Source organism: Oleidesulfovibrio sp. (assembly GCF_047973035.1).
GTDB lineage: Bacteria > Desulfobacterota > Desulfovibrionia > Desulfovibrionales > Desulfovibrionaceae > Oleidesulfovibrio.
In genome coordinates this window covers 115,343-173,013 of record NZ_JBKEBF010000032.1, presented here as the reverse complement: position 1 = coordinate 173,013, position 57,671 = coordinate 115,343, and the positions used below count along the sequence as shown (strand labels likewise).

The following is a 57,671-nucleotide window of genomic DNA, read 5'->3' as shown; positions in this document are numbered from 1 at the left end:
GAAATTTTACCCTGATCCAGACCTTCCACGGACATTGTCACCAGATTGACGATTGCCTGAACATCTTTTTCGTCCATTTTTTTGCCGTCCTGCATTGTCAGGACAACAGAAGCGGAAGGCTGCATCTGCTCTTCGATGAACAGGCTGCGGTGTGGAATAACCAGATGTACGCGTGCGCTTTCCACTGCCGGAAATTCGGCAATGGTTCTGGAAAGTTCACCCTGCAGGGCACGCTGGTAGTTGATTTTCTGCACAAAGTCCGTCTGGCCGACTTTAACTTCGTCAAAGATTTCAAAGCCGATGCCCTGACCCACCAGCGAACCTTCACCCGCAACCATCAGACGCATGTCATACACTCTGTCTGCGGGAACAAGTACGCTGGTACCGCCATTTTCCAGCTGGTACTTGACCTTTTGCGCCTGCAGAATGGTAACAACGCGGTTAGCGTCCTCGGGCGAAAGCTTGGAATACAGAACCTTGTAGTCCGGCTGATTGATCCAGAAAATAAGGCCGAAGAAAATGCCCACCACGACCAGAGTTAGGCCGACGATGAAGACCCGCTGCGACATGCTTATGCGGGTCCAGAATGATTTTGCCTTATCTACTGCGGAATTCAGGGCTGCCATGTGTCTCCTCCGGAAGAATCAATCGCGGGCGTCAGGCCTGCTTAGAACTGCATTTTGCTCAGGTCGCGATATGCTTCCATCACTTTGCCGCGTACTGCAGATGTCAGCTTCATGGCGACACCGGCCTTTTGCAGGGTGATCATAAGCTCATGAACGTTCTGAGTCTCGCCGGAAGCGAACGACTGGATCATTTTGCTTTTTTCACCCTGCATCTCGTTTACCTTCTGAACGGACGAGTTAATGGTGTCGGTGAACGAACGCTCCGGCTTGGGCTGGGCATCAAGCTTGTTGCTCTGGATGCTGCGTTCAGTTTTTGCAAAGTTGGAAAGCGCGTTGCTGTAGGCCTTCAGGCCGATACTCTGAATAGTCATGGCTGATTACCCCCGGCCGATTTCAAGGGCTTTGTTGTACATGCTTTTGACGGCATCAATGGTGGAAACGTTTGCCTGGTAGCCTCGCTGAGTAGTCATCAGGTTGGCCATTTCTTCCACCACGTTGATGTCGGGATATTTCACGTATCCGTTTTCATCAGCATCTGGGTGTCCCGGTTCGTACACCTGTCTGAACGGGCGGTTGTCACGCACGATATTCTGCACGCGCACACCGCGTAGTTCGCGGTCAAGCGCGCTCTGCATGTGTTTGCTGAACGGATCGTCAACCTCTGTTGCCGCCATAACTACGGCTTTACGACGGTAAGGCCCGCCACCGATAGTTCTGGTTGTTTTGGCATTGGCCAGGTTCATCGAGATTATGTTCATACTCGTGCGTTCTGCACTGAGTGCCGACGCGCCGATATCAAGAGCTGTCATGAAATCCATTATTTCTGTCCTTCTTGAATTATGTTTTTCATGCCTTGAAAGCTGCTTTGCATGACGGTGGAAAGCGTATTGTACTGCAAGGTGTTTTTAGACATCTTGGACATTTCCTTATCCAGATCGACCTGATCTTCACCATGTACAACGCGCGGCCTGAAAGCCTTGGTCCACTCCGGCCCGAACGTGTGGGGATCAAACGCGGCAGGAATGTGCTTTTCGTCGGTTCTGGCAATGTTGCCTTTGCTGTCCAACGCCAGCGCGGCCTGCAGGTCTTTTTCAAAGTCCAGCTCGCGGGCTTTGTAGCCCGGTGTGCGCACGTTCGCCATGTTACTCATGATGACGTTCTGACGTTTGAGCTGCATGTCCATGACCTTTGCGGTCACTTCTATGTGATTTCCGAAAAGAGTTTTCATTGTTTGTTGCCTCCGTTGAAGCCGTAACGCCGGAAGACCGACGTTTATGCCGGTTATAGCAAGGGGTGTTCCATGTTGTTTAACTATCTAAAAATAAAGAGATAAAGGTGTATCTCGGCGTGCGCTTGCCATGACGTGTCAATATTCAGGCACAGCAGAGGATGTAACAGGCAGGAATTATTGAGCAGGATGTTATCGTGCAGCAAAAAAGGGATGTTATGGTTTGTGGCATGGAACATGCTATGTTGCTGGTAAAGGAAAATTGTTCCCGTAGTTCGTTCGGGCCGTGTTGGCTCATAAATTGCTTAGGTTTTATGGCGAACTGTAAAAAGGGAACATGTTGCCGTTTTCGAACGGAGGGGAACCATGAGCAATCATCTTGATTACGAAATCAACAAGGAACTGGGCGAGTGCTACCTGTTTATGGGTGAGCTCGACAAGGCCGAAGAGTACTACCGCAAAGCCGCCAGCAGCAACGGTGTTCATCCTGACCCTTATCTGGGACTGGCAACCATAGCCGTGCAGCGCGGAAAGTTTGCCGATGCTCTTGCATTGTACAAAAAGGCCGCAGAAATCGAACCCAACGACAAAGCTCTTGCAGGCATGGGCCTTATTGAAATGGAAGGTGGCCAGAATGAGCAGGCCTTTACTCATTTCATGCAGGCGCTTGACATGAATCCGGCGAATATGATTGCCGTTCATGGCATGGTTCAGCTTGCGTATGTTCTAGGACGTCTGGACGACGCCATCGTGCGTCTGAATGCGTTTCTTGCTGTAGACCCCGAAAAAGAAGCCGTAAGGATCTCTCTGGCGGGTTGTTATATTTCCAGAGGCCGTAAGGAAGAGGCCGGAGCAGAGCTGGAAGAGCTGTTGCACCGTAACCCTGCCAATACGGCTGCACAGGAACTGTACAATACTATTAATAGCTAATTGACGGTTCTTGCATCCGGCTGCCTGATGCCGGATGAAAAAATCTCCCCTCCCCATTGATTTTCCGGCCCTGACGCTGGCGCTATGGGCCGGAAAATCATCCTTGGGAACATTCGGGAGCAGGGGAAAAGAACGAAGCCACGCACTGCGGCAAATGTTGCAGTGCGTGGCTTCGTTTTGTATTTTTCCTACTTGCTTGAGGGCTTACTTTTGTAGTGTCCCTACAGATTTGCTGCGTACCAGTCGCCGGAGATGCGCAGACCGGCACGTACGGAAATATCAGGATCATAGCCCAGCAGCGTGCGTGCGCGGGTGATGTCTGCAAGCGAGTGGCGGACGTCACCTGTTCTGAAGTCCCGGTATTCGGCCTTATGTTCCGAAGCCTTGGGGTTATGGCGGGTTACTTCGTCGCGGAGAATTTCGTACAGTTCATTAAGAGTGGTGCGCTCACCAAAGGCCACGTTATACACCGTATTCACGGCTTCGGGATTGGTGGTGCATGCTGCCAGCAGGTTTGCCTGAACGGTATTCTCAATGTGGCAGAAGTCGCGGCTGGTTTCGCCGTCACCGTTGATGTATACCGGATTATCGCCCAGCAGTCCTGCAAACCACAGCGGGATAACCGCAGCATATGCCCCGTGAGGGTCCTGCCGCTTGCCGAACACGTTGAAGTAGCGCAGCCCGATGCATTCCATACCGTACGTTTTGCCAAAAACTCCGGCATACAATTCGTTGACGTACTTGGTGACGGCGTAAGGCGACAGCGGTTTGCCGATGCGGTCTTCCACCTTGGGCAGGTTGGGTTCGTCGCCGTAAGTCGAGCTGGACGCTGCATACACAAAGCGGCTTTTTGCATCGCGCGCTGCGACCAGCATGTTAAGGAAGCCGTCAGTGTTGCAGGTGTTTGTCAGTATCGGGTCGTCAATCGAGCGGGGAACAGAACCAAGAGCCGCCTGATGCAGAACGTAGTCTGCACCTTTGCAGGCTTCATGGCAGGTATCTAAAGAACGGATGTCACCTTCGATAAAGCGGAAGCGGTTCCATTGTTCGGGGGTGACAGCGTCGCGAACCATGTCGAGGTTCTTCTGGTAGCCGGTCATGAAGTTGTCAAGGCCGGTAACGTTCTGATCATGTGCGAGCAGTGTTTCAAGCAGGTTGGAGCCGATGAAACCGGCAACGCCTGTAATCAACCATGTTTTGGGTGCGGCTTTCAGCTCTTGCAGCAGGTCGGTATAGCGTGACATCCAAGATCTCCACTTAATGAGATGAACAAGTTTATTGTGCAGCGTGGCCGTGCCGCGTATGGCGGCAGAGACGGCATGTTTGGCTGTAACTGCTGCAAGGTGCAGCGGAAAAATGATATGTGTGTGCGGGCAACTTTATCGCAGACGGTATCGGCTGTTGACAGTGTGCCGTGCAACCTGTTGTATACAATTTAGTAACCGGAACGATGCTCAAATACAGGCTGACAGCACTGTGTTTCAGCCAACGGGACACTACAATAATATTTTTTCTGCGTCCATTGGCAGGTGGTTGAATACCGCCCCAATGGGGGGAGGCCCCTATGAAAAAGGTTATTCTTGCAGGCGCAGGCGGGCACGGCAAAGTGGTGCTCGACGCTGTACGTCTGAGCGGTGATGAAATGCTGGCCTGTGTCGATGCTGATGCGGAACGGGCCGGAAGTCTTTTTCAGGGGGTGCCTGTGTGTGGCACCGAGGCCTCTCTGGCTCAGTATGATGTTTCCGAAGTTTTTCTGGTTAACGGCGTGGGATACGTCGGCGGACGTAATGTACGTGCTGAAGTGTTCATGCGGCTGACCAGAACAGGTTGGTCCTTTGCCGTGGTGCGGCATCCTGCCGCTATCATTGCCGCAAGTGCAACGCTGGCTCAGGGCGCACAGGTACTGGCGGGGGCCGTTGTCGCACCATGCGCGCAGATCGGGGTAAACACGATTATCAACCATCGCGCTGTCATCGACCACGATTGCGTTATCGGGGATCATACTCATGTCGCCCCCGGCGCGACCCTGTGCGGTAACGTGCAGCTGGGCGTGAATGTATTTGTCGGAGCAGGGGCAACCATCATCCCCGGTATCAAGGTGGGAGCCGGTGCCGTTATCGGCGCGGGAGCAACTGTGCTGCGGGATGTTCCGGCAGAAGCTGTTGTGGGAGGCACACCTGCCATGCCATTAGTGCAGCGTTTGTAGCGTGTGGTGTTTGATGGCATAGCTCTTTGCTGCTGCAACGTTTTTACCGCTGGGCGCTGGCGGCAGAGAGGCGGCTTTGCGCTGTGGTTAGTGGCACCGTAATCTGGCGGACTGGCGTCGGGGGCTCTGTTGAGCTTTTTGTGGCTATGGTGCGCAGGCAAGCGAATGCGGCAGTCAACTTTTGTAACCATTGGTATGTTTGTACTCTGCAGTGTTTTTTCACCAGTCGCAAATTTCTGTTATCCGTTTGATGCTGCACCTGACTGCCTATTATGAAATTGCCGTTGGAAGGTTTGTTCGGGCGGGTTACCTTTGAAGAATATATGAATAACCGGCATCGCGCGTAGTGCACGATGCCGGTTACTTGTTTTCATTTTGGCAGCGATACAGGTTATTCAGAGGAAGGCCGTTTTGCTTAGCCGGCTCATAAGGAGCATATTCCGGCACCAGCTTTTGCAGTGCACCACGTACTCCCTGCCCGTCGTGGGCTTCTGCCGCTGCTGCTGCCGCTGCTAGCCACTGCTGCAGATGTTCCTGTGCCGCCGCAGAAATATGGCTTTCATCGCAGCAGCGCAGAACCATGATTTTATCATGCTCTGTACGCACTACGCCTTCATCGGCGGTGATCAGTTCTTCATACAGTTTTTCACCTTCGCGCAGTCCTGTGAACACAATGGGAATGTCCACATCAGGTTCAAGTCCGGCAAGGCGGATAAGGTCTTTGGCCATGTCTGCAATTTTTACAGGCACGCCCATATCAAGGACAAATATTTCACCACCGTGGGCCATGGTGCCTGCCTGCAGGATAAGTTGTGCGGCCTCTGCAATAGACATGAAGTAGCGCGTCACTTCCGGATGCGTCACTGTAACAGGGCCACCCTTGGCTATCTGGTCAAGGAACAAAGGCACAACGGAGCCTGAAGAGCCTACCACATTGCCGAAGCGGACAGCCATAAAGCGGGTTCTGCTGTTGGCAAAACGGCGCATCAGCAGCTCTGTCACCCGTTTTGATGCTCCCATGACATTGGTGGGGCGCACTGCCTTGTCGGTGGAAACCACGACAAACCTTTCAACTTCTGCGTCATGCGCAGCCTGCATCAGCGTTTGTGTGCCGAGTATGTTGTTTTCCACGGCCTGCCACGGATTACGCTCCAGCATGGGGACATGCTTGTACGCGGCAGCATGGAAGACTGCTTCGGGTTTATGTTCTATAAAGGTGCACCGCATCAGTTCGGCATCACGGATGTTACCCAGCACGACGGCATAGTCCCGGAACCCGATGGCGTGTTCCAGTTCCATCTGAATTTTATACAGATTGAATTCACTGGAATCGACCAGAACCAGCTTTGACGGCGCAAAGCGTACAATCTGGCGAACCAACTCGGAGCCTATTGAGCCGCCGCATCCGGTCACCAGAATGGTTTTACCTTCCAGATACCGGCTGATAGCCGCTGTATCCAGTTCCACGGGAGTTCTGCCCAGCAGGTCAAGGTAGTTGACCTCGCGCATGTTTTTGACACCGCGTTTGAAGTCCAGAATCTCGTTCATTGGTGGCAGGATTTTGCATGGCAGCCCTGTTTCAGAGCAGGCCTCCACAATGCTGCGCACCTGTGCTGAAGAGGCTTCCGTGAGTGCTATCAGAATTTCTTCCGCTCTGGTGGATACGATGGCCTCCGGCAGGCGGTCCAGCGTGCCCATGACAGGCCTTCCATGGATAGTTCTGCCTTTCAGTGAAGGGTTGTTGTCCACAAAGCCCACAGGGAAGTAGCCGAGTGACAGGTCTCTGTTCAGTTCGCTGACAAGCCGTTCACCGGCACGGCCTGCGCCGATGATGATGACACGCTTGGCACCCTTGCGGGCGTCCTTGCCCGTCATGGGCAGCCAGAAGCGGCCTGTTTCCATCAAGGAGAACATAATGCGGATGGCAAGGCGTGCTCCGCCTGTGAACAGGAATGTGAGCAGAAAATCCATGCCGAAAACAGCACGCGAGTATCCTGCAAATCCCGTCAGGTAAGCGATTCCGGCGATCAGCAACAAGCTTTGCACGCAGGTTGCGCGCATCAGCAGTATGGAGTCAAGCAGGCTGGTATATCGCCACATGCCGCGGTACATGGAAAAGACCATGAATATGGCCAGCTTCATGGGCAGAATCCATGGCAGCAGCCCGAGCATGCGTTCGTAATGCAGGTACGGTATATAAAAGTCGAACCGCAGAAGATACGCAGTGTACAAGGCCGCTGCAAAACACAGCAGGTCTATGACTATCATGACGTAAAAGTTTGCGGTGCGTATGGAATTTTGCATGGTTATCCGTCCAGCGCATCCTCGATAAGTGTGGTGATGCGCGTCAGATCTTGTCCTGTCAGTGCCGTGCCGGACGGTAGACAAAGGCCGGTATGGAAGAGTTCTTCGCTTACTTTGCCGCCGTATACGGTGCAGTCTGCAAAAACAGGCTGCATGTGCATGGGCTTCCAGACCGGACGTGATTCAATGTTGTGTTCTTCCAGAGCAAGGCGCAGCTCTTCCGGTGTGCAGCGGCATACGGCAGGGTCCAGCAGCATGACCGTCAGCCAGCGGGTGCAGCGTCCGTATTCTGCCTCCGGCATGAAGGATACACCCTCGAGACGGGACAATACGCGCTTATAGTGCTCAAAGATGGAGCGTTTTTGTTCAACCCGCTGCGCAAGTACCTGCAGCTGCCCGCAGCCGATGGCCGCACAGATATTGCTCATGCGGTAATTATATCCGATCTGGCTGTGCTCATAGTGAGGGGCCGCATCGCGCGCCTGCTGGGCAAGCCAGCGCGCCTTTTCAACTACGGCGGCATTGTTGGAGCATAGCATACCCCCGCCGGACGTGGTGATGATCTTATTGCCGTTGAATGAAAATACAGAACAAAAGCCTGCATCACCGGCGTGCCTGTCCTTGTAACGGGCTCCGGCGGCTTCTGCTGCATCAATGATAAGCGGAACATCGTACGTGTCGCATAACGCCTGCAGCTTGTCGTAATCTGCGCACTGGCCGTACAGGTCGGTGGCAATAACAGCTTTAGGTGTGCGCCCTTTTGCTGCATAATCGGCAATGGCGGTTGCGAGCAGGTCAGGGTCCATGTTCCATGTGTGCGTATCACAGTCGATAAAGACAGGTTCGGCCCCCATAAAGGTTGCAGGGCTCACGCTGCCGATAAAAGTCAGGCTGGATGCCATGACCACGTCGCCTGCACCAACGTCGAGTATGCGTAGCGCAAGGTGCAAGGCTGCCGTGCCGCTGCTGAGAGCGGCGCAGTGGGGAATGGCTGAAAATTCAGCAAAATCTTTTTCAAATGCATTAACCATGGGGCCAAGCGGCGCCACGTAATTGCTTTTAAAAGCCTGTGTGATCAGGTCAAGCTCCTGACCGCCCATGTGCGGCGGCGAGAGGAATATGCGGGAGTATTGTTCTGTCATATTGATATTTCCCTTGCAGTGTTATTGGTACAACGCAAGTGTGGTGCCGTTATAGTCCATCAATGACATTGATACAATGCCTGCGCGTTTTTTTTTGCCTCATAGGTGCTAAACTGTATGTGAATGTATTGGCATATTATGATTTTTAAGTTCGACTTTTTAATATGTCCGTAACTTGTGCAAAAAAATGTAAAAATGCATGCTGCACACGCGAAAAGTGTAGCGCACATGAAGGCGCTGCATGTATGTAATTGTCTAATTACAGTGTGCACCTGGTGAAATGCTGAGTTTCAGCGGTTGTTACAGGCAAACAAGTGCCATGCTGCGGTGTCTTTTCGGCAGAAAGACACCGCGCAGGATTGTGCACATAATACATACTGATATAGGAGCGGTTGTGAAAACAGCTTTACTTGTAGTGGATGTGCAGCGGGCTTTTTTTGATGGAAAAACACCCCCCGCAGACGGGGCGGAAGTAGCTGCTCAGATGAATGTGTTGATCAAGGGTGCGCGTGCTGCCGATGTGCCGGTAATTTTTGTTCAGCATGAAAAGGCCCGCAGTGAGGTTGAGCACGGCAGCGAAGGCTGGCAGGTATCCACCCTGCTGGACGCAAGAGCTGAAGATAATCGTATTTATAAAAAAACACCTGACTCGTTTTATGGCACAGAGCTGGGTGAATTGCTGGACCGGCTGGATATTTCCAGACTGGTTATATGCGGGTACGCAACGGAATATTGTGTAGATACCACCGTGCGCAGAGCTGCAACATTGGGATATGCCGTGCAGGTTGCGGCGGATGCCCATACCACTGACGATAAAGCGCACCTGAGCGGTGCACAGATTCGCGCCCACCATAATGCCACATGGCATGCCGTTTCCAGCTTTCCTGCACCGCTTGATGTGGTTTCGGCGGCAGATGTGGTATTTTCCCGCTTAGAATGAAAGCAAAAAGTTTTTTACGCGAAACAATACAATGGCGTATAGCCGGTTCATTCCGGCTATACGCCATTGTTAGCGGATTGTTCTTTTTGGCTACTTTTTACTACCCGTAAATACATCGGTAGTCGCGTGTCCCTGTTTTGATACGCCTTCACTGCGGAATACCTTCCAGACAGTAAGGAAAAGGATACGCAAATCAAGCCAGATCGTGTGGTTTTCCACATACCACGCGTCCATTTCCAGCTTGGCATCCCAGTCTACGGCATTGCGCCCGTTCACCTGCGCCCAGCCTGTAATGCCGGGGCGCACGTCCATGCGCGTAGCCTGACGGGGAGTGTACAGCGGCAGGTACTGCATCAGCAACGGGCGTGGTCCCACAAGGCTCATTTCACCTTTGATGACGTTCCAGAGTTCCGGCAGTTCATCCAGCGAGCTTGCCCTTAGGAACTTGCCAAACCGCGTAAGCCGCTGCTCGTCAGGCAGCAGCTTTCCGTCCGGTCCGCATTCGTCGGTCATAGTGCGGAATTTGATGATGGTAAAAGGCTTGCCATCCGTGCCGGGGCGCACCTGCCGGAAAAAGATGTCGCGTGACAGCTTAACCCGTACGGTCAGAGCGACAACCGCCATGACGGGCAGAAACACCACAAATGCCGGTATGGCAAGGGCAAGGTCAAAAGCCCGTTTGATGACGGGGGAGGTCGATCTTTTCAGGCGCGGGGCGGAAGCATGTTCCGGCAGGCGCATGGTTTTAAAGATCGTGCGGTTAACCTCGCGCACATTGTAACGTTCTTCAGCCATCGTACGACTCTGGCGTCCCATTTCTGTAATCAGCTCTGGCGTGGTGATGAAACGTTCCATAGCCTTTTCCAGAGCATCAATGTCGTGCACGGGAACCATATAGCCGTTAACACCGTCTTTTACTGTTTCACGGCATCCAGGGGCATCGGTTGTCACAATGGCTCTGCCTGTACTCATGGCTTCCATGGTGGAGCGGGGCGTGCCTTCACGGTGCGAGGGCAGCACGTAAACAGATGACGCGCATAACGCGGGGCGCACGTCAGCCATGGAGCCGTCGTACTGCACCCCGCCTGCTGTCCAGCGGGCAAGGTCGGCGTCTTCTATGGAGTCCGGCCCTTTGTCGTGCCAGCCCACAAGGCGGAAGACGGCATGCGGGTAGCGCTTTTTCAGGCGGATGGCTGCTTCGCAGAATTCCGGCACTCCCTTGGCTTTAAGCAGCCTTGCGATGAGCAGAAATTCGGGAGGTTCTGTCTGCGGCTGGCAGTACGCGTAATGGTCCAGGTTAACCCCCTCACCATTCAGGACAACGTGTTTTGTGCGGGAAATCAGGTTTTCGGACGCAAACAGGTTCTTGTCGTCAGGATTTAAAAAGAAGATTGCTTCATAGCGGGGCATGGCGGCTCTGCAGAGCCCTTTGACCAGCTTGTTCAATACGCCTTTTATGCCTTCTGTATGTGTGAAAGCATAGCCTAGTCCGGTAATCATGCCGAACTTGCGCGGCACGCGGGCCAGCCATGCGGCAAAACCTCCGTAGATGACAGGCTTGATGGAGCTTGTCAGCACCACATCCGGACGCTCTTCCAGAAATGTCCACAGATAACTGAAGAACGTGATTAGATCGTACACGGGGTTCATGCCTGTGCGGCGCAGGGGGACAATCCGGTACCGTACGCCCAGCTCTGCCAGAGCAGCGCGTGTCTCGGCGTCATTTTCCGGTGCGGTGCAGACAACATCGTGTCCGGCAGCGACAAGGCCGCGTATGAATTCGCCCCTGAAGAGCAGTAGCGCCGGAGCATAGTTGCCGGCCAGAAGAACTTTAGTGCGCATAATGTTCCATAAATAATGACGCCGGACAGCAGAGCCGTCCGGCGTGTTAAGTGCATTTGTGTTTGCTTTTGCGTGACGGCTGCCCCCTTGTACACTGAAAGCGGCATATTCCGTCAATAACGCAAAGTGGCGCACGGGTATTTTAGTTAGCAGATGCGAGGCAGCTGTTCGCCCTCCAGCATGTTCAGCAGGCGATGACCGCCTAGCGGCGTTTCCATAACTACCTGTCCTGCCTTGGCAGGGCCGCCTTCTGCGGAAAGCACTTCCCCTATGATGGCCGCATCGCCGCCGTACTGAAGGCTTCTGATAACTTCCAGAGCCTTTTCAGCTTTTTCCTGCGGCACAATGCATATGAGTTTACCTTCATTGGCAAGGTACAGCGGATCAAGGCCGAGGAAGGAACAACCGTTCTTTACGGATTCGCGCACGGGGATGTCTGCTTCGCGCACTTTGAAGACCGTGCCGGACTGGCCTGCGATTTCGTTCAGCGTGGTGGCAAGTCCGCCACGGGTCGGGTCGCGTAGGACGCTGATATCACCCACTTCGTAAACCAGTTTTTCCACCATATGCGCCAGCGGGGCAGAGTCGCTGGCAATGTCTGTGGCAAACGACAGACCTTCGCGGTGCGAAAGGATGGTCAGGCCGTGGTCGCCCATGGTGCCGGAAACAAGAATCACATCACCGGGGTTTGCACGGTTTCCTGCGGGGGCAGGGTTGGCAATGATTTCGCCTACGCCGGTGGTGTTGATGAAAACTTTATCCACACATCCGCGGGGAACAACTTTTGTGTCGCCCGTAACAATGAGTACGCCTGCTTCGCGCGCGGCAAGCCCCATGGACGTGACGATACGCTCAAGCAACTCCATGCTGAGCCCTTCTTCCAGAATGAAACCGCAGCTTAAATATTTGGGTTTTGCACCCATCATGGCCACGTCATTCACAGTGCCGTGCACTGCCAGTGAACCTATATCTCCACCGGGAAAAAACAGCGGGTCAACGGTATAGCTGTCGGTGGACATGGCTACCGGTCCTTGAAGATCCAGAATGGCGGCATCGTTCATGGCAGACAGCAGAGGGTTGTCAAAGTGCTTGAAAAAAAGGTCGGCAATAAGGCGTTGCGAAGCGCGCCCGCCACTGCCGTAGTCGAGCAGCAGAGTTTCAGCGGTCATGTGGGGTTAGCTCCCGATATTGTATTTGAAGTAGGCGGCGCAGCTGCCTTCTGTAGAAACCATGCAGGGGCCCACCGGACGGGCGGGGGTACAGCCTTTTGCAAACAGCGGACACTGGTCGGGCTGCATTTTGCCTTTCAGCACCTCGCCGCATTTACAGCCGGGGGTGTTGGGCATTTCTTTAAGCGTTATGCTCTGTTGTTCCATTGCGTCGAACTGCTTGTATTCGTCGGTAAATACCAGCCCGCTGTCAGGGATGGTGCCGATGCCGCGCCAGAGCGCGTCGGCAGGTTTGAATACTTCGTACATGATTTCTCGCGCTTTGGGGTTGCCGTTGTCGCTGACAGCACGGCTGTATTGATTGGTGATGGCATATTCGCCGCGTTTGCGCATTTCAACCATAAGCAGCAGCGCCTGCAGAATGTCTGCAGGGTCAAAACCTGCCACCACACCGGGAGTCCGGAATTCTTCCGCTACAAAGTTATATGGCGCAGTGCCGAGGATGGTGGAGACGTGCCCCGGCAGCAGAAAAGCATCTACCGCGCAGTCGGGGTCTGTCAGCAGCGCACCTAATGCCGGCGGAACAAGCTTGTGGAAAGAAAGAACCTGAAAATTTTTCAGTTCCTGCTGCTTTGCCATTTTAATGGTGGCGGCAACAGTGGGGGTTGTGGTTTCAAATCCTATGCCCAGAAAGACAACCGTGGAATCTGGGTTTGAACCGGCAAGGGCCAGTGCGTCGAAGGGCGAATAGACAATTTCGATGCGGGCGCCCGCGGCCTGAGCACTTTTGAGGTTATGCCCCTTGGGGCCGGGTACGCGCATCAGGTCGCCGAAGGTGGCAATGATGACCTTGTCGCGTTCCGCCAGTTCCAGATAGGCGGCTATTTCGCTTTCGTGGGTTACGCAGACGGGGCAGCCCGGGCCGGATACATGAACGACCTGTTCGGGCAGCAGCGGACGTAGTCCGCTTTGAAAAATTGCTACGGTGTGCGTGCCGCACACCTCCATGAAGCGGAGGGGACCGTCAATCTCGGCGTGCAGCCGGTCGAGCAGTCCCCGACACAAGGCCGGGTCTTTAAACGCGTTGGAAAAATTCACGCTGTATCCTTCCTTCCTCTTGCAGGTGCGGACGGGGCTGCCGGATGAGCGGCGGCCGGTGCCTGTGCTGGCGTTGCACGGAGTCTGTCGCTGTATGCGCCGGAGATCTGTGTACCGGAGGGCAGTGTCCCAGCCGGTATGAGCCGGAGGGCAGTATACCTGACGGGCAGCTGCAGGCTGAACAAAACTAAACCGGTCGGTAACGTATCCGTGTGAGTCTATGTAGCTACGCCCTAGTGCCTTTAACTGTCAACTCTGCGGGATGAACGGTGATTTGCGTGACTAAACAGTGTGCTGCAGGCAGGCGGCTTTGCTTTTTTACCCGTGTGTTGGTACACGAGAGCAAAGCAGCAGCCACGTGCTGCAGCCTGACGAGGTTTACATCATGACAACAAGCCAATCTGCCGCTCAAGGACCGCTTTTGCGCTCGGAGCAGACACCCCCGCGTATGTTTGCACCTGATGTACGCTGGAAGATACCAGCGCCTGAAGAGTGCCGCGCCTTGTGGGATGCCTACGACATGTTTGACCACATCCGCGAACATTCCGAGGCGGTGGCAGCGGTGGCCTACACCATTGCCCTGCGCGGGGCGGAATGCGGCCTGAACGTAAACCCCGATGCAGTGCTCGCAAGCGCACTGCTGCATGATATTGCAAAGACATATACTATATTGCACGGCGGAGACCACGCCCAGCTGGGTGCCGCATGGACTGTACGGGAAACCGGAAATCCGCATATCGCTCAGGGAGTGATGCACCATGTATGGTGGCCGTGGGAAATTTCGCTGGATAACCACTTTTTGCCGATGGCCATAATTTATGCCGACAAGCGGGTACGCCATGAGAACATTGTCTCTCTTGCCGAGCGGTATTCCGACCTTATGGACCGCTACGGGAAGACAGAACGAAGCAGGCAGTACATCACACTATCGCTGGAGCAGGCTGCGGATATTGAACGCGTATTTACCGCGCGACTGGAGATAGATTTTAATGCGTATTCTTTTGGTAGCGGGCGGCTGGTCTAGCGAACGTGCTGTTTCGCTTTCCGGCGCCAAGGGCATTCACGCCGCACTTGAACGTCTCGGACACGACGTGACGTTGTACGACCCTGAACATTCTCTTACAGGATTGTTCGAGGTCGCCAGAAAGCATGATTTTGCGTTTATCAACCTGCATGGTCAGCCCGGAGAAGACGGGCTTGTTCAGGCTCTGCTTGAAACTGCGGGTGTACCGTATCAGGGTGCCGGTCCTGCCGGTTCCTTTCTGGCGTTGAATAAAGCGGCAGCCAAACAGATTTTTGTCGATCGTGGTCTGCCCACGCCCGAGTGGGTATTTCTGCCCGCGCACCCCGGCAAGGAATGGGTGCCGCCTTTCACCTTTCCTGCGTTCATCAAGTCCAACAACGGCGGTTCCAGCCTTGCGCTTCACAGAGTGACAACGCAGGAAGAACTTGCGGCTGCGCTGGATGAACTTTTTGCAAAGGGTGGCGAGGCCATCATTGAACCCGCTGTGGACGGTGTGGAAGTGACCTGCGGCGTGCTGGGCGAAGAAGCGCTTCCCCCTATACTGATACGTCCTCTCGGGGCTGGTTTTTTTGATTACGAAAGCAAATATACCCCCGGCCAGGCTGAAGAAGTCTGTCCGGCTCCGCTGCCGGATGAGATGACGGAGCGGGTGCGCGAGTATGCTCTGCGTGCGCATCATGCGCTGGGACTGCGCGGTTACAGCCGCGCGGATTTCATTCTTACGCCTGCGGGTGAGCTTTCTTTGCTGGAAGTGAATACCCTGCCCGGCATGACAGCTACCAGCCTGCTTCCGCAGGAAGCTGCGGCGGTAGGCCTTTCATTCGACCAACTCATCGCGCGGCTTATTGAGCTGGGAATGGCTGCGCACAGCTCTTAGGAGAAGGCATGACGCTATCCGCAGGACAGCGCCTGTTGCTGTCCGCCTATGGAACCGTGTGGCGGCTGGCCCGCCCCGTTTTGGCGCGACATCGCAGACTTTCACATGGTTTTGCAGAACGACTGGTTCCCGAAGGCTGGACGCAGAAAGCAGATTTGTGGATTCAGGCTGCTTCCGGCGGTGAGGCATATCTTGCGTGGCAGCTTTTGCGGCATCTGCCGCAGGGGGCTGTGCGATCGGTTCTGCTGACTTCGTGCACCATTCAGGGGCGCGACATTCTGGATTCTGCGGCAGAATGGTGCCGTGAACATGCGCCGGAGATCCGTGTGGATGTTCGCTACTTTCCTGTGGATGAGCCGGATGTCATGCGCCGTGCTCTCAGGCTGGTTTCGCCGCGTGCTGTGGTGCTGCTGGAAACAGAACTTTGGCCTTCGTTGATGAACGCCTGTGCCGAAGCCGGTGTGCCTTATGGTGTTATCAACGGAAGAATGACACCGCGTAGCTTTGCCGGATACTTGACCATAGGCGGAATGCTGCGGGTTATGCCTCCTGCTGTGGTACTTGCTATGTCAGACCATGACGCACAGCGTTATGGTGCAGTATTCGGGCGTGAGAGGGTGCGCACCATGCCCAATATCAAGTTCGACCGCGTGCCTCAGGGGGCCGTGGATGGGCCTAATCCGTTGCTGGGCAGTGTTTTCAAGGCCGGAACTTCATTGGCGGTGCTTGGCTCTGTGCGTGAAGAAGAAGAGCCGGAGATCGTCCATATGGTCAAAAGGCTTGTTGCGGAACGTCCGCGGACGTGCATTGCACTGGTCCCGCGCCATATGGAGCGTGTGCCTTTCTGGCGGCAGAAGCTGGATGAGATTGGCGTGAGCTGGGCTTTACGCTCTGAAATTACGGAACCTGTTCAGCCCGGTACTATAGTGCTGTGGAATGCCTTTGGCGAACTTGACCATGTGTATGCCCTTTCACGCGGTGTGTTTGTCGGCGGCAGTTTGCAGCCTTTGGGCGGCCAGAATTTTCTTGAGCCGCTGGCGCATGGTGTTGTGCCTGTTATCGGGCCGTACTGGAGTAATTTTGCATGGATTGGTGAAGAAATTATGCAGGAAGGCCTTGTACAGCAGGCAGGCGATGCGGAAGACGCCGTCGGACACTTGCTGCGTCTGATGAAGCGCCCTGCACCCAAAGCACGCGTTGCTTCCCGCTTTGCGGACTATGTGGCTGCCCGTCGCGGCGGGGCTCAGGCCGCTGCAGACGCTATTGTAGCTCTGCTGCAGCGTTAATTGTAACTTTACATTTTACTGTTGTTTTACTTGCGGTTTGTCAGCCGGTGCTATTTCCGGTTGGCAGACCGTTTTTTGTTGTTTTCTTAAATTGTTTTGTATGATTTCCAGTTTTTTCATGAACTGCAATCTGAAGTTTACATACTGCAAACTTCAGATTGCAGTTCTTGTGTAGCAATTGTTCCTGATAACTTTGAAAGGACTATTAAACCGGAGAGATGAGTTTTTTAAATATTATGGCACTGAATTTGCTGTATTTTTGAAGTGCTAAGGTCCTTTTAAAGAGTAAAGAGTATTATTTGGTTTGCAAAGGGGGATGCAGAATGCAGTGCTTTAAAACTATCAAAGGTAAAATTTCAGGAATTATATTAATCTGTATAGTTTCACTCTTGTGCGTGCTTGCAATTTCCGTAGGTACAATGACAAAGCTGCATTCAGGCTTTGTATCAATGAAAGAAAACACACTCGATGGAAATATTGCAACTACAGCAATTAACAGAGATATAAACTACGTCAGCAGGCTTACTCGCAATATTATGCTTGGCAGTGATGCTGAAAAAGATATCGCAAAGCTTGGAAAACGCATTGTTGCAATAAAAAAGAATTTTACTATTCTTGAAAGCGGCGCTCATACATCGGAAGAAAAGAATCTTGTAGCAAAAGCAAAATCTGCAGCGCTTGCGTTTGTTCAGGATGGATTACGGTTTGCCAACAATATGCGGTCTATTCCCAAGGGTGAGCGTCATACACAGTATGGTGCATACGGGCAGTCTGCCACGCCTCTGGCACAGGCCTCACGTAAATATTTCGGTGAACTGACAAAAATTAAAGAGCAGGCCTATGAGCTTGAAGTACAGGCGTTTAAGGATACGATCAACTTCCTTAAATGGTGTATTATCGGAGCTTCCGCGGGAATCATCGTGACTATCGCCACCATGTGCATTTTGCTGCAACGTTCGATTTTGCGGCCGTTGTGCACTTTAACAGAGTATACCAAGGCCGTGGCAAAGGGTGACTACAGTCATCATATTGATGCAGCGAGCTTTTCCGGCGAACTTGGGCAGACTGCTCAGTCTGTTTCCACCATGGTGGACAGTCTGCGCTCCAGTATGGCTGCGGCGGAAGAACATAGCCGCGATGCAGATGAGAAAGCCCGTCAGGCAGAGGCTGCAACACAGCAGGCAGAGGCTGAAAAAGCCCGCATCGCAGCACTTCTTGATATGATGCACGACCTTACCACGCAGGTGGCTGCCATTGTGGAAGAGCTGAACGCGGAAGCCGCCGGTCTGGAGCAGGATTCAGAAAAAATTGCAGCAGGTGCCGCCATGCAGCACACCCGTTCGCAGGAAACCGCGGCCGCTATGGAAGAAATGACGCTGACCATTTCCGAGGTTGCCCGCAACGCGTCTCTAGCTGCCAGCAACTCTACCCAAAGCAAGGCTGACGCGGAAAATGGCCTCGGGCTGGTACGGCAGGTTATCACTGCAACCGATGAGGTGCACGTTCAGACTACCAACCTGCAGTCAACGCTTGGCGAACTGAGCCAGCGCGCAGAAAGCATCGGCGACATTATGAGCGTGATCAGCGACATTGCAGACCAGACGAACCTGCTGGCACTTAACGCCGCCATTGAAGCCGCACGGGCAGGCGATGCCGGCAGAGGATTTGCCGTTGTTGCCGACGAAGTCCGTAAACTGGCAGAAAAAACCATGCAGGCCACACGGGAAGTGGGCGAAGCTATCAAGGGCATTCAGGCCGGTGCCGGTGCCAACGTAGACAGCATGAATAAGGTTTCGGAAGCTGTCTCGCGAAATAACGCGTTGACCAACGAAGCTGGTGACGCACTGGAAGCCATTACCAGACTTGTCAGCGAATCCGCCGTGCAGGTTACTTCCATAGCCACAGCGGCAGAACAACAGTCCGCCGCATGCGAAGAGGTCAATCAGGCGACTGCAGCCGTGAGCCGTACTTCCGAAGAAACAGCAGAAGGCATTTCGCGCTCTGCAACCCGCATCCGCAACATTGCGGCATTGGTTGCAGAATTACATGCTTTGACAGAAAAAATTAATGAAAATAGTGCAGTATAGACTGTTTTCAATAGCCTGAAACAGACAAGCCTCCGGTGTATTGCCGGAGGCTTTTTTTTGCCACATGGCTGTACGTAGCCTGCAGATGGACGTAAAAAAGTTGCTGCGCTGTGTATTCGTAAAGGGCGGCTGGAAAAGTGTAGTGGCTGCTTACGTCAGAAAAGTTGCAGGCACTACCTGTTGTCAGATGAATCTGTTGTGTCAGCCGAGGCGGTATCAGACTGTTTTTTTTCCGCACTTTTCAGTGCAGAAACACCGGAGCGGTTCTCGTATACAGGTGCTGAATAAACAGTATGTTGCTGGTTTGTTATAGATTCAACCGTTTCTAATGACAAAATAGTGTTGTCATGCGTGCCCAGCGCATTAAGAATAGTATTTTTGCTTTCAGTCTGGCGGGTCTCCGGCTTGCGGTAATGGCGTGGTGTCTCTTGCAGATCAGCATTTGTCTGATTATCTTTTTCGTTGGAAATGCTCTGAGCCTGCACGTTGGCAAAGGATTCCGTCGAATGATGAGGTGCAGGACTTGTAAACTGGTGATAGGCAGAATGCGCGAAAGGTTCTGGCTCAGAAGAATCCTTTTCCCGAGTTGATGTTGAAGGAGTGACTGATGACGTAGCCAATGGCGGGGATGTAATGGAGTCCGCAGCGGCTTTAGAGGCTGTCGCGCGATCAAACATGGCAAACAATTGCGGCTTGCGGAAAGGCTTTGTCAGGTAGTCGGTAAAACCGATGGCAAAACAACGCTGTTTAAAGTCTTCCAGCGCATGGGCTGTCAGTGCGACAATCGGCACAGGAGGCAGGTTGTGCCGGCTCTCGTACTGCCTGATGGCTGTTGTTGCCATGTAGCCGTCCATAACCGGCATTTCAAGGTCCATGAAGACGATGTCATATTGCCCTGCCTGATATTTTTCTGCCCCGACTTCACCATTTTCTGCTTCGTCCACAGTGTGCTGTGTCTCTTTGAGATACAGTTTGAAAAGCAATCTGTTGTTAGGGCTGTCGTCAACTAACAGGATTCGCAGGTTGTTACAGGACGGGGCAGGCCGTGTTACTTCTTCCTGTGGCTCTTCCTTGCCTAGCGAATGTGTTTTAAGCGAAATGTCTATATGGGCTGATGTGCCGCGGCCTTGTTCGCTTTCAATCGACAATGAACCGCCCATCATGGACGTAAGCATTTTGCAGATGGCAAGCCCCAGACCGGTTCCGCCGAATTGCCGTGTGATGGATGAATCCGCCTGTGTGAAGCTTTCGAAGATTTTTTGTTGCGAATCGCCAGGGATGCCGATGCCGGTATCTGTTACGGTAATGCGCATGCTGACTGGTGAATCTGCCGGAATCTGTCCCGCTGAAACAGGCAGGGTGTCGCTTTCGGGCTGTATGGCATCTTTGCCATAAGGCTGCTGCGGTGTAACGCTGATGGTGACACTGCCCTCATTGGTAAACTTGATGGCATTGCTTACCAGATTGGAAAAAATCTGTCGTAACCGTAAAGCATCCCCTGTGTACCCCCCGGGTATGTCCGGCGCGATGTTCAGCTTCAGTGCAAGCCCTTTGCTTTCAGCCTGCGGCATGTGCATATCTACAATCATATGCAGCAGTTCGTGTAGATTAAAGGGCAGTTCTTCCAGGCTCAATTTTCCCGCTTCCAGCCTCGAATAGTCTAAAATGTCGTTGAGCAGTGCCAGCAAGGTCTGACCGGACTTGCGGAAAATATCCACGTAAGCCCGCTGTTCCTGAGACAAGTCAGAGTCCCACAGCATATCCGCCATGCCCACAACGGCATTCAGAGGTGTACGCACCTCATGGCTCATGCGGGCTAGAAATTCACTTTTGGCCTTGTTGGCAGCTTCTGCGGATTCTTTCTGCTGTTCCGCCATGCGGCGTCGTTCGCGGTCGGATGTGTCTGTCAGCGCCCCTTCCAGATACTGAGGCATGTCATTTTCGTCGTACACAAGCCGGACAGAAAGAGACACGGGTACCTGCTTTCCGGATCGGGTGTAAAAGCGGGTTTCAAAGTCGCTCAGGCTGTTGCGGCGGGCAAGCAGGTTTTTCAGCCTGCTGCGATCGGCAGGGTCTACATAGAGCTGCTTTCCGATATCTGTAACGGTGGTTATAAGCTCTTCTGGCGAGCTGTACCCCAGCATTCTGGCCAGTGCTCTGTTTGTTTTGATGAAGCGGCCGTCCATTGTTGTCTGGTAGATCCCCTGAACGGAACCTTCAAAAATTTTTCGGTACTCCTCACGCGCGGAAACCAGCTCGCTGTTTGCGTATTCCAGCCCTTTATTTGCGTATTCCAGCCTGCTGGAAGTCTCTTCGTGTTCACGAAGCGCGTCAAGCAGGCGTGTACGCTGCTCTTCCAGCCTTTTAGCCATGTTGTTGAATGCCAATGCCAGTTCGCCCAGTTCGTCAGGGCTGTTTTCAGCCACACGCACGCTTAAGTTTCCGCCAGCCATGCGGCGGATGGCCTGCATCATTTCCTGAATGGGACGGGTGAGCTTGTCGGCTGTCCATAAGCCAAGCACCGCAGCCATGATAAGAGCTACTGCCAATGTAAGGATAAGGGTCTGGAAGGCGCCGTGAGTACTTTGTTCCAATGTGCTCTGACTGATTTGAACTGATAATACTGCCTGTGTGTCGCCATGGCTGTCGCGCAGAGGAAGTGCCGTCTGCGCATAGTCTTCGCCGTTTATGGTTATGTTTTTCTGTACAGGCGCCGTTGCAGAATACAGCGATTCAAAGGAGGTGTCCCAATCAACGGCAACGGGGAGTTTGTTTTTATCGTTAAGAGTGGTGGCAATCACTTTGCCGGGATAGTGAAGCGTAATGTCTGTGCGTGTGGATTCTTTGAGTTGCAGCAGCAGCGGGCGGTTGAAAGGAATGGTTGTGACTACGGCACCTAGTGGCTGTAACGAGGAATTCATAAACACAGGTGCCACAGCCCGCGCTGCAAGTCCCGCAGGGGTGAGGATAATGTCTGAGTGAGGTCCAAGCGACAACCCTTTTGTAATGAAAGGGTCATCCCGCGCTGCCACCCACTGGCTGTTGGTTGAATTCAGGGGGACACTGCGCGTGATAAGCTGGCCTGTGTTGTCAAAAAGTTCAACAATACCCCGCCGCCAGAAGTGCTGTCGGGAATAAAGCATATCACGTACGTCATCCGCCGAAGGCGAATTCTGTAACAGCTCAAAGTCCGCAACCAGATGCGAGATGCTTTCAGCCTGTAAGGCTGTTCTGGTTATGGCGGTATGCACTTTTTCGAGAGCTGTTCTGCTTTGGGCAAAAAGGGCGTTGTTTGTCTGGCGCAGGCTTACAACCAGACCGGCCAGAGTCATGGTGCAGATGGGCAGCAGGGCGACAAACAGCGTTACGTAGATGACTCTGCTGCGGATAGTCGTATTTTTGCCCGTAAAAATCATAGCGAATCAGCTTGTCATTGTTGCAGGGGCGGGGGCTGTACCGTTGCATTGCGGAATACTAAAAACGATACGGGAGAAATGCGCACGCCCTTGATTGTGTTACGGATAATCACAGGTAACTTGCTGTGCAGCATGGGAATACAGGGCAATTCCTTATGAATGATGTATTGCGCTGTGCTGTAATACTGCATGCGTTTTTTTAAAGACTGCTCTGACTGTCCATACAGAATCAACTGGTCGAGTTTATCTATGGCGATGCGCTGATGGGGGTTTTCTTTGCCTGCGTAAAGATGCGTACTCAGAAGATTGTCAGGGTCGTTGGTATCTGAAACCCATCCATAAACAGCAATATCAAAATCCTGATTCTGCATTCTTGTCAGAAATTGTTCACCATCCAGAAATTCAAATTCTAGCCGGATTCCGGCCTGTAGCAATGAGTTTTTAAGTGCGGATGCAAGTCGCTTGGGGGCTGGCAGAAACGGACGCGGGGCAGCAAGTTGAATGACGGTCAGGTCGATTCCGTCCTTCAGACCGGCTTTAGCTAAAATGTCTTTTGCTAACTTGGGGTTGTATTCAAAGGGGGGCAGTGACGGTTCGGTAGCCCAGAGTCCTGGAGGCAGAAAACCTTTTGCCGGAACTGAATTTTTACCAATGGCTTTTCCTGAAATCTGGCTACGGTTAATGCTGAGAGATATGGCACGACGTACCGCGATGTTACGTATGTTTTGCCGTGCGCCGTTACAGTACAAAAATAGTACGGAAAGCTGCGGATGACGCAAAAGTGTTGCAGTGTTTTCGCTAAGCAGGTGGGTTTCATCACTTTGATCGAGGCCCGTTATAATATCAACCTTATTCTGCTGATATGCGCTCAACACTGCTTCAGAGCGGTAATAGTCAAAGCGAACCTGCACCTGTGGAGCAGCTGGTAAGTATTCAGAAGGTTGCAGCAGGACTGATTCGGTCTTGAATTCCGCAAACTTGAAGGACCCTGAGCCTGCAAGAATACGGGATTCTCCGTCATAGTATTTTTGTAATGAAAGGGGCGAGATTATGCTGGCTGCTGCGGTGGAAAGGTTGTGAAGCAGCGGTGCGTAAGGTTTGTCCAGATCAATCTGTAACGTCTGTGCGTCCAGCGCTCGTATGGAATTGACATGAGAGAAAAGCTGAGTCTTCCAGTCGGGGTATGGGCGAAATAATTGATGCGCAGGGTTTATGAGTCGCTGAAAACAGAATTCCACAGCGTAAGCATCCAGCGGCGAGGCATCATGAAAGCTGCGCCCTTCCGGTATGAAAAATGTCCACCTGATGCCATCAGGGCTGGCAGACCATGATGTGGCGATTCCCGGCATGATGCTGCCGCTGCTGTCAGAAGTAACGAGAGTTTCAAATACGTTGGACGCAATGTTATGCGGCTCGTACATGCCACTTTGTGCAGGGTCAGGACTGCTGATGCGTTCAAAAAGAGCAACGCGGATAACTGGCAGCTGTGAGACGCCTGTCAGGGTGCCTGTCGGAGGGCCTGCATGCAGGGGGGATACAGTACCGCAGAGCAAAACTATGGAGCATGCGACCACGAATGCACGAACGATGCGGGATAGCACCCCGGGAGAAATGTATTCAATCGTGGACAAAGTGACTCCTTACGCTATTTTTACATAGCGAAACTATAAAGAAGTGGTGATTTTTTTGCAAGGAATCGCGCGCGGTTGTTGTCAAAGTTTCAGAAATGATTACGGTTAGCAGCAGGAGGAACGAAGCATGGCAAAATTCAGATCGCTCAAAACCCGCATACGCTGCCTGCTGCTTGCCGATGACTGGGAGCAGCAGCTTGATCATATTCTTGCGCTGCCTTCCAAGGAAGCTGTAGGGCCGTTGTTTTCGTTTCTGTTGTTTGGCGGAGAAATGAAGTGGCGTGCAGTTACGGCTCTCGGGTTGGTTGTTGCCAGCATGGCGGATACACGTATGGAAGATGCCCGGGTCGTTATGCGTCGTCTGCTGTGGCATATGAATGAAGAGTCGGGGAATATCGGCTGGGGTATTGCAGAGGCAATGGCTGAGATAATGGCTAATCACTCCGGACTGGCCGGCGAGTATGACCGCATGCTGATTTCATACATCAGAGAAACAGGCGATGATGATAACTACCTTGACCACCCGCCGCTTCGCAGGGGCGTATATTGGGGAATCGGCAGACTTGCGCAGGTTGAGCCGGATAAGATGCGGCTTGCCGTACGTTCGCTGACGCTGGCGTTAGAAGATGAAGATGCACAGGGACGGGGGCTTGCCGCATGGGCGCTTACGCAGCTTGGCGGTCATATTCCGGCCGATGCTGTTGATGAACTTCGTACACGTCTGACCGCTCTGACTGATGATCCGGCTGAAGTGGAACTGTTCGCAGGGCGGCAGCTGCTTTGCGTTACTACCGGACAGCTGGCTCGTGAGGCTCTGGCCGGATGTGCAGGTTTGGCCAGCTGAAGTTCATGAAGTCGATGAAGAAAATGCGCTTTGGGCGTGGCTGATGTTATCTGAGCGGGCTGATGATAGTTTTTTCGTCTAGTGCCCGCTGTGGTGAAACAGAAAAGTGTGGCTGAAAAAACGGCAAGGGTGTCTGTGTAAGACGTCCTTGCCGTTATTCTGTTGTTTGACTGTAAAGCGCTTTTGTACTGCCCCAGTGCCGGAGGCGGTATACCTATGTTTTGCGTTCCTTACCGGTGTTACTGCCCGGGGGGATTCGCGTTGCGTGTCTGTTTTTCGCGTGTATCGCGGTACGCACGGATACCGCGCCATGCGTGAATAACCAGCAGGGCGACAGCAAGGCCGACAAGCCAGCCGCCCAGCACGTCACTGGGATAGTGCTTGCCAAGGTACACCCGTGACCAGCCCATTAGAAACGGAAGCGGCAATATTATTATTGCCAGTCTGGGCCACAGCGAACAGGCTACCAGAACCGCAGCCAGACTGTTGGCCGCGTGGGCGGATACAAAAGAGCCGCCTCTGGTTTTTGTCTGTACAAAGTCGGCAGCGCGTTGTGTCCACTCGCCAAATTCCACAAAGTGTGTGGATGGCAGGGCGTTCAGCGGACGGACACGGCCGAACGTGTCTTTGATTACACCGCAGGCAAGGTCGGAAAGTCCGGCAGTGATGCCGACCAGCAACAGGCCCCCGGCAATAAGCATGCGCTGTCTGGGGCTGGCTTTGATGCCGATAATTACAGCAATGATGCCCACCAGCCCCCACATGAGCAGGCTGTTGGAGATAAGCGGCATAAGCGTATCAAGAAATGGGGTGCGCCATGTGTCGTTCAGCAGTCTGAACAGGTCTGCATCCCATTGAGGGGTAGCAAAAAACATTTCGGCTCCTTGGAGTGAATAAGGCGATTCTCAGGGGCGTATCAGGTTGGCGCACTTTAGCTGCCTGCGCAGCTACAGGCAAGCGCAAAGGCCGGAATGGTGTCCGGTGTATAAAAAAGCGGCGTAACCGGTAAAGGTCACGCCGCTTGCGGGTATCTGATTACGGTGGGTTATACTTCGCCGCCTTGCTTGAGCACGGAAGCCATACCACCCTGAACGCTCAGGCTCTTGCGGCCATGGCGGTTCATGATCAACTGGGATTCGTAGGAACGAAGGCCGGTGTTGCAGATAAGCACAACGGTCTTGTCGGACGGAATCTCGTTGATGCGCTGTTCCATTTCTTCCAGCGGTACGCAGTTCCACTGACCGGGGTATTTTTCAACCAGTGCCTGCGCGTTAGCAGCAATGCGGGTGTCCACAAAGGTGTATTCGCCGGAATTGCGGTTTGCCCACAGTACGGCAAATTCTTCGGGGTCAAGGGCGTGATTGCGGCCTGCAAGTACGTTGTCCGCCACGTTTGCCACAGTGTTTACGATATCCATGGCAGAGGCGAAAGGCGGAGAGTAAGCCACTTCAAGGTTGGAGATATCTTCCAGCACGGGCTTGCTTTGCAGCAGCGGAGCAACAGCGTTGATACGGGCTACAAGAGCGTCGCCAAGGCCGCTGGTGCCCTGAATGCCCAGCACGCGGCGGGTGGGGCGTTCTACAACCAGATCAAGCGCCATAACGGTGTGTTCAGGGTAGAAGTGTGCGCGGTCAAAACCTTCAACGTGCACGTTTACTGCGTCAAAGCCTTCACGCAGGGCCGCTTCAAGAGTCAGACCGGCACCGGCAGCGTTTTGCTCAAACAATTTGACGCACCATGTGCCAACGCCGCCGGGGAAGCGGGCATCGCCACCGGCAAGGTTGGTACCGATAACACGGCCCTGACGGTTAGCCATGGAGCCGAGCGGGTAAAAACCGGGCTTGCCGGTAACAAGGTTAGGCACGGTTACGCAGTCGCCGCCGGCGTAAATGTCGGGGTCAGAGGTCTGCATGCGGTCGTTGACCACAATGGCGCCGCGTTCGTTTACATCCAGACCGGCATCACGTGCCAGTTCGGAGTTAGGACGGATGCCTGCAGCCATAACCACCAGTTCGGCTTCAATGGTGCGCTTGTCGGTGACAATGCGTGCCACTTTGCCGTTTTCACCTTCAATGCGGACAACCTTTTCGTTGGTGAATACATCCACATCGTTTTTGATCAGATCATTGGTGGCAATCTTGACCATGGTCTTGCCAAGGAAGCCGGGCAGAACCTGATCGGCAATTTCAACTACAGAGGTTTTGATGCCCCACATGTCGGCCATGGATACAGCTACTTCTAAGCCGATGAAGCCGCCGCCCACAACCACAGCACCGTTTACGGAACCGCCTGCGACTGCTTCGCGGATAGCTTTTGCATCCTCAAGGGTGGTGCAGGTGTGCACGCCTTCAAGGTCCAGCCCTTCAATGGGAGGGCGGTTGGGAGAGCTGCCCATGGCAAGAACCAGCTTGTCGTACGGCAGTTCGCTGGTTTCACCGGTGATAAGATTTTTGATGCGTACTTTTTTGTTCTGGCGGTCGATGGACTCTGCCTTGGTACGCGAAAGAACTTTGACATCCTTGTTCACACGGAAAAAGTCCGCATCGCGGATGGTGTGATAGGGGGTCATCTGCAGTTCTTCAAGGTTATTTACTTCGCCGGAAACATAGTAGGGGATGCCGCAGCCGCCGTACGAGATACGGTCGGACTGGTCGAGCATGATCACGTTGTCCTCGGGGCAGAGCCGCTTGAAGCGGCAGGCGGCCTTAGGACCAAGTGCAACGGCGCCGATAACGACAATATTCTGGGGCATGGATTCCTCCGAGCTGCGTGAGTTAAGTGGCAAGGACAACGTACGCCTACCGCAGCGTTAAATAACGCGAATCGGGCCGCAAGATGTGCTTGCGGCGCCACGTTGAGAAAAAAGGCACCATGGTGCCGGAGTAAGCCTACTTTTTAAGGAGGACTTAGGCTTTTTTCTCTATATTGGCAAGGTATGTGCGCACTTACTTGCAAAAGTATGCAAGGCGAAGAAAATACAGAATTATCAAAGCTCTTGCAATGCAAAACAGGTCTGAAAAACGTGTGCGGGGTATGTTGTAGGGTGGCAGATGCACGAATAAAGGGACTTAGCGGGATGATGCCCTAGGGGGGTAATAATCAAGGCGTTCTGTCTTTTTCTTTTTTTGATCGCGCCGCGGCAGCGCTTGCATCTTGCGGGCAGTTCGTATCGTAGCTGTTCCGCAGTTTACGAACAGTCCAGATCGTAGATAATTTTTCCGCATTGGCGGTAGTTGAATTTGTACACTGCAGTGCGGCATGTGCCGTAGCTGTTAATAAGCTGATCCCACTGCTGCTGCGAGATGAGCTGATTAAAGAGAAAAGTTTCCAGTTCCTCACCTGTAACTTCCAGTAATTCCTGTACAGGAACGTCTCCATGAAATTCGCAGGCATCCTGACAGTGAGAAAGCCAGCGTTCCTGTTGCCATGGAATGTATCCCGGCGTTCTTTTGCACACTTCGCGGATAATATGTGCGGCAATTCCTTCGTCTTCCAACGGGGAAGAGTCGGAGAAATCTCCATCAAATTTTTCCGCCGCAAAGCGTCTGCAATGCCCAGAGGCTGAATTCGCGTGCGGTGCTCGTGGAATAAAATCCCGCGCGCTACATGCAGGGACTTTTTTTGCCACAACACTGGCAGGTGTCTGTTTCTTTTACAATCGAGCCCGTGCAAAGGGGAGCCGGGTGGTACTTGAAGTACAGCAGTTTTTTATCTGTACGTATAGCGGGGGCGGCTGGGTAGGCAATAGTAGAGGGGCACCGTTTTGTTGTTTGCCGGATACCATGAGAAAGCCTCAGCTGCTGACTGCTTATGTATGCGGATATGGTGTGTAATATATGAAAAAAATCACTGCTCAATGCGGCAGCGAAGTGTTTGCGCGGTGCAGAGTAGCGCGGGGGAAGAGTTCTGAAAAAATAAGTAGCGGCGGTTGTGGTGCAGTAAGGAGGCTGTGTGTTGATTGCGTCCTGTTTGTGATGCTTTTACAGAATGGAGGAGTCTGCAAAGAAGGTTTAACAATGGTGCAGATGGAAAAAGGCAAAAAAGAAGCGTGTGCGTTCCGTTTACCGGAAGGCCCTGCCGTCCAACTAGCTACGGTATCAGGGGTTTTGCACACGCTTCGTCTTCTGACTTATGTCGTTAGTATCCATTATGGGCAACTCACTTCGCCGTTATGCTTTTGTGTCTCTTCCAGAAGACCCTCCCATTTGCAGTTGGGTAAGTCCGGGATATCAACCAAGCTTGTGCGTCGGGCCGCAGTGGCGGCGTGGTCCTGATGCAGCACCCATGTGCATCAATGAACCAAAAATGCACTGTTAATACTATGGCAACTCAATTTGCCGTTTGTATATTGCAAAAGGTCTTCTGCCTGTACGCAACATGAACCTGCGTTGCGGATCTGGCTGCCTTTGATTTAACTGTATGACATGTACGGTGTTGTGTCTATAGGGTTTTATTATTTGTAACGGCTTGTTTTTATAGTTTTTATTTGTAATATATTGTAAATGTTAATTAAAAAAATAAAACTTTTTTTATGAAAAGAACCGGAGTGTTATGAAGCATCATGCTGTAGCCCCCATTATAAAAGGTTTTTTGAGTCTTCGCGAGGCAAAAAAAAGCGCGGCAGAAGAATTTTTCTACCGCGCTACTATAGTATCAGATGAGTGCTACTAAAGAATACTACTACAGGTCGCGCTCCCAGTCTATGCGCCGGATGATTTCGGCTGTCAGGTCATCCAGTCCGAATCGGGTAACGGCGGAAACCTTTATTGCCTGCGGGTACAGGTGGCTTAAAGCCTGTGCGGCTTCTTCATCCAGCGTTTCCCATTTATTCAGAACAAGTACCTTGGGAATTTCGTTCAGCTCCAGCTCTTCCAGGATACCTTCTACAGCGGTCAACTGCATTTCCAGCTCAGGGTGCCCTGCATCCGCCACATGCAGTAGCAGGTCAGCGGCTTCCAGCTCTTCTAGCGTGGCGCGGAAGGCTTCTTTCAGCTCTTTGGGCAGCGAGCGGATGAACCCTACGGTGTCGGTAAGAATGAGTTCGCGCTCTTCGGGGAAGCGCAGCCGCCGCGTGGTTGTATCCAGCGTGGCAAACAACTTGTCCTCTGCCAGCACTTCGGCATTGGTAAGGGTGTTCAGCAATGTGGATTTACCTGCGTTGGTGTAGCCTACCAGCGACGCAACAGGAACGCGGGCCTTGGCCCTGCGGCCTCGGGTATAGCCTCGCTGGGTACGCAGTGCTTCAATATCTTTTTTGATGCGGGCAATGCGCTCGCGCACTTTACGTCTGTCTGTTTCCAGCTTGGTTTCACCGGGGCCTCTGCCGCCGATGCCGCCGGCCAGCCTGTCCATGGCTCTGTTTTTGCCAGTCAGACGTGGTTGCGTGTATTGCAGCTGGGCCAGTTCCACCTGCAGTTTCCCTGCACGGGTCGAGGCGCGCTGGGCAAAAATATCAAGAATCAGCTGGGTGCGGTCAATAACCTTACGCTCTGTCACATCGGCAAGGTTGTGCAGCTGCGCGGGAGAAAGCTCTCCGTCAAACAGAATGACGCTGGCGTTTCCGGTAAGTGCCAGAACTTCCAGTTCTGCCAGCTTACCTTTTCCCAGAATGAATTTGTAATTGGTCTGACGCACACGCTGAATCATAGTGCCGGCTACGGTCAAACCTGCCGTGTCTGCCAGTTCCGCAAGTTCGTTCAGTGATGATTCCTGAATGGACTTTGGCGCCTGAGATACGCTGACAAGAATTGCCCTGCCGGATTTGGAATCAGTTTCGCGTGCGTCGGCAGTGATGCGGGTAAGCTCGTCTTCCAGCGCCTGTGCCTGATCGTTGAAGTTTGTTTCAACTTTGTCCCAACGGGTAGGCGGGTGCACTCTGTATGGTTCGTCACCACCGCCGGGCAGAAGGTGCGCATGCTGAAACGTGTCCGGACCGCCGAATTCGTCAACGGTAAGAACTCCCACGCTGTCAAGACGCAGAAACAGCATGTCCATCAGGTCTTCCTGCGACAGCAGGGCATCTGTAAGGTGTGTGTGCAGCAGGCGCAGCCCCCGCAGCCTGCCCGCGCCCGAACGGGCGCGGGGAAGCTCGGGAATATAGATGGAGCCCGTATCGCCTACCAGCACCAGCGAAGCTTTGCCCTGCCTGTCCACCAGCAGGGCGATCTGCCTGCTGATGCTGCGGCTGAGTGCGGCAAGCTCTCGTGCCTGTTCTGTCGTATAGCCGCCCTCGGCGGGGTAGCGGCGTGTGTACAGGCGCGAAAGCGCCTTTATCTGGCTGGGCTTCAGGCCCTGAGTGTTGCCGAGAACCTTGGTTGCTATGGCGGGACTCCGTATAGATTAGATTAGGCGCTTTTGCTGCCGAGGTATTCGGCAATCATGCCGTCGTAGACGGATGTGGCGCGGAAGGTTTTTACTGCCATGGCCTGACGCATGGCAAGGCCGACACGCATGTCGTTGTCGCGCATTTCCTGCATGGCGGCAGGATAGTCTGCGGGATCGGGCAGTACCAGCATGGAGTGGAAGTTTTTAGCAGTGGCGCGCAGCATGCAGGGGCCGCCGATGTCCACCTCTTCCACTGCGCCGAGCAGGTCAAGGTCGCGGGCGGCGGCGTCAGCAAAGTTGTACAGGTTGACGCAGATAAGGTCGAACGTGCGGATGCCCAGCTCTTTCAGCGTGGCAAGGTGTTCGGGGTTGTCTTTGTCAGCCAAAATGCCGCCGTGAATGTGGGGGTGCAGCGTTTTTACGCGGCCGCCCATGATTTCGGGAAAGCCGGTAACCTTGCTTACAGGTGTCACATCCAGACCGGCCTCGGTCAGCACGCGTTGAGTGCCGCCGGTAGAGACCAGTTCCACGCCGTTATCGGCGAGGAATCTGGCAAATTCAACAAGCCCGCTTTTATCAGTGACGCTGAGCAGTGCGCGTCTGATGGGCAGAAAATCCATATCGCCTCCGTATTCGGTTTTTTGAGGCAGTGCCAGAAAGCCCCGTAGATGGCAAGAATATCTGTACTGCCGCATATGGGCAACGGCTTTGTGCAGGCTTTGCAAAGAGCATGTTTATGCAAGCGGATAACGGGTCTGTATGGACGAGGAAAACTGCCTGAGGATTGCGGTACTCAGGCCACGGCGCGACACGGTAAGGGGGCCTTCGGGGGGCGCGCGCAGGCTGTCGGAAGCCTGACGGAAAGAGGGGGTATACTCTCGTACATCGGGGCAGGGCAGGAGTGGCCTGCCTGCTATGCGTTGGCACGGGCGGGTTTTTTTCAGTTGATTTCTTCGTGGTCTGCTTTTTGCTGATTCGTGCGCATGGACCTTTTCAATTTTGACCAAGCCTCTTTTCTCAGCTTTCTGCTGACTTTCATGCGCATCAGTATCGTGGTGTTCATGCTACCTGTTTTCGGCGGTAAATCCGTACCGAATGCAGTAAAGGCTGCGTTCTGCATTGTGCTTTCTCTTGCGCTATGGCCGCATCTGTCATTTCCGGGAGAGCTGATGCCGGGGCATCCTTTTGCCATTATGCTGTTAATGCTGGGAGAGATTGTCATCGGGCTTGTTCTGGCGCTGATTGTAAGGTTCTTTTTTGCCGGAATTCAGACCGGCGGCGAGCTGCTGGGTTTTCAGATGGGTTTTACAATGGTCAGTGTCGCAGACCCGCTTTCCGGCGGTACTACCAGCATCTCTTCACATTTTCTCTACATGGTCAGCCTGCTTGTTTTTCTGTCACTGGACGGCCATCTGGTGATGCTTAAAGGGCTGACAGACAGCTTTAAGCTGATCCCCCCCGGCGGAATAGTTACGGGGGCTGCATCCCTGCACAATATGCTTACGCTTGCAGGGCATATGTTTGTTATGGCGGTACGCATCGCGGCACCGGTAATGGCGGCACTTTTTCTTGTAGAGCTTGCTCTGGCACTTATGGGCCGCGCCGCCCCGCAGATGAACCTGCTGATGATCGGCTTTCCGCTTAAAATCAGCGTAGGTTTTTTATTTATGGGGATGCTGTTTATGATCATGCGGCATCAGGTTCAGGACTTTATTATCGGTCTCGGACCGGCAATGACAAACATGCTCAAGCTGCTCAGCCCGCTATAAGGAGTCTGCACCATGGCGCAGAAAGATCCTAGCAGAACAGAACACGCGACCCCGAAACGACGGAGAAAAGCCAGAGGTGAAGGCAACGTTCCGAAGTCTCAGGAGGTCTCAAAGACATTTGTGACCATGGCGGGCACCATCGGTCTGTATGTGTATATGGACTACATATCCAAGCAGATGATGGCGCTTTTCGAGCATTTCTTCCGGTATTCCACAAACTTTGAAGTCTCGCGCCAGTCTGTTTACGATCTTATGCTATGGATTTCAGAAAAACTGGCGTTCATGCTGCTTCCGATCATGCTCTTTCTGGCTTTTGTGGCCATTCTCGTGCTGCGCTTGCAGGTGGGCAAGCTGTGGACAACAAAAGTCTTTAAGCCGAAGCTTAGTAAATTTAATCTGATAAAAGGCTTGCAGCGTATTTTTGTATCTCCGCAAACTTTCATACGGTTGGGCAAAAGCCTTCTTCTGGCTCTGGTTATCGGAGTCGCCCCGTATATCGTTATCCGCAACGAAATTGATAACTTCCTGCCTCTTTTTTATGCCACGCCCACCGCCATAGGCGCGTATCTTTTAGAGACGGGCTATACCATGGTGAAGTATGCCATGCTGCCCATGCTCGTCATAGCCATAGCAGACCTGTGGTACACGCGCTGGGATTATGAAGAAAAGCTGAAGATGACCAAAGATGAGGTCAAAGACGAACGCAAACAGGCCGAAGGTGACCCGAGGGTTAAAGCGGAACAGCGTCAGAAAATGATGAAGGTTATGGCTGCGCGAATGCTGGCTGATGTGCCTAAAGCCGACGTTGTCGTTACCAACCCCACCCACTTTGCAGTCGCTTTGCGATATGACGCCATTGAAGCGCCTGCGCCGATAGTTCTTGCAAAAGGCGTTGACCATCTGGCTGAACGAATCAAGCAGGTTGCGCGGGAAAACGGCGTTCCCATCCGCGAAAATGTTCCGCTGGCACGGGCCTTGTATAAACAGGTTGAAGTGGGGGACATGATTCCTGAAGAGCTCTATCAGGCCGTGGCTTCCCTGCTGGCAACACTGATGAAATTCAGGCCCCGGCCTCAGGGGCAATAAGACTCGCGGAGTGTCAAAACAATGGCAGATGTAGGAACAGCACCCAAAATAGATTACGAACGCTTTGCAAAGCACGGCGACATTATGCTCGCCGGTGGCGTGGTTGTAATTCTGTTCGTTATGCTTATTCCCATGCCCACGCTGGTCATGGACATCATGCTGTCGCTCAGTATTTCACTGGCACTGCTGGTGCTGATCACGTCCATGTTCATGCTCTCTCCGCTCGAATTTTCCATCTTTCCGTCCCTGCTGCTGGTTACCACATTGCTGCGCCTTGCGCTGAACGTGGCAAGTACCAGACTTATTCTGCTGCACGGTGACGAGGGTACCGATGCTGCGGGCAGTGTTATTCAGTCGTTCGGTGAATTTGTTGTCGGTGGTAGTTATATCATCGGTATTGTAATCTTCATGATTCTGTTCATTCTGAACAAGATGGTAATTACCAGCGGTACAACCCGTATCGCGGAAGTAGCCGCACGATTCACTCTGGATGCCATGCCCGGTAAGCAGATGGCCATTGAAGCCGACCTGAACGCCGGTCTCATTGATGAGGAAGAAGCCACCAAACGTCGTGACAATATCCGGAAGGAAGCCGACTTCTACGGTGCCATGGATGGTGCGGGCAAGTTTGTTCAAGGTGATGTTAACGCCGGTATGTTCATTACGCTGGTCAACATCATCGGCGGTATTCTTATCGGTGTGCTGCAAAAAGATATGACATGGCAGGATGCCATGCACGTCTACACACTGCTGACCATCGGTGACGGTCTTGTATCCACCATCCCGTCCATCATCATTTCCACATCTGCAGGTATCATTGTTTCGCGTGCCGCATCAGAGGCAAAGATGGGCGAAGAGTTTATCGGGCAGCTTACGTTCAACTCTCGTGCGCTTAAGCTGGTTTCCGTTGTGCTTTGCATATTTGCTCTGGTGCCCGGTATGCCGTTTATCCCCTTTATGATTTTTGCCACGTTGCTGTTCCTTGTGGCGCAGGCGGTCAATGCCTCCAGCGGGCAGGTGGCCGAGCGCACAGGCGCATCCGGCAAAGGGGCCGCAGCCAAAGGCGGCGAGGGCAAATCTCTGGACAGTCCGGAAGAGGTGCAGGCTCTACTGCCGCTGGATACTCTTGAGCTGGAAGTCGGCTACGGCCTTATTCCGCTGGTGGATGAAGAACAGGACGGCAACCTGCTCTCCCGCATCCGGTCGATCAGACGGCAGTTTGCGCTTGATATGGGTGTGGTAGTGCCTTCGCTGCATCTGCGCGACAATCTGCAGCTTAAGCCCGGCCAGTATACCCTGCTTATCAAGGGGAACGAAGTTGCCTCGGCTGAGATACTTATCGATCACTTTCTTGCCATGGACCCGGGAGACGCCCGCCATCGCATCAAAGGTATCGAAACACGCGAGCCTGCATTCAACCTGCCTGCATTGTGGATTCCCGAATCGCAGAAGGAAGAAGCCATGCTTGCCGGATACACCGTTGTGGACCCTGCCACCGTTATTGCCACGCATCTTACCGAAGTATTCCGCCGCAACCTTGGTTCGTTCCTTGGCAGGCAGGAAGTGCAGGGGCTTCTGGACAATCTTTCCAAGCATTCGCCGAAAGCGGTGGAAGAGCTTGTTCCCGGAATTCTGTCTCTTGGCGTGGTGCAGAAAGTGCTGCAGAACCTGCTGCGTGAAAACGTATCCATCCGCGACCTGCTGACTATTGTAGAATCGCTTGCAGACTACGGGCCGGGTGTGAAAGATGCCGATACCCTTACGGAATATGTGCGCGAACGGCTTGCGCGGACTATCGTGAAGCCCTACATGGACAGTCAGGGGCAATTGCCTATAGTAACTCTGGATCCCGGAGTGGAAAAGCTGCTTCAGGAGTCCATCCGGCAGACAGACCATGGCGGGTATCTGGCTATGGACCCCACCCGTGCGCATCAGCTTATTCAGCGGGTGAATGCGGCGGTGGAAAACGCCGTCGGTACGGACGGGCAGCCCGTGCTGCTGTCTTCGCCGGTGGTGCGGCCGCATCTGGCACAGCTTATACAGCGTTTCCTGCCAACCATTCCTGTTGTTTCACAGGCGGAAATACCTTCTGACATCCGGCTTAGTGCCGTGGCAAACGTGGTGCTTGACTAATGCAGGTGAGAACATTCAAAGGCCCCAGCGCAAAAACCGTGCTGGCTATGATCAAGGCGGAGCTTGGCCCCGATGCCGTGATTCTTTCGTCGCGTGATTGTTCCGGAGAGGGAGTGTCATGGTGTGAGATGACGGCGGGAGTCGAGCGTGGCGCGCCTGAAGCTGTCCCTCGTATGGGACGCGATGAACCTGCCGCCGGTGCTGATGGTTCACCTGCGGGCTGGGGCGAGTGGCACAGAGAGTGGGATGAAATCAAAGGGCACCTGATGGCCCTGATGAAGCCTGCTTTGCGCCTTGATGAACTCGCACCGCGACAGCGTGTTGCGCTGGAATACCTTGAGCGGGAAGGTGTGGATGATAAGGTAATTCTGGCGTTGTATAAGCACTTGCGAAGCGCACCTGCTGCTTCTGTTCTGGAGCCGCTCTCAAAGGTGGTTCCGGTAAGATCATGGAGTAGCGAAGGGTGGCCGCAGAAAGTGCAGCTGGTGTGCGGGCCGTATGGTACGGGAAAAACCAGCGCGGTTATCCGTATGGCACTGGCACTGCGCAAGCGCGAGCCCTCTGCCCGGGTGTGTCTGGTGAATGTGGACAGCCAGCGGGGCAGCGGCCGTATGATGCTGCGGCACTACGCAGAACTATGCGGCATGGATTACCGCGAAGTTTCCGGTCATGCCGATGTAAATGAACTTTCGCGTATGTCGGATGAGTACGATAAAATTATTATCGATATGTCTGGCCTTGGCCGCACAGAGAATCTTACTGCCGCTCTGAACAAAAACGGCCTTGCCGTATTTCTGGAACAACAGGACTGCGCCATACAGCTGGTAATGTCTCCGCTGTACGGTGATGCGCAATTGCGTGCTTTTTTACGCCAATACGCGTATGATGTGCCTTGCGGGCTTGTCTGGACGAAGTTGGATGAAGCTTGTAACTTCGGGGCGCTGGTTAATCTTTCGGCCTCAACAGGTTTGCCGGTAAGCACGCTTTCTTACGGCCCGGGGCTGAAAAATTCGCTGGTTCCCGCGCGTGAAGCCATGATCTGGCGGCTGGTATTTAAAAAACAACTTCCAGGCGATGTGGCTGCACGCTAGCCATATCCCACCTTTATGCATAGAAATTTTGCCACAGGCGAAAGCGAATATAGCGGAGCGAACCCGATGAGTGCAGATTTACCTCTGGTGTTTTCCGTCACCTCCGGCAAAGGCGGAGTGGGCAAGACCAATATGTCCGTCAATCTGGCCTACTGCCTGAGCCGTATGGGCAAGCGGGTGGTGCTGCTTGATGCCGACCTCGGCCTTGCCAACGTTGATGTTGTGCTGGGCGTGGCACCGCAGATGAACCTGTTTCATCTGTTTCACGAAGGTGTGGACGTGGGGAAGATTCTGTACGAAACGCCGTATGGCTTCCGCATTCTGCCTGCATCTTCGGGCGTGGGAGAAATGCTGTCGCTTTCCACCGGTCAAAAGCTTGACCTGCTGGAGGCAATGGATGTTCTTGAAGATTCGGTTGATTATCTGCTAGTGGACACTGGCGCGGGTATCAACGATAATGTATTGTATTTTAATATTGCCGCACAGGAACGCATTGTTGTTCTGACTCCGGAACCGACCTCGCTGACTGATGCATACGCACTTATAAAAGTGCTTAAGCTGAATCACGGGGTGGAGCACTTTAAGGTTCTGGTGAACATGGCAGGCGATATGAAGGCCGCAAGGGAAGTGTTTTCCCGTTTGTACAAGGCCTGCGATCATTTTTTAAGCGGGGTGTCTCTGGATCTGCTGGGGTTTGTTCCCAGAGACAAAACTGTCCGGCAGGCAGTGGTGGCGCAAAAACCGTTTTGCGCTGTCAATAGCCAGAGCCCTGCGAGCCTGGCTGTGCGCAAGGTGGCCGAAACAGTGCAAACATGGGATGTATCGGCGAGCTTAGATGGCAATATCAAGTTCTTCTGGAAAAAGCTTCTCTTCAGGCAATAGCCCTTGGGAACGGTTGGAATCGGGCGATACTGCATGGCCTGATTTTACTCCGGCAGAGCAGGAACAGGTGGTCAGGCACTATGCGCCGAAGATCAAGTTTCTGGCTTTGCGCCTGAAAGGCAAGTTGCCTAAGAGTGTCGAACTGAATGAGCTGATCAGCGCGGGCACGCTGGGCTTGATGGAAGCTTTGGGTAAATTTCAGCCGAAGCTGGGCATCAAGTTTGATACCTATGCGGAAAACCGTATCCGCGGTGCCATGCTGGACGAATTGCGACGGCTGGACTGGTTTCCGCGAAGTTTACGACAAAGGGTGCGCCTTCTGGAAGATACTATCAACCGGCTGGAGCATGAAAAGGGCAGGCGCCCTTCAGAAGAAGAACTGCAACAGGCCACAGGGCTTGAAGAAAAAGATCTTCGGGCTGGTCTTGAAGCTCTGCAGAACCACCTTTGTATCAGTCTGGATGCCATTCAGGAGACCTTTGCAGCAGACGGGCGGGGCCATATTGAAGGTGAGCCGTTTCATTCTACTGCAACACAAGAGCTCATCGAGCGTATAGCTTCTCTTATCGATCAATTGACACCAAGGGAAAAGCTGGTATTGTCGCTATATTATAGTGATGAACTAAATATGCGGGAAACCGCCGAGGTAATGGGTGTTACCGAGGGGCGGGTATCCCAGCTGCATTCACAGGCTCTTAACCGGCTTCGCAAGCGGTTCCATGAAGAATATGGAGCACAGGGAGCTGTTTAATACCAAGGAGATACGAGCATGCCTTACGATCCGAGTATGCGAGTGTTGGTGGTGGACGATTTTTCGACCATGCGTAGAATTGTAAAAAATATTTTGCGTCAGCTCGGGTTTACCAACGTGGTGGAAGCCGACGACGGCACAACCGCATGGGACGTGCTGAATAAAGATAAAATCGATTTTATTATTTCTGACTGGAATATGCCCCAGATGACCGGCATCGAACTGCTGCGCAAAGTCCGCGCCAGCGAAGAGTTCGGCCACCTGCCGTTCCTTATGGTAACGGCCGAAGCACAGCAGGAAAACATCATTGAAGCTGTGCAGGCTAAGGTGTCCAACTACATCGTAAAGCCGTTCACCGCAGAAACCATGAAGCAGAAAATCGATAAGATTTTTCCGTAGTTCGTTACCTGACTTGTACTGCATGAGGCAGTGCAGGCAGGAAGCGGGGCGTAGAGGGCCAATTGCATGTTGCTGATGGTGGACGACGACCCTTTGGGCGGCGAGGCCGGCGACAGCACACAGCTTGATACTGAAGAGCTGCAGCCTGTGGACTTGTCCGGTGGCGGCAGCGAAGAAAAGGTTGAGCTGGACCTCGAAGACGCCCCGTTTCTAATGGATGACGATGAAGAGGAAGAGGAGGCCGCGGAAGAGGAGTCTTCGGCGGGTTCTCTGGATCTGGACACGGGCGCTGCAAGCAGGAAGAAGGCCGGTTTCAATGCTGCTGCCCTGTTCCGCAACAGAAAGGTCCAGATCGGCGCAGGTGCCGTATTGCTTTTGCTTATCGGGCTGCTTACCTTTTTATTGTGGCCTTCCGGCGATGCTGAAGATAGCAGCGTGTCGCAGCCGGTAGCCAAGAAGAAAGTCGTCCGTAAAGTCGGTGAAGAGCCGCCCAAAAAAGAAGAAGAACCCAAAAAGCCCGAATTTGTCGTGGCTTGGGAGCCTTTCTGGGTGGAGCAGACCGATGCCGAAGGAAAGATTCGTTTTCTGGTATGCAAGTTTGCAGCAGTAACCGAAAATGAACGCCTTTCCTGGGAAGTCGGCACAAAAAAAGTGGTTCTGCGTGATGCTATTTTTTACTATCTGCGTAATAAATCACTACTGTTTTTGTCGGACGAATCAAATGTGGATACGCTGAAGACCGACCTTCTGGCCGTGGTCAATCAGTATCTGGACAATGGTCAACTACAGGACTTGCTTATAGAAAACTATCTGGTGAAGTAATATGTCGTTAGAAAGCAGTTTACCGGTACTGCTGGTCCAGATGGGCCATGTGCAAAAGATTACGCACAACGAGCAGTCACACCCGGAAACGCAACAGGCAGCTGCACAGCAGAATGTTGCGGAAACGCTTAAACGCGGCCAAAGCCAGGTAGAAAAAACGCAGCAGTCTGAAAAAAGTAAGCTGGAAGCCGATGCCGACGGACGTGGCGGCGGTGCAGGTACTCAGCAACAGCGTGCCGGAAGCGAATCTGAACCGGATGAACACACCGGAGAACAGGAGCAGAAAAAAGGCCCCTGGACCGGTAATATAGTGAACGTAAAAGTTTGATGGTACCCGTCCGAACAGCACTCGCGCAGGCGATGCAAGCTGTGTCCGGCGGGTTTTCTTTGTTTTTTAACATGGTCCGGCGGGCTCTGTAATGCAGTTATCACTTCTGGCCCTGATTCTTGTTACAGTGGCAGAGCTTATGCTCCTTGTTCTGCTGTTGATATTCTTTTTTCGTCTTCGTCGCTCCGAAAACGTTCTCAGCCAATTACAGGCAAACCACGAAAAACTTCTGGCCCGACTGCATTTCAACGCAGAGTTGGAACAGGAACTTGTAGAGTCGTTTTCTCAGCGGCAGGAAGAGCTGCGCCAACTGGATATGCGGCTGGAAAAACGTGCTGATGATCTGCGCAAGCTTGTGGAACAGGCAGAAGGTATCAGTCGCAGCCCGCATTTTTTACGTGAAATTATCATGAACGGGCACCGGAAGGGACGTTCCGTCGAACAGCTGGCACGGTCTACAAGGCTATCAACGGACGAAGTTGAGTTGATTTTGGGGAATGCCGGAAAAGGGTAACCCTTGTTGCCTGAGTCAGGATAAGCACGGGATTCCTTTTCAATCTGTTACGCTGCATCACGTGTCGCTGATCCGTTACTTGGTGTTATTGAGCAGCTATGTGTGCTGCGGTACGTAATTTCCCCGCGGGTTGATAAGGCAATTATGAGCTGTATTCAGGGCCGTATCCGGGGCTGTTGACCGGCAGAATACAGAGGCAAGGCGGCGCATCGTTTTAGCTGGGCATTATTTCGCGCCTGCTGATTATACCGAAAGGCTGCTATCTGCCAGCTTCCTGTGGACAAAATGGAAAATTTCGCTGTTTCTGGCGGGATGCTTCAACATGAACATGCAGGCGGTCAGCCTTGGGTATCGGGTGGTTTCAATTATTTCAAGGCGTTCAAGCTGCGCAAGGTGGCGTATTCTGCCTTGCCAAGCGGTCACCGACCGCTTTTTTTATAGCGATAATGTAAGGTACCTTACTTTAGACGGGGCGATATGGTTCGTATAGGACAATACGGTGGCGGCTCTGGTCGCGGATACGGCAGTCAGCAGGGCCGTGCTGATGTTTTTCGCCGGGGCAGGCGCGAGGGCGACCGGCTGAAAGGGGTTGTTTTATCGGAATTGCGCGACGGCCATGCGTGGGTTGAAGTGGAAGGACAGAAGCTGCTTGCCCGCCTTGAAGTTGCGGCGTCCCCCGGTGATGTTCTTGAATTTGTGCTGGTACGGTTGTACCCCGAGATTGTTTTGCAGGCATTGCGGGGAGATGGGAGCGGGCAGGCTGCCGGAATGTCTGCGCCCGAAGTTATTGCGCGCTACAGGGCTGCCCGTGACGCTTTCTGGCTGCGCTTGCGCGAATCTGAGTTGGCTGATAGGCAGCAGCACGTAAACGGGCAGGGCGGCTTCTGCTCTGCACAGACAGACCTTCCGGTAAGTCGTGAAGCATTTATTCATGCTGCTTCAGAGGATATGCAGGTGCTGCAGGCCTGTCTGTTTGCCAATATAGCTCTGAAGCCTGTTCAAAGTATGATTGAGGCCCGTCTTGAGGGCTCTCTCTGGCTTGCCCCGTGGCGCGCTCCGTTTGCAGACGCTGTCGAGATTTTCCGTTACGGCGCTGCAATTGGTGATGCAACGCAGGATGCATGGGCCAGACTATTGGTTTCCTGCCGTCTGCGCGAGGCAGGCGGACTGGACCTGCAGGGAGCTGCATCAGCATCCGGCCAGATTCTGCTGGATATCCGTGCAGGTGACGGTGTTGTGTCATTCAAGGCGTATGCAGAGCATCCGGCCATATTGCATTTGCCTGCTGCTGTCCGGCTTACCGGCTCCCTTGGCCCGCAGGCCCGATGCCTTGGTGTGGAGCGCATGGTCTTTATGCCGGGTGATATTCCCGCATTTCTGCTTGCCGATACACCGAAAACTTACGGGGCTTTTCGCAGCAGGGCATGATATTTTTTGGATACTATACTTATGATTGAGAATACTCAGCTGCAGGCTGATACAATACGGGCGGGTATCCCCGCAGAATTTTCCACAACTGTGCCATCTGATACGTTTTCAGCGCTGCCCGCCGGTGGCGATGCGCCATGGCTTGCCCCGCTCGCAGGCTTTACGGATCTTGCTTTTCGTCTGCTGTGTCGCGAGTTCGGTGCAAAAGTTGTCTGTTCTGAAATGGTCAGTGCCAAGGGGTTGGTCTACCGCAGTCCCGGTACCCATTCGCTGCTGGAAACATGTCCGCAGGATGCCCCCATGGTGTTGCAGCTGTTTGGTAACGAGACCGCCATTATGGAATCAGCCATGCGTGAGCTGGTGGAAAAAGGCTACCGCTGGTTCGACTTGAATATGGGGTGCTCGGTACGGAAAGTAGTAAAAACCGGTTGCGGTGCCGGTATGCTGCGCGATGTGGATAATGCGGTAGAAGTGGCCCGCGTGATGACCTCTGTTGCCGGAGAGGGTAAGGTAGGGTTTAAGTTTAGGCTTGGCTGGGAAAATGGCCTTGAAGTGTATCTTGACCTTGCCCGCAGACTTGAAGATGCTGGAGCAGGCTGGCTTACCTTGCATCCGCGTTTTGCGCGGCAGGGCTTCAGCGGCGTTGCCAACTGGGATGCATTGGCACAGCTGAAGCAGGCTGTTCGTATTCCGGTGATTGCCAGCGGAGACCTGTTTACTGCTTCGGATGGCATGAACTGTATGAAACACAGCGGTGTTGACGGAGTAATGTTTGCCCGCGGGGCGTTAGCCAATCCTGCCGTGTTTGAAGATTTTACCGCTATGATGCAGGGTGCACCTGCTCCGCAGCCGGACCCTGAACGTATTGTACGTATTATCCGGCGCCATGTTGTGCTTGCCCGTGCCTTGTGTGCGGATAAAACGGCATTGTTTAAAATGCGTACGTTTGTACCCAGATACGTCAGACAATTTCCGGGAGCCCGTGCGCTTCGTAACCATCTTGCCTCATGCCTTACATGGGAAGGGCTTGATGAGTTGCTTGATACTTTTTTTGAACGCTGGCGTGCAGAAGGGCACCAGCTGTTGCCCGAAGGCGGATGCAAGCTTGCCGCGCCGGACAAAGGGGGTGAGTAATGGACGTAAAACGCGCCGAAACAGCAGGTTTTTGTATGGGTGTAGGTCTTGCCCTTAAGAAGCTCGACCGTGAAGTCGATAATAATGATGTACCCATAGCAACGCTGGGACCGATTATCCATAACCCGCAAGTTCTTAAAAGCTATGAAGAGCGTGGCGTGCGGTGTTACTCTGACCCTGCCGAGGCAAAGGCCGGTCAGCGAGTTGTCATTCGTGCGCACGGCATACCGGAACAGACAGAAAAATGCCTGTCCGATGCCGGCGTGGATCTTATCGACGCCACATGCCCCAAGGTGAAGCGGGCACAGCTTGGCATTGCGAGGCAACGTGACGAAGGAAGAACCTTGCTGTTGTTCGGAGAGCACGATCATCCCGAAGTGAGAGGTTTATTAAGCTACGCCGGTGAGGACGCTGTCGTGTTTGGTTCGCTGGAAGAGCTGAAAGAGCTTAACCTGGATGATAATCGGCATTATTTTTTAGCTGCGCAGACCACACAGGATAAAAATGCCTTTGTAAATGTGGTAGACTGGGTGCGTAGCCGTTTTGGCGATGATGTGCCCGTGTTGGAAACAATCTGTGATGCCACGCGGGAACGGCAGGCAGAAGCCATTGCCATAGCGCGTACTGTTGATGTTATGATTGTGGTAGGTGGTTTTACCAGCGGAAATACCAGAAGGCTTGCAGAAGTTGCACAGGCACAAGGTGTTTCTACGTATCATGTGGAAACACCGGACCAGCTGCCGCTGGATGAATTGCGCAGATATTCTGTGGCAGGGCTTACGGCAGGCGCTTCCACGCCTAAGAGTATTATTGACGAGACGCAGAATTTGTTGAAATCTTTATAGCAGAAGATATCAGCTGCTTTGTAGATATTACCCGGAGGGTACTATGTCCCAGACTAATATCCTGCTTGAAGCAGGCACAAACGAGCTGGAAATTGTCGAGTTCTACCTAGATGAACAGACGAATAGTCCAGACGAGCCTGCGTATCGCGGATACTACGGCGTAAACGTTGCTAAGGTTCTGGAAATCATCAGAATGCCTAAAGTAACGGAAATGCCTGAAGTGCAGCACCCTTCCGTCCTTGGTGCGTTTAACCTGCGAAATCAGATCATCCCTCTGGTCGATCTGAGTATGTGGCTGGGAAAAGACCGCGCAGGTGAAGAGCCGCCAAAGGTTGTGGTGACGGAGTTTAACAACGTGACCACGGCGTTTCAGGTTTCCGGCGTCAACCGTATCCACCGTATCAGCTGGGAAGAAGTTGAGCCGCCCAACAAGTACGTTGCCAGCCTTTCCAACAACTCCATTACCGGCGTTGTTAAAATGGAAGGCCGCATTATCTTTATTCTCGATCTTGAACGTATTGTGGCCAGTATGAATCCGGACCTTGCCCTGAAACTTGACGAGGCTGTGGACTGGGATGGCAACACAGGCTATCGCGCTCTTATCGCCGATGACTCGGGCCTTATCCGCGAAATGCTTAAGGACTTGCTGCAAAAAGCAAAGTTTGAAGTAGAAGCGGTGAATAACGGCCGCGAAGCGTGGGATAGAATTGTAGAACTGAAGACCAGAGGCGAGGAAGAAGGCAGGCCCATCACAGACTATGTGCAGGTGCTTGTTTCCGACATTGAAATGCCCAGTATGGACGGTCACAACCTGTGCAAGCGCGTAAAGGACGACCCCGCCCTGCGTAAGCTGCCGGTTATTCTGTTCTCATCGCTGATTACGGACAAGCTGCGCCATAAAGGTGATTCAGTAGGTGCCGATGATCAGATTTCCAAGCCGGAAGTGACTTATCTTGCACGGCGTGCACTGGCTTTGATCGAAGCCATTGATGCCGAGTAAGACGTTTTTTGTATATAGCTTGTCAGCCCCCTCGTGCAGCGAAGGGGCTTTTTTTTATGGCAAAAGCGGTGGTGTGTTGCAGCGTGTGTTGTGCAGCTTGGCACGTCAGGGCTATGTAAGGCAACATACAAAGCAGAGAGGCTAGACAGGTGTGGGGTCGCCGGAGTTTGCGTAAAGGCAATGGCAGGTATGCGGCGTGACCTGCTTTACAGATAATTGCAGTCTATCGGGGCTTCAGGTCATTACGCCACGTATTATGCGGTGCACAGCAGCCTTGCCCCATGCGCAGATTGTCACGAAAGCTTTTACCGCGGACAGAGTCTGCCGCAAGGTTGCACAGATAGCGGCCTTGCTCTTCACTCCAGAGCAATTCGGGGCAGGGATAGGTGAACCCGTGCAGGTAGACGGCCTCGTCACAGACATGGTCAAGACAGCACCAGCCGCATCCTACACAAGGCAAAGTCGCCTGCTTTTCCATGGCTTGAGTGACGGGTGCAAATGTATGAAATTCTTCCGCACCAGACAGGCAGATGTCAAAAGGGGCGGGAGTACGTTCAGGCAGCACGGCAGGAGCGGAAGCAGGCGCACTTGTTCCGCTGGCGGATGGTTGATCCGGCATGGCGATTCTCTTGTACTTTGGCATCCGTACTGTAGTGCGTCCGGCGTGTGGAGCACAAAAGCACAAGGGCAAAAGTGACACAGGTCGTTAACGGTCCGTGGCGGGTGCTGGTTAAGGACGCCAACACCCTGACACGTTTGGGTCTGCTATGCAATGAAAGGGGGCAGGGCAGGTTGTATCCATCCTGCCTGCGGGCAGTAGTGTTGATGGCTTCAGCACGTCTGTTTTTTTGGGAATGCATGGGAATACTAATTCAGGCAGCAGTGGATGAGAGGAGAATCGGCAGCAGCGGAAGCACCCTGCCTGACAGGTAACATGCTTGTAGAAAACAGAGAGGATTACGCACTGTATAAGGCTGTCGCTGCAGATTGTTGCCGAGGTGATACACGCCAGCTGCATGCCTGAACTCCGGCGGGTGTATACGGAATTCTGCAACGGTGCAGATATTCAGCAGGCTGGCTTGCGGGCGTTACAGGCTGGCGAAACTGCCCGTCGTTAATCCCTGAGGCCGGGGATACGTTGCAGCTTGCTCAGAAATATTTTTGCAGGTTCAAAGTCAGGATTCAGCTGCACTGCGTTGGCAAGAGTTGCCCTGCATTCTTTGTAACGCTTCATGTCAAAAAGCGTACGCGCAATGTTGAAGTCGAGGTGTTCGTCTTCGCCGTGGAACTTGCGCAGCGTCATATAGCAGTCCAGTGCGCGGGAAGGTTCGCCCCCTTTACGCAGCGATACTGCTACCTTGTTCAGCAAAAGGCGCAGCTTTTCATTCAGCCCCACCCCGTTTGCCACAAGATATTCGACTACTGTTTCCGCTTTAGGCCGCTGACCTGTAACAAGGTATGCCGTGATGAACGGCAGGTAGGCGCGCATGGTTTCGGCTTTGCTAAGTGGATAGCCCGAATTACCGTTTCTGGCGGCAATGGTCTCCATGGCATCACGTTGATACAGCAACGGCTCCGGCCAGTATTGCTGCAGAAAACGCATTTTTTCAATGCGCTTTGCCAGCCTCAGCGCAGGGTCTGCGGGCAGGCCGTTAAAAAGCGGAGTCACTTCAATGGCACCGGATTCCAATGTACGGGCAGCCCATAAAATGGCCCGTGGCGATGCATCGGAAGTACCGCGCTGGGTGTTTTTGTTACCTGCACTGGAAAAAAAACCCGCAGGTTTCAGGTTTGCAATAAGCTGATCAGTCAGCGTAGCTGTAATATTGGTAGAAGTTTCTGTCATGAGTGTGCCCGCTTGATGGCAGACGCGAGAGAACGCTGCCGTGTATCTGTGCGTGAATGAGCTTCTTAGGCCGTAGGCGACGGGTTAGTCAACGGGTTGACTGGTTTTGAAGATAGTTCTGCGGTGGTCGGGAAGCGTTGCTTTTCAGGGGTGTGGTGCCCGTAGCTGTGCGTTGCGCTGCTGCTTGTAGCGGGAGTGGTAGGCCTGCATATACAGGCTTAGGCAGGCTTCTGCCATATGCCTGTGCGTATGGCGGGCCAATACGTGCAGGCGGCAGTCAAAAGGACTTATGGCATCAAGCTGTTTCAGGCGGTGCCGTGCTTCTGCCATGCTGTGAAAAGTGAATCCGGTGACGCCTTCGTGGATGAATTCCGGCAGAACGCCTGTTGCCGTGCACAATACCGGTGTACCGGAGACAAGCGCCTGCATAACGGGGATTGCCGTCCAGTCTGCCGTAATAGCGGGGTAGATAAGCGCTTTAGCGCCAGCAAGTAACTGCGTGTATCGTGCGGCGGTAATGGGACCGGTGAAGGTGACATGTTTGCAGTGAGCCCATTGCGGCACAGGGTAAATATCAGCCGTGACTACGAGGGGTAAATCTGCTTCTGCGGCAAGCTGTATGGCTAAGCGCAATTCAGCAAGTTTATTCTGGTGGAAAGATTGAGTGCCTGCCGCATGTGTTGTCTGTATACAGGGAGGTTGCGTGGCAATCTCTGATGGTTGCGGCGTATATTCCGGCTGCAATGCAAAAGCGGCATCTGCGGCGGGATTATTTTTATGCCTTGCCTGTGTATCTGAGCTCGCTTTTGCACTTGATGGGATGTGTGATGACTCTTGCCCCTGAGATGACTGATGTTGCATCGGACGGAACGACGATGCTTGCTGGTGGTGTACCGGAGACCGTGCAGGTATAATGGCAGGCGTTCTGTTTTGCGAGGCATGTGCACACCCCGTGAATAGCAGATAGCCACTATGGTCGGCGCGGAATGTATACGCATCAGGAACGATTCCACTCAGTATGATTGTGTCTGAGGGGGCGCTCCATTGTTTTGCCAGCGATGCTGCAGGAAAAACGTTATACAGCCTGCTCACGTTGTGCGGATAGTGGCGGCCGCTGTGGCTCCTGATGATTTCAGGCTGTGTATCAGGGGGGCATTGCGGCTCAAGATGGCCGATACTATGCACGGCTATCCAGTGCGGCAAAACGTCGAATGGACGCTGGCTGTGTACAATGTCTACCTGCTCGGGGTTTTTATAGAGTTCTTTGCAGGTTATGACTGGAAGCGAGGTGGGCCTTTTACGGAGCATTGCAGTTAGTGCATTTTGCCTGTCAGGGTCGCGTTGCTGCGCTCTTGCCGTGTCTGCACTGCCGTTGCGGCTTGCAGGCTCTTCGTACTTTTTTGATTCCGCATCGGGCTGTATGCCTGATACGATGTCGTTTTCCGTTGCGGTTTGCAGGTCGGGCGGCGTGACAAAAACAACCTCGTGCCCCATGCCAAGCAACGCTTCTCCAAGCCAGTGCATGATACATGACGGGTGGTTATATTCGGTTACACAATTCCGATAATGATCGAACAAGGCAATACGCATAACGTATTGTAACATGCCGGATTCGGAGGAGCATAGTATAACAGAGCTTAACCGTTCATTATACACAGAGCACGGGTATGAACGTTGCCATTGCCCTCGGTTGTTGAAAACTCACCTGCCAATGGCTGTACCTCATTGACAAGGTTGTCGATCCCCGCATACTTCCATTGACCACATACGCGAAGGAGGACGCTTATATGTATGCTGTTATTTTTCGACTGGGGGCAATCACTGCCTTGCTGTGCGCTTTGCTGACGGGAGCAACAGGCGCGCTGGCTGCAGATAATCTGCCGGATCTTGAGGGACAAACCGTGCAGGCTGTTACTGCTAACGACTACAGGCCGCTTAATTTTATCGACCCAGCCACAGGCAAGGGTATCGGGCTGGAATACGATACCGTCAATGAAATCTGCCGGCGTCTTAACTGTATGGTGTCGTGGAATCTGACCTCATGGGACACCATGATTTCTGCTGTTCGCAACGGGCAGTACGATGTGGGCATGGACGGCATTACCATTAACGAAGAGCGCAAAAAACAGGTTGATTTTACCGAGACCTACCTGACCAGTGAACAGTTCATGCTGGTTCGCGCCGACGAAGAGCGTTTCAGCACACCCGAAGTTTTTCGTGCAGACCCTGACCTACTTATCGGTTCTCAACCGGGAACAACAAATTTTTACGTAGCAGTTTACAATGTGCTGGACGGTAACGAGGCTAACCCCCGCATCAAGCTGTTCGAAACATTCGGCCCTACCGTACAGGCGTTGATTGCCGGTGATGTGGACATGGTATTGATGGATGCTTCGTCCTCTCGCGGTTATGTGGGGGCAAACCCCGGCAAGCTGAAGGTTGTAGGCGGCCCGCTGGGCTCTGAAGACTTCGGTTTTATTATGACGCCGGGGTCTGACCTGCGTGAACCGTTTAACGCGTCTATCCGCAGCATGAAAGAAGACGGCACACTGGAAGCGTTAAGCAAAAAGTGGTTTTACGAATATCAATAACGCACCGCACGCGTTTACCGGCGGCGTTGCCTGATGGTGACGCCGCCGCTGTGCGTCCAAAGCATGACATCATTTTTATCTGAACAATCCGGCTACTGCACCAGTTCCAGCACGGGGCTTAATTTGTCCAGGCGCAAGGCGGGGCTTTTTGAAAGGCTGCCTTTGTGGCTGCTGGCTGCAATGCTTATAGCTGTGGTTATCTGCTGGGAAATGGCGGCGGATGCCAACTATACGGCTATTTTTCATACTGTCCGCAAGGGGCTTGCGGTGACACTCTATGTGTCGTTTATCGCATATGCCATGTCACTATTACTGGGGCTGGTGCTGGGCCTTTGGCGCGTGTCACGCAGCAGGATACTGCGCGAGGTCGCTACGTTTTATATTGAAATAGTACGCGGCATCCCCATGCTGGTCATTTTGTACTACATCGCATTTGTCGGGGCACCTGGACTTGTGGACGGGCTGAACTGGTTGCTTACGCCGCTGCGCGATGCTGGCCTTGTGGATAAAATAAGCGTCCGGTCCCTTGATTTTACCTGGCGGGCTATTCTGGCTTTGACCGTGGGGTATTCGGCATTTATTGCAGAAATTGTGCGCGCGGGGGTAGAGTCCGTTGCGGCAGGGCAGATGGAAGCTGCACGTTCGCTCGGGCTTTCGCGCTGGCAGGCCATGTACAAAGTTATTCTGCCGCAGGCGTTACGAAACGTCATGCCGCCGCTGGCAAATGATTTTGTCGCCATGTTGAAGGATTCTGCACTGGTTTCCGCACTTGGCGTGCAGGATATCACCCAGCTTGGCAAAGTATATTCCGCCTCCACGTTTTTGTTTTTTGAAACGTATAACGTGGTGGCATTTTTATACCTTGTAATGACTATCAGTCTTTCGCTGTGCATCAGGTGGTTCGAGTGCCGTCACAAGCGTCCGCTCTGATTGTCAGTTAAAGAATAAAAGCAGCAAAACGCACTGTGCCGTAAAAGCATGGTGCGTTTTTTCAGAGCGCTCCGGTGCAGTGAAGGGCGAAACCGGCAACTGGTACGAATGTACCGGAATAAAGGGTAGATACAGGAAAAGTGGCAGAAAACATTCTGATGAGTTGAAAAGCCGCCGCGGGATGGTCGCAGAACGAAGGCAACGCTGCTGATGTATCGACCATATATACACAGCGCAAAGAAGGGGGCAGGCCGCACGGCGGAACAATGACATGGCAATGTCTGCCACCTGCCGCAGGCAGGCCTTCCCGACAGACAACAGCAGCGCTGGCCGCTTCATGCCATTGTAAAATGCAAGGGAATCGCTCTTCCCAGCCTTGTCCGGCGATGTGTGCTGTCACCCCTTATGGCGGCAAACCCATCGGGCAAGCTCCCTTGCGGCGCATCGGATAACGCATTATGGCAGCAGCGTCACGGTTATTTCTTAAAGGCATAGATTGCTACTACGTATGCCGTTCACTACTTAATGTGAAAAAATAGCTGTTGACGCAAATCCTGACATGTGCGTAGAGTTATCAAAATATTAAACCCGCTACAGTGTATTTTGCACAAGGCACGTAACAGACATGACTTTTGACTTCGCAAACAACGCTTCTTCCATTCAGACCCTAGCTGGTCTTTTTGGCGTTGTTTCTGTCGTCGTCTCTGTCGTAGTCGTCGTCGTTCGCGTCGTTACCAGCGCGCCGTAGCGGAGGAAGCACAGACTAGCATCAGTCCAACCCCCGTCGGCGCAAGCCGGCGGGGGTTGTTTTTTTAGTAGCAACCGGTCGCCGGAGTCCGCCCGGGGAAAGCGAAGGAGGAGTCTCCATGAGCCGTTCCCGATCCCGCGACCACGGCACAGGGTCGCAACCATCGTCCAGAGCCGCTGCCATGCCAGGCGGCAAAGCCAGCAGGAAAAGCTCTGCGCCAGGTAAAAAAGCACCCGATACCCATGCTTCGCCGGAGCGCATAAACGGTGCGCAGGCAGTTATACGGATACTTGAAAGGCAGGGAGTACAGACCGTTGCCGGTATTCCCGGCGGAGCAAGTTTGCCCATTTATGATGCGCTTGCAGAGCGCGGAACCATCCGCCACGTTCTTACCCGTCACGAACAGGCCGCCGGTTTTATTGCGCAGGGTATGGCCCGCGCCACCGGTATTCCCGCGGTATGCCTTGCCACATCCGGCCCCGGGGCTACCAACATTCTTACTGCCATCGCAGACGCAAAGCTCGACTCCGTCCCCGTCATCTGCATCACGGGGCAGGTTCCCACAACGCTCATAGGTACAGATGCCTTTCAGGAGGTAGATACCTATGGCATGAGCATTCCCGCCACCAAGCACAACTTCCTTGTCCGTACAGCTGAAGAACTGCTTACAGTAATTCCCGAGGCGTTCCGTATAGCCATGTCAGGCCGCCCCGGCCCTGTTCTGGTGGATATTCCCCGTGATGTGCAGCTGAGTATGCTTGAAATTTCACAGTGGCCGCAGCCAGCCGTAGCCGACATGCCTGAACAACCTGATATGGAAGATGTCGTGTCCGCAGCGGCGATGATTGATGAGGCAAAGCGGCCTCTCATGTACCTTGGCGGCGGCGTCATCAGCTCCGGCGCATCGGAAGTTGCTCTGCGCATAGCGGAAAAAGCAGGTATTCCGGTTGCTATGACGCTGATGGGACTGGGGGCGATTCCGTCTGACCATCCGCTTTCGCTGGGTATGCTGGGCATGCACGCTGCCCGCTGTACGAATATGGCTATGGAAGAGTGCGACCTGCTGATTGTCGCGGGTGCGCGTTTTGATGACAGGGCAACAGGCAAGGTAGACAGTTTTTGCCCCGGTGCACGGGTTATCCATATTGATATCGACCCGAGCGAACTGGATAAAATTCGTAGTGCACATCTGGCTATTTCCGGAGATGTACGGGTTACGCTGGAGTCGCTTGAACCTATGGTCGCCGCTGAGGCACGCTCAGGCTGGCGTGAACGTATCGAGTTGCTGCGGACGGACTGGGGGCTGGAAATGCCTCATGCCGATGACCCGACCAGCCCGTACGGGATGATTTGTAAAGTGGCGGAACTGGTCGGGCCCGATGCCATTGTTACGACGGATGTAGGGCAGCATCAGATGCGTACAGCGCAAGCATATCCGTTCAGCAGGCCGCGTCAGTGGTTGACTTCCGGCGGATTGGGCACCATGGGATTTGGTCTGCCTGCTGCCATTGGTGCTGCCATTGCCTGCCCTGACAGGCCTGTTGTGTGCTTCACCGGTGACGGCAGCCTGCAGATGAACCTGCAGGAGCTGGCAACAGCCGTTGAGCAGCGTTGCAATATCAAAATCATTCTTGCCAACAACAATGCGCTGGGCCTTGTGCAGCAGTTGCAGAATCTTTTTTTTGAACAGCGGGTATTTGCAACAGACTATTCTGTAAAGATTGACTTTGTGCGTATTGCGGAAGGGTTCGGAATGCCGGCCATAGACCTCGGGCAGAGTAAAGACCCAATGGGAATGCTGAGTGCGGCATTGTCTACCTCTGGGCCGTGTCTGGTGCATGTCCCTGTGGCTGTTTCTGCAAACGTATTTCCAATAGTACCCCCCGGCGCCGCCAATACCGAAATGATAGGAGGAGACAAACATGACAGCACAAATGCAGCAGCCTGATACCATGCCGCCCCTTATTGCCTTGCGCCTGACTGTGCGAAACCATCCGGGTGTGATGTCTCACGTGTGCGGTCTGTTTGCCCGCCGCGCGTTCAACGTGGAAGGAATTTTATGTACCCCTGTAGGAGACGGCACAATCAGCCGGATATGGTTGATTGTCCATGAAGACAGCAGGCTGCAGCAGATGATCCGTCAGGCGGAGAAACTGCAGGATGTCCATGATGTTGCGCCGTTTCCCGCAGATGCTCAGGCCTTCGCCCGTCTGGAATCATGCGTGGCTGCATGGGAAACAGCGGACGAACTGTGTATAACGCCGACAGCTATGGCGGGGTAGCTTCTGCATGAAAGGGCCGGATAAAATCGGCCCTTTTATTTGGGAACGTCGAACGGACAGGCCGTATAAGGAAAGGGAAAGCAGCAAGGATAAATATAATATGCCGCCAATTGGCACGCTTAGTTACCTATGGTAGTTATTATGAGAATCTATGTATGGAATGCAAGGTAATTAAGTCTGTTAAATGTAACTGTTGAACATGGGCGGTAGTGCAGGTGGTTGATATTACAACCTTAGAAGAACGGTGTGATGACATATTTGCTTCAGGGTATTCTCGTTGCGAAATGAGTCCCGTACATTTGCCCGAAAAGGAGGTATTATATTTCGCTCCTCTCATGAGCCACACGGCGGATGCCTTGCTTTAGTGTCTGGGTAAGATGAATCTGATCTGTGAGGGGCCCTATGGGGGGGTATTGCGCCCGTTTTGTAAGTGACGAATTAAGAATTCTATGTCGTGACTGTTTTTCTTCTATCAGTGCGTTGGAGTTAAAAGACACCAAGGCGCTCCTTGTTGATGACAGAGAGGAGTTTACTATACAGCACCTGGCGCGCATGCAGCCGTTGGAGTCTGTGGTTGCAAGGCCCCGTGGCGACTGGTTGTTTGAATTATTGCAGGACGGGCGTATTTTTTCACATTTTCAGCCTATTGTGGAAGCAAAGAATCCGCAGAATGTTTTCGGGTATGAGTGTCTTGCCAGAGGCCGAACGCGTAGCGGGGAGATTTTATCTCCGAAGACAATGTTCAGTATAGCTAACGCTGCAGATATGCTTTTCCATCTCGAACGCTGCTGCCGTGTTGCAGCTATCCGTGGTGCCAAAGAACATGGGATTACCCAATCTTTATTTATCAATTTTAATCCCAATACGATTTACAGTCCCGAGTTTTGTCTGAAGGCAACCCTGCGGGCAATTGAGCAAGCCGAAATTAATCCGGCGTGTGTCGTTTTTGAAGTTATTGAAAGTGAGGAAGTCAAAGATGTAAGCCATATTTTGGAAGTTCTTGATTTTTATCGTGATCATGGCTTTCGTGTTGCCTTGGATGACCTTGGGGCTGGCTATTCTTCGCTCAGATTACTGAGCCTGCTTAAGCCGGATTTCATCAAGCTGGATATAGGGTTGGTCCAACATGTGGATGAAGATCCGTACCGAGCTGTAATTACCCAGAATATTTTGGAAATGGCCAGGAGGTTAGGGGTTCAGACTATTGCTGAAGGAGTGGAGACTGCGGGGGAATGGCATTGGCTGCGGGAGCATGAAGTAGATTTTGTGCAGGGTTTTCTTTTTGCACGTCCTACTGTTCCTCCTGTGCCTGTAGTAGTGCCCGTATAACTTAGGATTACAATTTCCGTCTGGAATGTTGAGGATGTCCCGGTGACGTTTTTACCCGCTTGTTGAAAATAAGCCCGCACCCTGTCCTGTTTTGTTTTAAAAAAAATCTTGCCATGTCTGTGCAGGACAAACATGGCAGGATGAAAAAAGCCGGACATTGTCCGGCTTTCGGGGGGATTTGGTTATCCGTTTTTCCGGCGCAGCCCCACCCAGAAGAGGGGCAGACCTGTTGCGATAAGGAGCAGCGAAGCAGGCTCTGCAGTTGCTACAGGGGGGACGTAGGCTGCAAAAGCGCTGGTAATGTACAGCTCCTCTCCTTTGCCTTCCAGTTCCTTCATGGCAAACAGGCCTTCAAAGGTGTACCCTTCAATGTCATACAGCGAAAGGTTCATCTCCGGCGCGTAGACAACGAAGTCTCTGGAGCCTGAGCCAAGGTTGGTTTCCACTGTTACGTTACCGTCCGAGACTATACCGGGTGATAATACCCAATCGTAATCGCCGCCGGAGTTGTCCAGTGCGCCGTCCTTTACATCGTCGAATACCCAGTTGGCTACAATGTTGCCCTGTGCATCACGAATGCGTACTTCGCCTATTACGTACAAGTCCTGATTGCTGTTGCCGGGTTCCGCCATGTCAAAAATGAACACGGGGATGTTGGCATCAGGTGCAAAGTTTGTATGCATGTAGTCAAGCAGCTGAGAAACATAAACAGGGCCGTTATCGCGGACTCCTGCGCCCCAGATACCTTCAAAGCTGTTGCTTGTGCCGCCGGAAACAGAAAGCATCGGGTCTTCAAAACCGTCAGGGTTTGAAGTGCCGGAGCTGTTTGTCATTACCACGATGTCAAGATTGCCGACACCTGCTCCGGTGTTGTCCTGATGACTAAAGCCGGGTAATCCGTAATATTCAAGAATAGCAGTAGAGTAAGAGTAAAAATCGTCATACTCACGTGCCCAGATGTTCGGATCAGGCAGTGGCGTTACTGCTGCCGAAGCAAAGGTGACAGAGCTGAGGATAACGCTGATAGCCGTTGCCATGTATCTGAAAAGAATAGTTTTCATTACATTCCCCCCGAGTGACGTATGCACTCTGTACTCTATATTGCAAAATACAGACCTCATTGAAATGCCCATGATCTGTGCGTATTGCAGTTTTTACGTATTGCAGGAAGTGTAAAGTGATGCGACATTAAACTGCATTGTCAGTCACTACACTTACTAATAAATCGTTTTGTAGAATTAGCAATGACTGTAATGGTTGTTTTGTAATATTATAATACGGAAGTCGATATAACGAAAAAGGCACCCGTTATAACGGGTGCCTTTTGTTATTGTAGTTGCAAGTTGTTAGTTGCTGTCAGGCGGGCTTTGTTGTTCCGCAGACTGCCGCATGGCATCCATTGTCTGCCAGCCGCCGCCCATGGATTTGTAAATACGGATGAGGCTGTCGACCACAGCGCCACGGCTTACAGCCAGCTGGTCTTCGTATGACAGCAGCGAGCGGCGGGCTTCGAGCACATCGCTAAAGTCCACAAGGCCGTTCAGGTATTTATCCTGCGCAAGGGCCAGAGCTTCGCGTGCTGCAAGGGTTGCCTGTTCCAGCGCATCACGTCTGTTCTGTTCTTTGGCGTAGTCTGTCATGGCAGACTGCGCTTCGGTCAGAGCGTTCAGAACAGTACGTTCGTAGCGGAACTTGTATTGTTCCTGAACTGCTTCCGCCACATCAATATTCCGGCGCAGAGCACCTGCGTGGAATATCGGCCAGCTGATGCCGGGGCCGAAGCTGTAAATCTGGCTTCCTGTTTCAAACAGGCTGCTCTGGGCAAACGATTCCAGCCCGATGGAGCCTAAAAGGCGGAATTTGGGATACAGTTCTGCTGTTGCTACACCCACTTCTGCCGTTTTTGCAGCCAGAGTACGTTCCGCCATGCGGATATCAGGCCTGTTGCGTAGTGCCTCTGCCGGAACGCCGACGGCAACGCTTACGGGCGGTACGGGAATGGGACGCCGTTCAGTAAGCTCTGCGTGCAGGGTGTCAGGCTGCTGGCCCAGCAACAGGGCCAGACGGTTGATGGAAGAATCAAGCCGCGCCTGCAATGTCGGGATTTCTGCACGGGTGCTTTCAAGGCTGTAGCGTGCCTGCTGTACGCCAAGGGCATCACTCAGGCCCGACTCATAACGCGACTCAACTATTTCGAATGTTTCTTTCTGTTCTTCAAGGTTGGCCTGCGCTACGGAAAGACGCGTCTGGTATGCGCGGACATCCGTATATGTAGAAGCGATTTCCGCCAGCATGCTGACGTAAACATCGCGCAGGTCGGCTTCGCTTGCTTCAAGGTCAGCCCCTGCTGCTTCGACGGCACGGCGGGTTCCACCGAAGATGTCAATTTCCCAGCCAGCGTCGAAGCCAGCCTGATACAAGTCACGCTCTTTGCCATCGAAGCCGGCATTTTTAGACTTTTTGCCGGTAGACAGATTGCCGGAAGCATCAAGCGAAGGGTAGAGGTCCGCTTCGCTGATACCAAGCCGTGCCCTTGCCGCGCGAACCCGCGCACGGGCTTCCTTCAGGTCAAGGTTGCCCGCTACGGCCCGCTCCATCAGACTGTCCAGTTGCGGGTCCTCAAGCACCTTCCACCATTCGGACAGTTCCATCGTGGCATTTTGCGTCTGTACAAGGCCGGACGCATCTTCAGTACGCCATTCGGGGGGGGATTGCAGGTCAGGCGCGGTGTAGTCCGGTCCGACGGCGCAGCCACCCAGCAGCAGCGCTGTTATTAAAGTCGATGCCAG

Annotated in this window: 50 protein-coding genes (2 of these 50 running past the window's edge); 27 read left to right on the top strand and 23 right to left on the bottom strand. The window is 53.1% G+C overall.

The features are described from left to right. The 4 genes in view from fliF to flgB are tightly spaced (at most 41 nt apart) and all read right to left on the bottom strand, a layout consistent with a single transcriptional unit that may run on beyond the window. Positions 1-626 carry the start of a flagellar basal-body MS-ring/collar protein FliF gene (gene fliF, locus ACK5LI_RS10385; RefSeq protein ID WP_416948963.1) on the bottom strand. It extends 994 nt beyond the left edge of the window, so the window shows 626 of its 1,620 coding nt (coding positions 1-626); its start codon is at positions 624-626; its stop codon lies off the left edge, out of view. Positions 627-667: 41 nt separating this feature from the next. Then, positions 668-997: a flagellar hook-basal body complex protein FliE gene (gene fliE, locus ACK5LI_RS10380; RefSeq protein ID WP_416948961.1), complete on the bottom strand. Its 330-nt coding sequence runs from the start codon at positions 995-997 to the stop codon at positions 668-670. A gap of 6 nt (positions 998-1,003) precedes the next feature. Next, positions 1,004-1,444 (bottom strand): flagellar basal body rod protein FlgC, encoded by a 441-nt coding sequence (gene flgC / locus ACK5LI_RS10375; protein ID WP_416948959.1) that lies wholly within the window; start codon positions 1,442-1,444, stop codon positions 1,004-1,006. Next, the gene (gene flgB, locus ACK5LI_RS10370; protein WP_416948957.1) at positions 1,444-1,854 is read right to left on the bottom strand and encodes a flagellar basal body rod protein FlgB; all 411 of its coding nucleotides are present in this window, start codon (positions 1,852-1,854) and stop codon (positions 1,444-1,446) included. The genes flgC and flgB overlap by 1 nt, the downstream gene beginning before the upstream one ends. A gap of 366 nt (positions 1,855-2,220) precedes the next feature. Between flgB and ACK5LI_RS10365 the strand changes: the two genes are divergently transcribed. Further along, positions 2,221-2,784: a tetratricopeptide repeat protein gene (locus ACK5LI_RS10365; protein ID WP_416948955.1), complete on the top strand. Its 564-nt coding sequence runs from the start codon at positions 2,221-2,223 to the stop codon at positions 2,782-2,784. 221 nt (positions 2,785-3,005) lie between these two features. Here ACK5LI_RS10365 and ACK5LI_RS10360 read toward each other — a convergent pair whose 3' ends face one another. Next, positions 3,006-4,028, bottom strand: coding sequence for an NAD-dependent epimerase/dehydratase family protein (locus ACK5LI_RS10360; protein ID WP_416948953.1), 1,023 nt, complete (start codon positions 4,026-4,028; stop codon positions 3,006-3,008). A 320-nt stretch (positions 4,029-4,348) separates the two neighbouring features. Here ACK5LI_RS10360 and ACK5LI_RS10355 point away from each other — a divergent pair, with 320 nt between their 5' ends. Then, a complete protein-coding gene (locus ACK5LI_RS10355; protein ID WP_416948951.1) occupies positions 4,349-4,990 on the top strand; it encodes an acetyltransferase in 642 nt (213 codons plus the stop codon). A 360-nt stretch (positions 4,991-5,350) separates the two neighbouring features. Here the strand turns inward: ACK5LI_RS10355 and ACK5LI_RS10350 are convergent, their stop codons facing one another. Continuing rightward, entirely contained in the window at positions 5,351-7,294 is a 1,944-nt protein-coding gene (locus ACK5LI_RS10350; protein WP_416948949.1) for a polysaccharide biosynthesis protein, read from the bottom strand. 2 nt (positions 7,295-7,296) lie between these two features. After that, positions 7,297-8,436 (bottom strand): DegT/DnrJ/EryC1/StrS family aminotransferase, encoded by a 1,140-nt coding sequence (locus tag ACK5LI_RS10345; RefSeq protein WP_416948947.1) that lies wholly within the window; start codon positions 8,434-8,436, stop codon positions 7,297-7,299. Positions 8,437-8,830: 394 nt separating this feature from the next. Between ACK5LI_RS10345 and ACK5LI_RS10340 the strand changes: the two genes are divergently transcribed. Then, positions 8,831-9,376: a cysteine hydrolase family protein gene (locus ACK5LI_RS10340; RefSeq protein WP_416948945.1), complete on the top strand. Its 546-nt coding sequence runs from the start codon at positions 8,831-8,833 to the stop codon at positions 9,374-9,376. A 90-nt stretch (positions 9,377-9,466) separates the two neighbouring features. On the opposite strand, the gene ACK5LI_RS10335 is transcribed toward ACK5LI_RS10340, so the two are convergent. The 3 genes from ACK5LI_RS10335 to hypD all read right to left on the bottom strand — a co-directional run bounded on the left by ACK5LI_RS10335 (position 9,467) and on the right by hypD (position 13,485). Next, a complete protein-coding gene (locus ACK5LI_RS10335) occupies positions 9,467-11,218 on the bottom strand; it encodes a sugar transferase (RefSeq protein ID WP_416948943.1) in 1,752 nt (583 codons plus the stop codon). A gap of 146 nt (positions 11,219-11,364) precedes the next feature. Next, on the bottom strand, positions 11,365-12,387 hold the full coding sequence (gene hypE / locus ACK5LI_RS10330; protein ID WP_416948941.1) for a hydrogenase expression/formation protein HypE: 1,023 nt from the start codon (positions 12,385-12,387) through the stop codon (positions 11,365-11,367). Between the two features lie 6 nt (positions 12,388-12,393). Further along, positions 12,394-13,485 carry a hydrogenase formation protein HypD gene (gene hypD, locus ACK5LI_RS10325; protein ID WP_416948939.1) on the bottom strand — a complete coding sequence of 364 codons (1,092 nt, stop codon included), beginning with the start codon at positions 13,483-13,485 and terminating at the stop codon, positions 12,394-12,396. Between the two features lie 385 nt (positions 13,486-13,870). On the opposite strand from hypD, the gene ACK5LI_RS10320 reads away from it, so the two are divergent. The 4 genes from ACK5LI_RS10320 to ACK5LI_RS10305 all read left to right on the top strand — a co-directional run bounded on the left by ACK5LI_RS10320 (position 13,871) and on the right by ACK5LI_RS10305 (position 18,759). Further along, positions 13,871-14,509, top strand: coding sequence for an HD domain-containing protein (locus ACK5LI_RS10320; RefSeq protein WP_416948937.1), 639 nt, complete (start codon positions 13,871-13,873; stop codon positions 14,507-14,509). Beyond that, positions 14,475-15,386, top strand: a complete 912-nt coding sequence (locus ACK5LI_RS10315) for a D-alanine--D-alanine ligase family protein (protein WP_416948935.1) — start codon at positions 14,475-14,477, stop codon at positions 15,384-15,386. Before ACK5LI_RS10320 ends, ACK5LI_RS10315 begins: the two co-directional genes overlap by 35 nt. A gap of 8 nt (positions 15,387-15,394) precedes the next feature. Continuing rightward, positions 15,395-16,672 (top strand): 3-deoxy-D-manno-octulosonic acid transferase, encoded by a 1,278-nt coding sequence (locus tag ACK5LI_RS10310; protein WP_416948933.1) that lies wholly within the window; start codon positions 15,395-15,397, stop codon positions 16,670-16,672. A gap of 323 nt (positions 16,673-16,995) precedes the next feature. After that, positions 16,996-18,759, top strand: coding sequence for a methyl-accepting chemotaxis protein (locus tag ACK5LI_RS10305; RefSeq protein WP_416948931.1), 1,764 nt, complete (start codon positions 16,996-16,998; stop codon positions 18,757-18,759). A gap of 173 nt (positions 18,760-18,932) precedes the next feature. Here the strand turns inward: ACK5LI_RS10305 and ACK5LI_RS10300 are convergent, their stop codons facing one another. Beyond that, complete coding sequence (locus tag ACK5LI_RS10300; RefSeq protein WP_416948928.1) at positions 18,933-22,175, bottom strand: ATP-binding protein; 3,243 nt, start codon at positions 22,173-22,175, stop codon at positions 18,933-18,935. 14 nt (positions 22,176-22,189) lie between these two features. Continuing rightward, positions 22,190-23,806: an ABC transporter substrate-binding protein gene (locus ACK5LI_RS10295; protein WP_416948926.1), complete on the bottom strand. Its 1,617-nt coding sequence runs from the start codon at positions 23,804-23,806 to the stop codon at positions 22,190-22,192. 127 nt (positions 23,807-23,933) lie between these two features. Between ACK5LI_RS10295 and ACK5LI_RS10290 the strand changes: the two genes are divergently transcribed. After that, positions 23,934-24,650, top strand: coding sequence for a DVU0298 family protein (locus tag ACK5LI_RS10290; protein WP_416948924.1), 717 nt, complete (start codon positions 23,934-23,936; stop codon positions 24,648-24,650). Positions 24,651-24,889: 239 nt separating this feature from the next. Here ACK5LI_RS10290 and ACK5LI_RS10285 read toward each other — a convergent pair whose 3' ends face one another. The 6 genes from ACK5LI_RS10285 to ACK5LI_RS10260 all read right to left on the bottom strand — a co-directional run bounded on the left by ACK5LI_RS10285 (position 24,890) and on the right by ACK5LI_RS10260 (position 31,594). Next, complete coding sequence (locus ACK5LI_RS10285; RefSeq protein ID WP_416948922.1) at positions 24,890-25,525, bottom strand: phosphatase PAP2 family protein; 636 nt, start codon at positions 25,523-25,525, stop codon at positions 24,890-24,892. Between the two features lie 170 nt (positions 25,526-25,695). Continuing rightward, positions 25,696-27,402, bottom strand: coding sequence for an FAD-dependent oxidoreductase (locus ACK5LI_RS10280; RefSeq protein WP_416948920.1), 1,707 nt, complete (start codon positions 27,400-27,402; stop codon positions 25,696-25,698). A gap of 435 nt (positions 27,403-27,837) precedes the next feature. After that, positions 27,838-28,278 (bottom strand): CbrC family protein, encoded by a 441-nt coding sequence (locus ACK5LI_RS10275; RefSeq protein WP_416948918.1) that lies wholly within the window; start codon positions 28,276-28,278, stop codon positions 27,838-27,840. Further along, a complete protein-coding gene (locus ACK5LI_RS10270) occupies positions 28,253-28,507 on the bottom strand; it encodes a CbrC family protein (RefSeq protein ID WP_416948916.1) in 255 nt (84 codons plus the stop codon). Before ACK5LI_RS10270 ends, ACK5LI_RS10275 begins: the two co-directional genes overlap by 26 nt. 823 nt (positions 28,508-29,330) lie before the next feature. Beyond that, positions 29,331-30,827 (bottom strand): GTPase HflX, encoded by a 1,497-nt coding sequence (gene hflX / locus ACK5LI_RS10265; RefSeq protein WP_416948985.1) that lies wholly within the window; start codon positions 30,825-30,827, stop codon positions 29,331-29,333. 167 nt (positions 30,828-30,994) lie between these two features. Beyond that, entirely contained in the window at positions 30,995-31,594 is a 600-nt protein-coding gene (locus ACK5LI_RS10260; protein WP_416948914.1) for an IMP cyclohydrolase, read from the bottom strand. Positions 31,595-31,957: 363 nt separating this feature from the next. On the opposite strand from ACK5LI_RS10260, the gene fliR reads away from it, so the two are divergent. The 14 genes from fliR to ACK5LI_RS10190 all read left to right on the top strand — a co-directional run bounded on the left by fliR (position 31,958) and on the right by ACK5LI_RS10190 (position 45,156). Next, positions 31,958-32,743: a flagellar biosynthetic protein FliR gene (gene fliR, locus ACK5LI_RS10255; RefSeq protein WP_416948912.1), complete on the top strand. Its 786-nt coding sequence runs from the start codon at positions 31,958-31,960 to the stop codon at positions 32,741-32,743. Positions 32,744-32,755: 12 nt separating this feature from the next. Beyond that, entirely contained in the window at positions 32,756-33,829 is a 1,074-nt protein-coding gene (gene flhB / locus ACK5LI_RS10250; protein WP_416948910.1) for a flagellar biosynthesis protein FlhB, read from the top strand. 21 nt (positions 33,830-33,850) lie between these two features. Next, on the top strand, positions 33,851-35,962 hold the full coding sequence (gene flhA / locus ACK5LI_RS10245; protein WP_416948907.1) for a flagellar biosynthesis protein FlhA: 2,112 nt from the start codon (positions 33,851-33,853) through the stop codon (positions 35,960-35,962). Next, a complete protein-coding gene (locus tag ACK5LI_RS10240; RefSeq protein ID WP_416948905.1) occupies positions 35,962-37,053 on the top strand; it encodes a flagellar biosynthesis protein FlhF in 1,092 nt (363 codons plus the stop codon). Before flhA ends, ACK5LI_RS10240 begins: the two co-directional genes overlap by 1 nt. 66 nt (positions 37,054-37,119) lie before the next feature. Continuing rightward, a complete protein-coding gene (locus tag ACK5LI_RS10235) occupies positions 37,120-37,935 on the top strand; it encodes a MinD/ParA family protein (RefSeq protein ID WP_416948903.1) in 816 nt (271 codons plus the stop codon). Then, positions 37,889-38,686: a FliA/WhiG family RNA polymerase sigma factor gene (locus tag ACK5LI_RS10230; RefSeq protein ID WP_416948901.1), complete on the top strand. Its 798-nt coding sequence runs from the start codon at positions 37,889-37,891 to the stop codon at positions 38,684-38,686. The genes ACK5LI_RS10235 and ACK5LI_RS10230 overlap by 47 nt, the downstream gene beginning before the upstream one ends. Positions 38,687-38,704: 18 nt before the next feature. Beyond that, complete coding sequence (locus tag ACK5LI_RS10225; protein WP_416948899.1) at positions 38,705-39,085, top strand: chemotaxis response regulator CheY; 381 nt, start codon at positions 38,705-38,707, stop codon at positions 39,083-39,085. Between the two features lie 66 nt (positions 39,086-39,151). Next, a complete protein-coding gene (locus tag ACK5LI_RS10220; RefSeq protein ID WP_416948896.1) occupies positions 39,152-39,907 on the top strand; it encodes a flagellar basal body-associated FliL family protein in 756 nt (251 codons plus the stop codon). 1 nt (position 39,908) lies between these two features. Then, positions 39,909-40,235, top strand: a complete 327-nt coding sequence (locus ACK5LI_RS10215) for a hypothetical protein (RefSeq protein ID WP_416948893.1) — start codon at positions 39,909-39,911, stop codon at positions 40,233-40,235. 91 nt (positions 40,236-40,326) lie between these two features. Further along, on the top strand, positions 40,327-40,749 hold the full coding sequence (locus tag ACK5LI_RS10210) for a hypothetical protein (RefSeq protein WP_416948891.1): 423 nt from the start codon (positions 40,327-40,329) through the stop codon (positions 40,747-40,749). A 477-nt stretch (positions 40,750-41,226) separates the two neighbouring features. Next, positions 41,227-42,177 (top strand): hypothetical protein, encoded by a 951-nt coding sequence (locus ACK5LI_RS10205; protein ID WP_416948889.1) that lies wholly within the window; start codon positions 41,227-41,229, stop codon positions 42,175-42,177. Positions 42,178-42,198: 21 nt separating this feature from the next. Beyond that, positions 42,199-43,311, top strand: coding sequence for a tRNA dihydrouridine synthase (locus ACK5LI_RS10200; RefSeq protein WP_416948887.1), 1,113 nt, complete (start codon positions 42,199-42,201; stop codon positions 43,309-43,311). Then, positions 43,311-44,156: a 4-hydroxy-3-methylbut-2-enyl diphosphate reductase gene (gene ispH / locus ACK5LI_RS10195; RefSeq protein ID WP_416948885.1), complete on the top strand. Its 846-nt coding sequence runs from the start codon at positions 43,311-43,313 to the stop codon at positions 44,154-44,156. Before ACK5LI_RS10200 ends, ispH begins: the two co-directional genes overlap by 1 nt. 43 nt (positions 44,157-44,199) lie before the next feature. Beyond that, entirely contained in the window at positions 44,200-45,156 is a 957-nt protein-coding gene (locus ACK5LI_RS10190) for a chemotaxis protein (RefSeq protein ID WP_416948882.1), read from the top strand. A 223-nt stretch (positions 45,157-45,379) separates the two neighbouring features. Here the strand turns inward: ACK5LI_RS10190 and ACK5LI_RS10185 are convergent, their stop codons facing one another. The 3 genes from ACK5LI_RS10185 to ACK5LI_RS10175 all read right to left on the bottom strand — a co-directional run bounded on the left by ACK5LI_RS10185 (position 45,380) and on the right by ACK5LI_RS10175 (position 48,607). After that, complete coding sequence (locus tag ACK5LI_RS10185) at positions 45,380-45,775, bottom strand: hypothetical protein (RefSeq protein ID WP_416948879.1); 396 nt, start codon at positions 45,773-45,775, stop codon at positions 45,380-45,382. A 495-nt stretch (positions 45,776-46,270) separates the two neighbouring features. Next, positions 46,271-47,002: a tetratricopeptide repeat protein gene (locus tag ACK5LI_RS10180; RefSeq protein WP_416948876.1), complete on the bottom strand. Its 732-nt coding sequence runs from the start codon at positions 47,000-47,002 to the stop codon at positions 46,271-46,273. Positions 47,003-47,146: 144 nt separating this feature from the next. Next, positions 47,147-48,607, bottom strand: a complete 1,461-nt coding sequence (locus ACK5LI_RS10175) for a glycosyltransferase (RefSeq protein ID WP_416948874.1) — start codon at positions 48,605-48,607, stop codon at positions 47,147-47,149. Between the two features lie 182 nt (positions 48,608-48,789). On the opposite strand from ACK5LI_RS10175, the gene ACK5LI_RS10170 reads away from it, so the two are divergent. The 5 genes from ACK5LI_RS10170 to ACK5LI_RS10150 all read left to right on the top strand — a co-directional run bounded on the left by ACK5LI_RS10170 (position 48,790) and on the right by ACK5LI_RS10150 (position 54,882). Beyond that, entirely contained in the window at positions 48,790-49,593 is an 804-nt protein-coding gene (locus tag ACK5LI_RS10170) for a transporter substrate-binding domain-containing protein (protein ID WP_416948872.1), read from the top strand. Between the two features lie 123 nt (positions 49,594-49,716). Next, positions 49,717-50,523, top strand: coding sequence for an amino acid ABC transporter permease (locus ACK5LI_RS10165; protein WP_416948870.1), 807 nt, complete (start codon positions 49,717-49,719; stop codon positions 50,521-50,523). Between the two features lie 866 nt (positions 50,524-51,389). Then, positions 51,390-53,219: an acetolactate synthase large subunit gene (gene ilvB / locus ACK5LI_RS10160; RefSeq protein ID WP_416948868.1), complete on the top strand. Its 1,830-nt coding sequence runs from the start codon at positions 51,390-51,392 to the stop codon at positions 53,217-53,219. Then, entirely contained in the window at positions 53,194-53,553 is a 360-nt protein-coding gene (gene ilvN / locus ACK5LI_RS10155) for an acetolactate synthase small subunit (protein WP_416948866.1), read from the top strand. Before ilvB ends, ilvN begins: the two co-directional genes overlap by 26 nt. Before the next feature lie 402 nt (positions 53,554-53,955). Beyond that, on the top strand, positions 53,956-54,882 hold the full coding sequence (locus ACK5LI_RS10150; protein WP_416948864.1) for an EAL domain-containing protein: 927 nt from the start codon (positions 53,956-53,958) through the stop codon (positions 54,880-54,882). Between the two features lie 182 nt (positions 54,883-55,064). Here the strand turns inward: ACK5LI_RS10150 and ACK5LI_RS10145 are convergent, their stop codons facing one another. Continuing rightward, positions 55,065-55,943, bottom strand: coding sequence for a hypothetical protein (locus ACK5LI_RS10145; RefSeq protein WP_416948862.1), 879 nt, complete (start codon positions 55,941-55,943; stop codon positions 55,065-55,067). Positions 55,944-56,228: 285 nt separating this feature from the next. Then, positions 56,229-57,671: the 3' portion of an efflux transporter outer membrane subunit gene (locus ACK5LI_RS10140; protein WP_416948860.1), read on the bottom strand. It continues 48 nt past the right edge of the window; 1,443 of the gene's 1,491 nt are visible here — the last part of the coding sequence; its start codon lies beyond the right edge, outside the window; it ends in the stop codon at positions 56,229-56,231.

Bases quoted from the DNA above. Each gene is read 5' to 3' on its own strand.
- ACK5LI_RS10260 (WP_416948914.1), bottom strand. From the start codon at position 31,594: ATGGATTTTCTGCCCATCAGACGCGCACTGCTCAGCGTCACTGATAAA.
- ACK5LI_RS10190 (WP_416948882.1), top strand. From the start codon at position 44,200: ATGTCCCAGACTAATATCCTGCTTGAAGCAGGCACAAACGAGCTGGAA.
- ispH (WP_416948885.1), top strand. From the start codon at position 43,311: ATGGACGTAAAACGCGCCGAAACAGCAGGTTTTTGTATGGGTGTAGGT.
- ACK5LI_RS10305 (WP_416948931.1), top strand. From the start codon at position 16,996: ATGCAGTGCTTTAAAACTATCAAAGGTAAAATTTCAGGAATTATATTA.
- ACK5LI_RS10185 (WP_416948879.1), bottom strand. From the start codon at position 45,775: ATGCCGGATCAACCATCCGCCAGCGGAACAAGTGCGCCTGCTTCCGCT.
- ACK5LI_RS10335 (WP_416948943.1), bottom strand. From the start codon at position 11,218: ATGCGCACTAAAGTTCTTCTGGCCGGCAACTATGCTCCGGCGCTACTG.
- ACK5LI_RS10180 (WP_416948876.1), bottom strand. From the start codon at position 47,002: ATGACAGAAACTTCTACCAATATTACAGCTACGCTGACTGATCAGCTT.
- ACK5LI_RS10150 (WP_416948864.1), top strand. From the start codon at position 53,956: ATGGGGGGGTATTGCGCCCGTTTTGTAAGTGACGAATTAAGAATTCTA.
- ACK5LI_RS10315 (WP_416948935.1), top strand. From the start codon at position 14,475: ATGCGTATTCTTTTGGTAGCGGGCGGCTGGTCTAGCGAACGTGCTGTT.
- ACK5LI_RS10200 (WP_416948887.1), top strand. From the start codon at position 42,199: ATGATTGAGAATACTCAGCTGCAGGCTGATACAATACGGGCGGGTATC.
- ACK5LI_RS10350 (WP_416948949.1), bottom strand. From the start codon at position 7,294: ATGCAAAATTCCATACGCACCGCAAACTTTTACGTCATGATAGTCATA.
- ACK5LI_RS10175 (WP_416948874.1), bottom strand. From the start codon at position 48,607: ATGTTACAATACGTTATGCGTATTGCCTTGTTCGATCATTATCGGAAT.
- ACK5LI_RS10365 (WP_416948955.1), top strand. From the start codon at position 2,221: ATGAGCAATCATCTTGATTACGAAATCAACAAGGAACTGGGCGAGTGC.
- ACK5LI_RS10170 (WP_416948872.1), top strand. From the start codon at position 48,790: ATGTATGCTGTTATTTTTCGACTGGGGGCAATCACTGCCTTGCTGTGC.
- ilvN (WP_416948866.1), top strand. From the start codon at position 53,194: ATGACAGCACAAATGCAGCAGCCTGATACCATGCCGCCCCTTATTGCC.
- ACK5LI_RS10345 (WP_416948947.1), bottom strand. From the start codon at position 8,436: ATGACAGAACAATACTCCCGCATATTCCTCTCGCCGCCGCACATGGGC.
- fliE (WP_416948961.1), bottom strand. From the start codon at position 997: ATGACTATTCAGAGTATCGGCCTGAAGGCCTACAGCAACGCGCTTTCC.
- ilvB (WP_416948868.1), top strand. From the start codon at position 51,390: ATGAGCCGTTCCCGATCCCGCGACCACGGCACAGGGTCGCAACCATCG.
- ACK5LI_RS10220 (WP_416948896.1), top strand. From the start codon at position 39,152: ATGTTGCTGATGGTGGACGACGACCCTTTGGGCGGCGAGGCCGGCGAC.
- ACK5LI_RS10240 (WP_416948905.1), top strand. From the start codon at position 35,962: ATGCAGGTGAGAACATTCAAAGGCCCCAGCGCAAAAACCGTGCTGGCT.
- flgB (WP_416948957.1), bottom strand. From the start codon at position 1,854: ATGAAAACTCTTTTCGGAAATCACATAGAAGTGACCGCAAAGGTCATG.
- ACK5LI_RS10280 (WP_416948920.1), bottom strand. From the start codon at position 27,402: ATGCCCCAGAATATTGTCGTTATCGGCGCCGTTGCACTTGGTCCTAAG.
- ACK5LI_RS10355 (WP_416948951.1), top strand. From the start codon at position 4,349: ATGAAAAAGGTTATTCTTGCAGGCGCAGGCGGGCACGGCAAAGTGGTG.
- ACK5LI_RS10145 (WP_416948862.1), bottom strand. From the start codon at position 55,943: ATGAAAACTATTCTTTTCAGATACATGGCAACGGCTATCAGCGTTATC.
- ACK5LI_RS10300 (WP_416948928.1), bottom strand. From the start codon at position 22,175: ATGATTTTTACGGGCAAAAATACGACTATCCGCAGCAGAGTCATCTAC.
- ACK5LI_RS10230 (WP_416948901.1), top strand. From the start codon at position 37,889: ATGGCAATATCAAGTTCTTCTGGAAAAAGCTTCTCTTCAGGCAATAGC.
- hypE (WP_416948941.1), bottom strand. From the start codon at position 12,387: ATGACCGCTGAAACTCTGCTGCTCGACTACGGCAGTGGCGGGCGCGCT.
- fliR (WP_416948912.1), top strand. From the start codon at position 31,958: ATGGACCTTTTCAATTTTGACCAAGCCTCTTTTCTCAGCTTTCTGCTG.
- flgC (WP_416948959.1), bottom strand. From the start codon at position 1,444: ATGGATTTCATGACAGCTCTTGATATCGGCGCGTCGGCACTCAGTGCA.
- ACK5LI_RS10320 (WP_416948937.1), top strand. From the start codon at position 13,871: ATGACAACAAGCCAATCTGCCGCTCAAGGACCGCTTTTGCGCTCGGAG.
- flhB (WP_416948910.1), top strand. From the start codon at position 32,756: ATGGCGCAGAAAGATCCTAGCAGAACAGAACACGCGACCCCGAAACGA.
- ACK5LI_RS10215 (WP_416948893.1), top strand. From the start codon at position 39,909: ATGTCGTTAGAAAGCAGTTTACCGGTACTGCTGGTCCAGATGGGCCAT.
- ACK5LI_RS10205 (WP_416948889.1), top strand. From the start codon at position 41,227: ATGGTTCGTATAGGACAATACGGTGGCGGCTCTGGTCGCGGATACGGC.
- flhA (WP_416948907.1), top strand. From the start codon at position 33,851: ATGGCAGATGTAGGAACAGCACCCAAAATAGATTACGAACGCTTTGCA.
- ACK5LI_RS10225 (WP_416948899.1), top strand. From the start codon at position 38,705: ATGCCTTACGATCCGAGTATGCGAGTGTTGGTGGTGGACGATTTTTCG.
- ACK5LI_RS10285 (WP_416948922.1), bottom strand. From the start codon at position 25,525: ATGTTTTTTGCTACCCCTCAATGGGATGCAGACCTGTTCAGACTGCTG.
- ACK5LI_RS10290 (WP_416948924.1), top strand. From the start codon at position 23,934: ATGGCAAAATTCAGATCGCTCAAAACCCGCATACGCTGCCTGCTGCTT.
- ACK5LI_RS10210 (WP_416948891.1), top strand. From the start codon at position 40,327: ATGCAGTTATCACTTCTGGCCCTGATTCTTGTTACAGTGGCAGAGCTT.
- ACK5LI_RS10310 (WP_416948933.1), top strand. From the start codon at position 15,395: ATGACGCTATCCGCAGGACAGCGCCTGTTGCTGTCCGCCTATGGAACC.
- ACK5LI_RS10235 (WP_416948903.1), top strand. From the start codon at position 37,120: ATGAGTGCAGATTTACCTCTGGTGTTTTCCGTCACCTCCGGCAAAGGC.
- ACK5LI_RS10360 (WP_416948953.1), bottom strand. From the start codon at position 4,028: ATGTCACGCTATACCGACCTGCTGCAAGAGCTGAAAGCCGCACCCAAA.